Origin of the sequence: Mesorhizobium sp. LNHC229A00, assembly GCF_000502415.1 — a bacterium.
Taxonomy (GTDB): Bacteria; Pseudomonadota; Alphaproteobacteria; order Rhizobiales; family Rhizobiaceae; genus Mesorhizobium.
Map to the genome: position 1 here is coordinate 397,772 of NZ_AYWQ01000001.1, position 57,289 is coordinate 455,060.

The 57,289-nt window shown below is 62.4% G+C and carries 49 protein-coding genes and 4 pseudogenes (2 of these 53 cut by a window edge); 31 read left to right on the forward strand and 22 right to left on the reverse strand.

All coding sequences use genetic code 11. The features are described 5' to 3' along the window. Window positions 1–66, reverse strand: partial view of a sarcosine oxidase subunit delta gene (locus tag X742_RS167675; RefSeq protein WP_015317398.1) — the 5' portion only. 231 nt of this gene lie to the left of the window's left edge; the window shows 66 of its 297 coding nt (coding positions 1–66); its start codon is at window positions 64–66; its stop codon lies beyond the left edge, outside the window. Between the two features lie 24 nt (window positions 67–90). Further along, the gene (locus X742_RS167670; protein WP_023769833.1) at window positions 91–1,350 is read right to left on the reverse strand and encodes a sarcosine oxidase subunit beta; all 1,260 of its coding nucleotides are present in this window, start codon (window positions 1,348–1,350) and stop codon (window positions 91–93) included. A gap of 197 nt (window positions 1,351–1,547) precedes the next feature. On the opposite strand from X742_RS167670, the gene X742_RS167665 reads away from it, so the two are divergent. The 14 genes from X742_RS167665 to X742_RS167600 all read left to right on the forward strand — a co-directional run bounded on the left by X742_RS167665 (window position 1,548) and on the right by X742_RS167600 (window position 18,979). Beyond that, the gene (locus X742_RS167665; protein WP_023769834.1) at window positions 1,548–4,034 is read left to right on the forward strand and encodes a mechanosensitive ion channel family protein; all 2,487 of its coding nucleotides are present in this window, start codon (window positions 1,548–1,550) and stop codon (window positions 4,032–4,034) included. Window positions 4,035–4,245: 211 nt separating this feature from the next. Beyond that, the gene (locus X742_RS167660) at window positions 4,246–4,509 is read left to right on the forward strand and encodes a hypothetical protein (protein WP_015317401.1); all 264 of its coding nucleotides are present in this window, start codon (window positions 4,246–4,248) and stop codon (window positions 4,507–4,509) included. A gap of 224 nt (window positions 4,510–4,733) precedes the next feature. After that, window positions 4,734–6,167, forward strand: a complete 1,434-nt coding sequence (locus X742_RS167655; RefSeq protein ID WP_023769835.1) for a UbiA family prenyltransferase — start codon at window positions 4,734–4,736, stop codon at window positions 6,165–6,167. A 2-nt stretch (window positions 6,168–6,169) separates the two neighbouring features. Beyond that, complete coding sequence (locus X742_RS167650; protein WP_023769836.1) at window positions 6,170–7,519, forward strand: FAD-binding oxidoreductase; 1,350 nt, start codon at window positions 6,170–6,172, stop codon at window positions 7,517–7,519. A 123-nt stretch (window positions 7,520–7,642) separates the two neighbouring features. Further along, window positions 7,643–8,077, forward strand: a complete 435-nt coding sequence (locus X742_RS167645) for an EamA family transporter (RefSeq protein ID WP_023769837.1) — start codon at window positions 7,643–7,645, stop codon at window positions 8,075–8,077. Continuing rightward, window positions 8,074–9,081 (forward strand): NAD(P)-dependent oxidoreductase, encoded by a 1,008-nt coding sequence (locus tag X742_RS167640; protein WP_023769838.1) that lies wholly within the window; start codon window positions 8,074–8,076, stop codon window positions 9,079–9,081. The genes X742_RS167645 and X742_RS167640 overlap by 4 nt, the downstream gene beginning before the upstream one ends. Before the next feature lie 60 nt (window positions 9,082–9,141). Further along, window positions 9,142–10,614: an aspartate aminotransferase family protein gene (locus X742_RS167635; protein WP_023769839.1), complete on the forward strand. Its 1,473-nt coding sequence runs from the start codon at window positions 9,142–9,144 to the stop codon at window positions 10,612–10,614. Window positions 10,615–10,635: 21 nt separating this feature from the next. Further along, window positions 10,636–11,868: a glycosyltransferase 87 family protein gene (locus tag X742_RS167630; RefSeq protein WP_023769840.1), complete on the forward strand. Its 1,233-nt coding sequence runs from the start codon at window positions 10,636–10,638 to the stop codon at window positions 11,866–11,868. Beyond that, the gene (locus X742_RS167625; protein WP_023769841.1) at window positions 11,865–12,623 is read left to right on the forward strand and encodes an FkbM family methyltransferase; all 759 of its coding nucleotides are present in this window, start codon (window positions 11,865–11,867) and stop codon (window positions 12,621–12,623) included. The genes X742_RS167630 and X742_RS167625 overlap by 4 nt, the downstream gene beginning before the upstream one ends. 152 nt (window positions 12,624–12,775) lie before the next feature. Beyond that, complete coding sequence (locus X742_RS167620) at window positions 12,776–15,337, forward strand: FAD-dependent oxidoreductase (protein ID WP_023769842.1); 2,562 nt, start codon at window positions 12,776–12,778, stop codon at window positions 15,335–15,337. Window positions 15,338–15,431: 94 nt separating this feature from the next. Further along, window positions 15,432–16,280, forward strand: coding sequence for a DUF1194 domain-containing protein (locus tag X742_RS167615; RefSeq protein WP_023769843.1), 849 nt, complete (start codon window positions 15,432–15,434; stop codon window positions 16,278–16,280). 112 nt (window positions 16,281–16,392) lie between these two features. After that, window positions 16,393–17,343, forward strand: a complete 951-nt coding sequence (locus X742_RS167610) for an ABC transporter substrate-binding protein (RefSeq protein ID WP_023769844.1) — start codon at window positions 16,393–16,395, stop codon at window positions 17,341–17,343. 68 nt (window positions 17,344–17,411) lie between these two features. After that, window positions 17,412–18,185 (forward strand): ABC transporter permease, encoded by a 774-nt coding sequence (locus X742_RS167605; RefSeq protein WP_023769845.1) that lies wholly within the window; start codon window positions 17,412–17,414, stop codon window positions 18,183–18,185. Continuing rightward, window positions 18,182–18,979 carry an ABC transporter ATP-binding protein gene (locus X742_RS167600; protein ID WP_023769846.1) on the forward strand — a complete coding sequence of 266 codons (798 nt, stop codon included), beginning with the start codon at window positions 18,182–18,184 and terminating at the stop codon, window positions 18,977–18,979. The genes X742_RS167605 and X742_RS167600 overlap by 4 nt, the downstream gene beginning before the upstream one ends. Before the next feature lie 7 nt (window positions 18,980–18,986). Here X742_RS167600 and X742_RS167595 read toward each other — a convergent pair whose 3' ends face one another. From X742_RS167595 to X742_RS167585, 3 genes are all read right to left on the reverse strand, one after another. Further along, window positions 18,987–19,925: a GlxA family transcriptional regulator gene (locus X742_RS167595; protein ID WP_263485819.1), complete on the reverse strand. Its 939-nt coding sequence runs from the start codon at window positions 19,923–19,925 to the stop codon at window positions 18,987–18,989. 401 nt (window positions 19,926–20,326) lie between these two features. Beyond that, a complete protein-coding gene (locus X742_RS1000000176420) occupies window positions 20,327–20,461 on the reverse strand; it encodes a hypothetical protein (protein WP_013894968.1) in 135 nt (44 codons plus the stop codon). A gap of 450 nt (window positions 20,462–20,911) precedes the next feature. Continuing rightward, the gene (locus tag X742_RS167585; RefSeq protein WP_023769849.1) at window positions 20,912–21,097 is read right to left on the reverse strand and encodes a hypothetical protein; all 186 of its coding nucleotides are present in this window, start codon (window positions 21,095–21,097) and stop codon (window positions 20,912–20,914) included. A gap of 219 nt (window positions 21,098–21,316) precedes the next feature. Between X742_RS167585 and X742_RS167580 the strand changes: the two genes are divergently transcribed. Next, entirely contained in the window at window positions 21,317–22,216 is a 900-nt protein-coding gene (locus tag X742_RS167580; protein WP_015317416.1) for a LysR substrate-binding domain-containing protein, read from the forward strand. Between the two features lie 21 nt (window positions 22,217–22,237). Here X742_RS167580 and X742_RS167575 read toward each other — a convergent pair whose 3' ends face one another. The 9 genes from X742_RS167575 to X742_RS167535 all read right to left on the reverse strand — a co-directional run bounded on the left by X742_RS167575 (window position 22,238) and on the right by X742_RS167535 (window position 30,636). Further along, complete coding sequence (locus X742_RS167575) at window positions 22,238–23,248, reverse strand: alpha/beta hydrolase (protein ID WP_023769850.1); 1,011 nt, start codon at window positions 23,246–23,248, stop codon at window positions 22,238–22,240. Between the two features lie 227 nt (window positions 23,249–23,475). Further along, window positions 23,476–23,661, reverse strand: coding sequence for a hypothetical protein (locus X742_RS167570; protein ID WP_023769851.1), 186 nt, complete (start codon window positions 23,659–23,661; stop codon window positions 23,476–23,478). Window positions 23,662–23,839: 178 nt separating this feature from the next. After that, entirely contained in the window at window positions 23,840–25,969 is a 2,130-nt protein-coding gene (locus X742_RS167565; protein ID WP_032924108.1) for an ASKHA domain-containing protein, read from the reverse strand. Then, window positions 25,920–26,894 (reverse strand): methyltetrahydrofolate cobalamin methyltransferase, encoded by a 975-nt coding sequence (locus X742_RS167560; protein WP_023769853.1) that lies wholly within the window; start codon window positions 26,892–26,894, stop codon window positions 25,920–25,922. The genes X742_RS167565 and X742_RS167560 overlap by 50 nt, the downstream gene beginning before the upstream one ends. A gap of 81 nt (window positions 26,895–26,975) precedes the next feature. Beyond that, a complete protein-coding gene (locus X742_RS167555; RefSeq protein ID WP_023769854.1) occupies window positions 26,976–28,067 on the reverse strand; it encodes a methylenetetrahydrofolate reductase in 1,092 nt (363 codons plus the stop codon). Beyond that, window positions 28,064–28,678, reverse strand: coding sequence for a methylenetetrahydrofolate reductase C-terminal domain-containing protein (locus X742_RS167550; RefSeq protein WP_023769855.1), 615 nt, complete (start codon window positions 28,676–28,678; stop codon window positions 28,064–28,066). The genes X742_RS167555 and X742_RS167550 overlap by 4 nt, the downstream gene beginning before the upstream one ends. Beyond that, entirely contained in the window at window positions 28,671–28,973 is a 303-nt protein-coding gene (locus X742_RS167545; protein ID WP_015317423.1) for a virulence factor, read from the reverse strand. The genes X742_RS167550 and X742_RS167545 overlap by 8 nt, the downstream gene beginning before the upstream one ends. Before the next feature lie 202 nt (window positions 28,974–29,175). Further along, window positions 29,176–29,958 (reverse strand): formyl transferase, encoded by a 783-nt coding sequence (locus X742_RS167540; protein ID WP_023769856.1) that lies wholly within the window; start codon window positions 29,956–29,958, stop codon window positions 29,176–29,178. 102 nt (window positions 29,959–30,060) lie between these two features. After that, window positions 30,061–30,636, reverse strand: a complete 576-nt coding sequence (locus tag X742_RS167535) for a DUF4893 domain-containing protein (protein ID WP_023769857.1) — start codon at window positions 30,634–30,636, stop codon at window positions 30,061–30,063. Window positions 30,637–30,752: 116 nt separating this feature from the next. Here X742_RS167535 and X742_RS167530 point away from each other — a divergent pair, with 116 nt between their 5' ends. Continuing rightward, window positions 30,753–31,673, forward strand: coding sequence for an NAD(P)-dependent oxidoreductase (locus tag X742_RS167530; protein WP_023769858.1), 921 nt, complete (start codon window positions 30,753–30,755; stop codon window positions 31,671–31,673). A gap of 5 nt (window positions 31,674–31,678) precedes the next feature. Here the strand turns inward: X742_RS167530 and X742_RS167525 are convergent, their stop codons facing one another. Next, window positions 31,679–32,308 (reverse strand): DUF1638 domain-containing protein, encoded by a 630-nt coding sequence (locus X742_RS167525; RefSeq protein WP_023769859.1) that lies wholly within the window; start codon window positions 32,306–32,308, stop codon window positions 31,679–31,681. A gap of 55 nt (window positions 32,309–32,363) precedes the next feature. On the opposite strand from X742_RS167525, the gene X742_RS27760 reads away from it, so the two are divergent. Continuing rightward, window positions 32,364–32,501 (forward strand): entericidin A/B family lipoprotein, encoded by a 138-nt coding sequence (locus X742_RS27760; RefSeq protein WP_015317428.1) that lies wholly within the window; start codon window positions 32,364–32,366, stop codon window positions 32,499–32,501. An 80-nt stretch (window positions 32,502–32,581) separates the two neighbouring features. On the opposite strand, the gene X742_RS167520 is transcribed toward X742_RS27760, so the two are convergent. Further along, window positions 32,582–33,280: a B12-binding domain-containing protein gene (locus tag X742_RS167520; RefSeq protein ID WP_015317429.1), complete on the reverse strand. Its 699-nt coding sequence runs from the start codon at window positions 33,278–33,280 to the stop codon at window positions 32,582–32,584. Window positions 33,281–33,568: 288 nt separating this feature from the next. Between X742_RS167520 and X742_RS01000000169480 the strand changes: the two are divergent. The 9 genes and pseudogenes from X742_RS01000000169480 (at window position 33,569) to X742_RS1000000174710 (ending at window position 42,618) form a co-directional block, all read left to right on the forward strand. Beyond that, a pseudogene (locus tag X742_RS01000000169480) lies at window positions 33,569–35,216 on the forward strand (trimethylamine methyltransferase family protein). 97 nt (window positions 35,217–35,313) lie between these two features. Continuing rightward, on the forward strand, window positions 35,314–36,000 hold the full coding sequence (locus tag X742_RS167515) for a hypothetical protein (RefSeq protein WP_023769860.1): 687 nt from the start codon (window positions 35,314–35,316) through the stop codon (window positions 35,998–36,000). Between the two features lie 38 nt (window positions 36,001–36,038). Next, window positions 36,039–36,212, forward strand: a pseudogene (locus X742_RS167510) (cyanate transporter); the annotation flags it as partial. 134 nt (window positions 36,213–36,346) lie between these two features. After that, window positions 36,347–37,084, forward strand: coding sequence for a dienelactone hydrolase family protein (locus X742_RS167505; protein WP_023769862.1), 738 nt, complete (start codon window positions 36,347–36,349; stop codon window positions 37,082–37,084). Between the two features lie 97 nt (window positions 37,085–37,181). Further along, a complete protein-coding gene (locus X742_RS167500; protein ID WP_023769863.1) occupies window positions 37,182–38,360 on the forward strand; it encodes an NAD(P)/FAD-dependent oxidoreductase in 1,179 nt (392 codons plus the stop codon). A gap of 269 nt (window positions 38,361–38,629) precedes the next feature. Then, on the forward strand, window positions 38,630–39,190 hold the full coding sequence (locus X742_RS167495) for an RNA polymerase sigma factor (RefSeq protein WP_023769865.1): 561 nt from the start codon (window positions 38,630–38,632) through the stop codon (window positions 39,188–39,190). Window positions 39,191–39,192: 2 nt separating this feature from the next. Then, the gene (locus X742_RS167490) at window positions 39,193–41,364 is read left to right on the forward strand and encodes a VWA domain-containing protein (protein ID WP_023769866.1); all 2,172 of its coding nucleotides are present in this window, start codon (window positions 39,193–39,195) and stop codon (window positions 41,362–41,364) included. Window positions 41,365–41,524: 160 nt separating this feature from the next. After that, window positions 41,525–42,220 carry a glutamine amidotransferase gene (locus X742_RS167485; protein ID WP_023769867.1) on the forward strand — a complete coding sequence of 232 codons (696 nt, stop codon included), beginning with the start codon at window positions 41,525–41,527 and terminating at the stop codon, window positions 42,218–42,220. A gap of 116 nt (window positions 42,221–42,336) precedes the next feature. Next, window positions 42,337–42,618: a hypothetical protein gene (locus X742_RS1000000174710; protein ID WP_084056048.1), complete on the forward strand. Its 282-nt coding sequence runs from the start codon at window positions 42,337–42,339 to the stop codon at window positions 42,616–42,618. A 17-nt stretch (window positions 42,619–42,635) separates the two neighbouring features. On the opposite strand, the gene bmt is transcribed toward X742_RS1000000174710, so the two are convergent. Then, complete coding sequence (gene bmt, locus X742_RS167475; RefSeq protein WP_084569462.1) at window positions 42,636–43,688, reverse strand: betaine--homocysteine S-methyltransferase; 1,053 nt, start codon at window positions 43,686–43,688, stop codon at window positions 42,636–42,638. 69 nt (window positions 43,689–43,757) lie between these two features. Next, entirely contained in the window at window positions 43,758–44,615 is an 858-nt protein-coding gene (locus tag X742_RS167470) for a helix-turn-helix transcriptional regulator (protein WP_023769870.1), read from the reverse strand. A 230-nt stretch (window positions 44,616–44,845) separates the two neighbouring features. Here X742_RS167470 and X742_RS167465 point away from each other — a divergent pair. Then, a pseudogene (locus tag X742_RS167465) lies at window positions 44,846–45,932 on the forward strand (fatty acid desaturase). 93 nt (window positions 45,933–46,025) lie between these two features. Further along, a complete protein-coding gene (locus tag X742_RS167460; protein ID WP_023769872.1) occupies window positions 46,026–46,853 on the forward strand; it encodes a PhnD/SsuA/transferrin family substrate-binding protein in 828 nt (275 codons plus the stop codon). Here the strand turns inward: X742_RS167460 and X742_RS167455 are convergent. The 4 genes and pseudogenes from X742_RS167455 to X742_RS167450 all read right to left on the reverse strand — a co-directional run bounded on the left by X742_RS167455 (window position 46,818) and on the right by X742_RS167450 (window position 52,638). Next, window positions 46,818–48,173 carry a Xaa-Pro peptidase family protein gene (locus tag X742_RS167455; protein ID WP_023769873.1) on the reverse strand — a complete coding sequence of 452 codons (1,356 nt, stop codon included), beginning with the start codon at window positions 48,171–48,173 and terminating at the stop codon, window positions 46,818–46,820. The genes X742_RS167460 and X742_RS167455 overlap by 36 nt on opposite strands. Window positions 48,174–48,180: 7 nt before the next feature. Next, window positions 48,181–50,091, reverse strand: a pseudogene (locus X742_RS01000000169485) (FAD-dependent oxidoreductase); the annotation flags it as partial. After that, complete coding sequence (locus X742_RS0135660) at window positions 50,064–50,966, reverse strand: FAD-binding oxidoreductase (protein WP_031247607.1); 903 nt, start codon at window positions 50,964–50,966, stop codon at window positions 50,064–50,066. The gene X742_RS0135660 and the pseudogene X742_RS01000000169485, both read right to left, overlap by 28 nt. A 94-nt stretch (window positions 50,967–51,060) precedes the next feature. Beyond that, window positions 51,061–52,638 (reverse strand): trimethylamine methyltransferase family protein, encoded by a 1,578-nt coding sequence (locus X742_RS167450; RefSeq protein WP_023769874.1) that lies wholly within the window; start codon window positions 52,636–52,638, stop codon window positions 51,061–51,063. A 260-nt stretch (window positions 52,639–52,898) separates the two neighbouring features. On the opposite strand from X742_RS167450, the gene X742_RS167445 reads away from it, so the two are divergent. The 3 genes from X742_RS167445 to X742_RS167440 all read left to right on the forward strand — a co-directional run. After that, window positions 52,899–54,806 (forward strand): phospholipase D-like domain-containing protein, encoded by a 1,908-nt coding sequence (locus X742_RS167445; protein ID WP_023769875.1) that lies wholly within the window; start codon window positions 52,899–52,901, stop codon window positions 54,804–54,806. 168 nt (window positions 54,807–54,974) lie between these two features. After that, the gene (locus X742_RS0135665; protein WP_023791725.1) at window positions 54,975–56,141 is read left to right on the forward strand and encodes an MFS transporter; all 1,167 of its coding nucleotides are present in this window, start codon (window positions 54,975–54,977) and stop codon (window positions 56,139–56,141) included. Window positions 56,142–56,278: 137 nt separating this feature from the next. Then, on the forward strand, window positions 56,279–57,289 hold the 5' portion of the coding sequence (locus X742_RS167440) for an MFS transporter (protein WP_245275477.1). It continues 117 nt past the right edge of the window; the window shows 1,011 of its 1,128 coding nt (coding positions 1–1,011); it begins with the start codon at window positions 56,279–56,281; its stop codon lies beyond the right edge, outside the window.

Below are 57,289 nucleotides of genomic sequence, written 5' to 3' on the forward strand. Positions count from 1 at the left end.
GCCGTCACCCTGATAGGTGAACTCGATGACATCGCGCGGGCCGCAATAGGGGCAAGTGATCAGCACGGAATGTTCCTAATGAAGCCTTGTCTAGTGAAGCCTCGGGTTTGCACCCTGGCCCTTGTCGTCGATCACCAGCCCGCGATGAAAGCGGTCCAGCGTGAACGGGGCGTTGAAATCGTGCGGTTGATCCTTGGCGATGGTCCAGGCAAAGCACCAGCCGGAAGCGGGCGTTGCCTTGAAGCCGCCATAGCACCAGCCGCAATTGAGATACATGCCGGGCAGGGGCCCCATGGTGATGATCGGCGAGCCGTCCATCGACATGTCGCAGACGCCGCCCCAGGAGCGCAGCATGCGCACACGCGCAAGGCCCGGGAAAAGGGCCAGCATCTCGCTCATCACCTCGTCAACGATGGGCAGGTTGCCGCGCTGAGCGTAGCTGTTGTAGCCGTCGATGTCGCCGCCATAGACAAGGCCGCCCTTGTCGGACTGCGACATGTAGAAATGGCCCATGCCGAAGGTCACGACCGTGTCGATGAAGGGTTTCAGCGATTCGGTGACGAAGGCCTGCAGCACATGGCTTTCGATCGGCATCGTCTCGACGCCGGCGAGTTGCATGACCCGTCCGGTGCTGCCAGCCACCGCGACCGCTACCTTCTTGGCCCTGATATCGCCGCGCGAGGTGGCAACGCCGGTAACCCGGTCGCCGTCGCGCAGGAAACCGGTGACCTCGCAATTCTCGATGATGTCGACGCCGCGCCGGTCTGCGCCGCGCGCATAGCCCCAGGCGACGGCATCGTGCCGGGCGGTGCCGGCCCGCCGCTGCATCAGGCCGCCGACCACGGGAAAGCGTGCATCATTGGAGATGTCGAGCGCCGGGATCAGGCGCTTGATCTCGGCTGGTGTCATCAATTCCGCATCGACGCCGAGATGGCGCATCGCGTTGCCGCGTCTTGCGTAGTCGTCGAACTGAGCCGGCGTGTGCGCCAGATTCAGGCAGCCGCGCTGTGAGAACATGACATTGTAATTGAGCTCGTGCGACAGGTTTTCCCACAGCTTCATAGAATGTTCGTAGAAGCGGGTGTTGGCGGGCAGCAGGTAATTCGAGCGAACGGCCGTGGTGTTGCGGCCGACATTGCCGGACCCCAGCCAGCCTTTCTCCAGCACCGCGACATTGGTGATGCCGTGTTCCTTGGCTAGATAGTAGGCGGTCGCCAGCCCATGCCCGCCGCCGCCGATGATGATGACGTCGTAGGAGGCCTTCGGATCCGGCTTGCGCCAGGCCGGCTTCCAGTCCTTGTTTCCCTTGAGCGCGTTCGCGAGCAGCGAAAGGGCCGAGTACTCTGCCATGTGTATGATGTCCGTTGCGGGCGATGCGGCAGACTATAGAGCAGGGGGCTGATGCAAAGCCAATATTGCGCCATCGCCTTTCGACTGGCCGACGCTTGAGCAGCGCGATCGTCGCGGTGACTTGCCCCATGATATGGCCGTCTTTATCAAGGACAGGCTTTTTGATGCCTTTGCCGCCCGCGAGCCGCCTATTCATCATGTTTTTTCGATTGCTTCGCCTCATCCTGGTCCTGGCGCTTGTCGTTTCGGCGCCGCTGTCGTTCGAGGCGGCGGCGCAAGGCGTTGGCCAGGCGCCCGCCGGACTGGTCGCCGACCAGCAAAAGATCATTCAGGGCCTGGCGACAAAGGCCGACAATTTCGAGAAGCAGATACAGCAGGATGGCGAGGACGACAGCAACCTCGTCGACATCCGCCTGCAGCTCGAGGAATTGTCACGGCAATCGCTGACCAGCGCGCTGGCGTTCCGCACACGGCTGGGCGAAATCAACAGCAGGCTCGAACAGCTCGGGCCGCCGCCCCCCTCCGGCCAACCGGCTGAACCCGGCATCGTCAGCGCCGAACGCGAGGGGCTGACATCCGAAAAGGCCGAGATCAACGCGGTCATCGCGCAAGCTCAATCCTTGTCGATCCGCATCAGCGGGCTGATCGACAAGATCGGCAACATGCGCAGCGCGCTGTTCCGCAATCTTTTGACCAAGCGCTACGTGCTCTCGGACGCGTTGAGCCCTCAGGTGTTTTCCGATGCGCGCGACGAGTTCGGCAATTTCTACAAGGCGGTGTCGTCCTGGCTGAGCTTCGCCATCAAGTTCAAGTTCCAGGCTATCCTGGCGGCGACTTTCGTGGCGCTCGGCCTGGCGCTGGTGCTGCTGGTCGGCGGGAGGCGCCTGTTCGGGCGGGTGTTCGAGGCCGATCCGACCAATGAGGACCCATCCTATCTCAGCCGCCTGTCGGTGGCCTTCTGGTCGACCTTGCTGCCGACGCTGGCGGTGGCCGCCTTTCTCGGCTCGACTATCTTCTTCTTCAATTACTACAACGTGTTGCGCGGCGATATTGGCCTCTTCCTCAATGCGTTGGCCACCGTCATCGGCGTGGTGTTCTGTGTCAATCGGCTGACCAACGCGGCACTCGAACCGCGTTTGCCCAACTGGCGGCTCATCCCCGTCGAAACCGGGCCGGCGCGCTGGCTGGTCCGCCTGACCACCGCCATGGCCGTGGTGATCAGCTTCAACACCTTCCTGTCGGTCGTGAACGACAAGATGGGGTCGCCGCTGTCGCTGACCATCGCGCGCAGTTTCGTCGCCACCATCATCGTCGGCGTTATCCTGATCCTGATGGCAATGCTGAGGCCGTTCAGGGCGCGTGACGGAAGCTGGCGCCCATGGCCGGCCTGGCTGCGCTACACCTCGCTCGGGCTGGGGCTTTTCACCATCATCGCGGCGCTGCTCGGGTATATCGGCCTTGCTCTGTTCGTCTCGCTACAAGTCGTGGTCACAGGCACCGCGTTGATAACGGCCTATATCGGCTTCCTGTCGGCGCAGGCGATCGGCGAGGAGGGTGCTTTCGCCAACACCTCGGTCGGGCGTTGGCTGTCGGCCAATTCCAGCTATGAAGATACCGCACTCGACCAGCTCGGCCTTGTCGTCAGCATTGCCATCAACGTGATGATAGTGCTGGTGTTTCTGCCGCTGATCCTTTTGATGTGGGGCTTCCAGCCCGGCGATATCGAGGCGTGGGCGTACAAGCTCGCCACCGGAATCAATATCGGTTCGGTGACCATTTCGGTCACCGGCATCCTGTCGGGCATCGTCGTCTTCGTCATCGGCTATTTCCTGACGCGCTGGTTCCAGGGCTGGCTTGACGGCTCGGTCATGGCGCGCGGCAAGGTCGACGCCGGTGTGCGCAACTCGATCCGGCTGGCGGTCGGCTATGCCGGCGTGGCACTCGCCGCGCTGGTCGGCATCTCGGCGGCCGGCATCGACCTTTCCAGCCTGGCGCTGGTCGCGGGTGCTCTTTCCCTCGGTATCGGCTTTGGCCTGCAGAATGTGGTGTCGAATTTCGTCTCCGGCCTGATCCTTTTGGCCGAGCGGCCGTTCAAGGTCGGCGACTGGATCGTGGCCGGCGACGTCAGCGGCACGGTCAAGAAGATCAGCGTGCGTGCCACGGAGATCGAGACTTTCCAGCGGCAGTCGGTGATCCTGCCCAATTCGAACCTGATCAACAACGCCGTCGGCAACTGGACGCACCGCAACAAGCTCGGTCGCATCGACATCAAGGTGGGCGTCGCCTATGGCAGCGACGTCAAGCAGGTCCACGCGGTGCTGCTGGATATCGCGCGCAGCCATCCGCTGGTGCTGAAGAACCCCGAGCCTTTCGTCTTGTTTTCCAATTTTGGACCCGCCGCACTCGAATTCGAGATCCGCGTGTTCCTGGCCGATGTGATGAACGGCAACATCGTGCAGAACGACGTCCGCTTCACCGTGCTGGAAAGATTCGACGACCAGCACATCGAAATCCCGTCCACGCCGCGCGCGGTCGTCGAGGCCAAGAAGCACGTGGCATGGCCGACCGACGACGACAAGATCGAGGCCGATTTCGCCGAACGGGAAGAGGCCAAGGCGCGAGCCGAGGCCGAAGCGAAAAAGCTGCCGAAGCAGCGCAAGTCGAAGAAACCCGATCCGGATTAGGCTCTGGATCCTCCTGCCGGGCTGCCATTGCCGACAACACCGCATTGCCGCGCGGCCAGGTTGACGGGGGTATGTGCGAAAGCCAAAGCCAATTGCGGCATGAATGCGGCATTCAGTTGCGGTTCAGCTTCCATCTCATATAAGTTCCCATGCAAAGGCGAGAATGCCTTGTGGAAATGCAACAGAGGCGGTGGGAACACCGATATTGCAAATGTGGAAGTCTCTCGTCGCTGCCGTGGCCTTGCTCGCCGTGAGCGGCTCGGCCCATGCCGCTAGCGCGGTCAACAAGGACGCCGAGACACGCACGCTGGTCGTGACCGAGGGCGGCAGCAAGACCGAGCTTGCGCTGGCTGGCGGTGAAACCGTCGAGTTCTGCCAGAGTGGCTGTTTTGTCACCTTGCCCAATGGCGACCTTGAAGCGCTGACCGGTTCGGAAACCGTGGAGATTTCAGGCGGCGTCGCCCGCATCAAGTAATCTCGGTCGCATGATTGGAAAGGCCGGGCGTTTGCTCGGCCTTTTATCGTTTCCGGTAGCTGTTTTTTAACAATGACGATGGAAATACGGCAGCGGCAGCCCTTTGCAACCGTACGTTTTAATGTTCGCTAGGCGATCCCCCGCTATACCAGCATCAAGACGCCGAAACACGGCGCTCAACGGGTTCCGGTTTCCGGATCAGACGCTGGCAGGGCAGGACGGGCATGGACGCGCGGTCGGACAGGAACGCAATACCGCTTGCGGTCGATCTCGACGGCACGCTGATCGCGACGGACCTTTTATGGGAAGGATTGTTCATCCTCCTCAAGAAGAACCCGCTCTATTTCTTCCTGGTGCCTTTCTGGGTTGCCGGCGGACCGGCGCGGCTGAAGCAGGCGATCGCCCAACGCATCGACATCGACCCCGCCACGCTGCCCTATCGGGCGCCACTGCTCGACCGGCTCCGCACCGAGCACGCCGAAGGCCGCAAGCTCGTACTGGCCACCGGCACGCCGCGCAAGTTCGCCGACGCCATTGCTGTCCATCTCGGCATTTTCGACCGGGTACTGGCCACCGACGGCCTCGACAATCTCACTTCGGGAAAGAAGCGAGCCTCGCTCCTTGCGGCCTATGGCGATGCCGGTTTCGACTACGCCGGCAACAGCCGCCATGACCTCCAGGTCTTCGACGCGGCGCGCAGCGCGATCGTGGTGGCGCCGGACCGTCATGCCGCGCGCTGGCAGGCGGCGCATGGTGCCGAAACGATGCCGGCGCCCAAGCCGACATTGCGGACCATCGTCAAGATGCTGCGCGTCCACCAGTGGCTGAAGAATTCGCTGATCGCCGTGCCGATGATGCTGTCGCACGAATACTTCAATTCAAACATGATCTGGGAATGCCTGCTGGCGGTCATCTCGTTCAGCGCGGTGGCGTCGGCGATCTATATCCTCAATGATTTCTTCGACCTTGCGCTCGACCGCAAGCATCTGACCAAGCGCAACAGGCCGTTCGCCAGCGGTGCGCTGTCTATTCCGTTCGGCCTTGGCGCAATCGCGGTGCTGCTGGCGATCGGCGTCGGCACCGGGCTGTTCCTGTCGCTTGAATTCCTGGCTGTGCTCGGTGGCTACATGGTCGTCACCACGGCCTATTCGCTATCGTTCAAGCGCATGCTTCTGGTCGACGTGCTGACGCTTGCCGGCCTCTACACCATTCGTGTGCTCGCCGGCGCGGCCGCCACGGGCGTCGACGTCTCGTTCTGGCTGCTCGCCTTCTCGATCTTCTTCTTCCTGTCGCTGGCACTGGTGAAGCGCTTTGTCGAATTGCGCACCACAGCCATTCCGCCCGGCGAACGCATTGCCGGCCGCGGCTATCGCACCGAAGACCAGGAGATTGTCGCCCAGGCCGGCATGGCTTCGGCGTTCTCCTCGGCGCTGGTGCTGGCGCTCTACATGGACAGCGTCGCGGTGCGCGAACTCTATCCGCATCCCTGGCTGATCTGGCCGCTGGCGCCGATCGTGCTTTATCTCACCATGCGTGTCTGGATCCTGGCGCGCCGCGACGAAATGCACGACGACCCGGTCGTCTTCATCATTCGCGACTGGCGCAGCCAGATCGTGGTGGCGATCGGCGCGGTGCTGCTGGTCATCGGGGGCTGGTAGGCATGGCGGAACGCCTCCAGAGCTTTGGCCTTGCCACGCCGCCAGCGGCAAGGGCGATCCAAGCCGATGACGCCATTGCGCTGCTGAAGGGCGGCCAGGCCAGGCAAGCGTCGCTGCTTGCCTATGGCAACGGCCGATCCTACGGCGATTCCTGCCAGAACCAGCTCGGCACTGTCGTCGACATGCGGCCCCTGAACCGCATTCGCGGCTTCAACGCCGAGAGCGGTCTGCTCGAAGCGGATGCCGGGGTGCTGCTCGCGGATGTCATTGCACATGCCGCGCCTCATGGCTTCTTCCCGGCGGTGGTGCCCGGCACACAATTCGTCACGCTCGGCGGCGCCATTGCCAACGATGTCCATGGCAAGAACCATCACCGGCGCGGCACGTTCGGTTGCCATGTGGAAAGCTTCACGCTGCTTCGGTCGGATGGACACAGCTATCGCTGCTCTGCGACCGACAATCCGTGCCTGTTTCGGGCGACCATCGGCGGTATGGGCCTCACCGGCCTGATCCTGTCGGCTTCGATCCGGCTGATGCGGGTTTCGTCGCTCGATATCGTGGAAAAGACGACGCGTTTTCGCGACCTCCGCGAATATTTCGATCTTGCCGAAGCGGCGGACCAGGCCAATGAATATGCCGTCGCCTGGATCGACCAGCTCGCCGGTGGCCGCAACAGCGGACGGGGGCTGCTGTTTACCGGCAACCACGCCGAGCACGGCTCGCACGCGGCCGCGCGTGCGAGCGCGAAATTCTCCGTTCCGCTCCAGCCGCCTTTCAACGTGCTCGGCCGACCGTTCCTGACCGCTTTCAACGCAGCCTACAGGTGGAAAAAGGGGCAGTCCAAGGCGCCGCGCCGGGTCGGATACCAGGGCTTCTTCTTCCCGCTCGACGGTGTGCGCGACTGGAACAGGCTCTATGGCCCGAAAGGTCTGTTCCAGCATCAGAGCGTGGTCCCGGAAGAGGCCGCGCGCGCAACCGTGCCGGCACTGCTCACGGCGGCCAGGCAGGCCGGGCAGGGGTCGTTCCTCACCGTCTTGAAGCGCTTCGGCGGCGTCCGCTCGCCGGCACTGCTGTCGTTCCCTCGTGCGGGTTACACGCTGACGCTGGACTTCCCCAACAGGGGAGCGGCGACGCTTGCGCTGCTCGGCGAACTCGACCGCATGACGATCGCGGCTGGTGGGGCGGTCAATCCTTACAAGGATGCGCGCATGAGTGCCGCAACCTTCGTCGCTTCGTTCCCGGAGTGGCCGAGGCTGGAAGCGCTGCGCGATCCCGCCTTCATGTCCGGCTTCTGGGCGCGCACGGCCGGGAGTATCGACCTGCGGCGGCGCGATGCAGAGGCGGCCGAATAGATAAACTTAGAATGAATTGTGGTTTACGAACGCTTAACATCAACATTTACCCAAAAAATGTCTTCAGGTTCACGAAATCTTTTCAGATTTGTATTACCTAATATCACAGGGGCGGCGGACTACATGAAATATATCGTCTTCATTTTGTTTACGGTCATGACAAATGCTGCTGCGCAGCTGATGCTGAAGCAAGGCATGATGTCGCTCGGACCGATTTCATTCGAGGGCGCCAATCCGCTGATCAAGCTGTTGCAGATCGTCTTCAGCCCCTGGGTCTTCCTTGGCCTGTGCACCTTCGTCATTTCGATGGCCTCGCACCTCTACGTGCTTTCCAAGGTCGAGCTTTCCTTCGCCTATCCGTTTCTGAGCCTGGCTTACGTCGCGGTCGCGATCTTTGCCTATTTCGTCTTCCGGGAGGACCTGAATGGTTGGCGCATCGCCGGCATTGCCTTGATCTGCGTAGGCACGGTGCTGATCGCGCAAAGTGGGCGAGGGCATGAAGATCAGAGCGCTTCCATCACGCCCGACAAGTTACAAGCAAACGAGATCGTTCGATGAGACATGTGATTTTCGGGGGTGACGGCTTTGTTGGCCGTCACCTGGCGCCGAAGCTTGTGGCCGACGGTGAAGAGGTTGTCGTCGCCGACATCGCCAGGAGCGACCTTGCGCATTACCGCACTGTCCGCTTCATCAAGTGCGACGTCACCGACCAAGGCTCGGTTGCCGCGGTCGGGCTGAAGGCCGACGACATGGTCTACAATTTATCGGCCAAGATGCTGTCGCCGATCCAGGTGCGGGCGAAGCGACACGACTTCTTCTTTCCGGTCAATTTCCACGGCACCGAGCACATCCTGCAGGCCATGGACAAGGCTGGTGCCCCCAGGCTCGTCCACTATACGACCGACATGATCTATGGTCACACCGTTACCCAGCCGATGACGGAGGAGCATCCGGTCGCGCCGCTCGGCGAATATGGCTGGTCGAAGCAGAAGACCGAGGAACTGGCGGCCGAATGGCGCAAGCGCGGCATGTCGATCTCGCTGTTTCGCCCGCGCCTTATCATCGGCCCCGGCCGGCTCGGCATCCTCGAAAAGCTGTTCAAGCTGATCGACTGGAACTTTCCCGTGCCGATGATCGGTTCGGGCCGCAACCCCTATCAGTTCATCTCGGTGTTCGACTGCGCCGAGGCGGCGCGCGCCGCGTGGAAGGCCGGTGTGCCCAACGAGGCCTATAACCTTGGGTCGCTCAATCCGCCGCCGGTGAAGAAATTGCTTGGCGACCTGATCCGGCATGCCGGATCGAAGTCGATCCTGCTGCCTACACCCGGCTGGGCGGTCAAGCGCACGCTCGACCTGCTCGACCTCGCAAACATGCCGATCATGGATCCGGAGCAATATCTCATCGCCGACGAGGACTGCGTGCTCGACGTGTCCAAGGCCGAGCGGCAGCTCGGCTGGGTGCCGCGGTACCGCGACGAGGACATGCTGATCGCCGCCTACAGCGAATACCGCGCCAAGAAGACCGGGCCCGCCGTCGCCACCAAACATGTGCCCGCCGAATAGGGGCGCGCCGAAAAGTTTATTGCGCACGACGCCAGTCTCGGGCGCGAACAGGAGATTGAAATGACCGTCATGGCCAAGCCGGAACAGACGAATACGCGCACCCTGGTCAGCGCGCCGACACTGTCGCCCGCCACCACCGCCAAGCCCGATCTGATCAGCGTCGAGCAGGCCAAGTCGATGGATATCGCAGGGATGACCGACCTGTTCAAGGCGCATCTCAACCCCGGCCAGCTGCATTTCATGAAGCTGCTCGGCTTCCACAAGATCAAGATCGAACGTGCTGAGGGCATGTTCTACATCGACCAGAAGGGCCGCAAGATCCTCGATTTCTTCGGCGGCTTCGGGTCGCTGGCCTTTGGCCACAACCATCCGCGCATTCTGGAAGTACGCAAAAAATTCCAGGAGGAAAAGCGGCAGGAAATCGCCATCGCCTTCATGTCGCAATATGCGGCCGCGTTGGCGCACAACATCGCCAAATGTTCGCCTGGCGATCTCGACATGGTGTTTTTGGGCTCGTCCGGCTCGGAAGCGATGGAAGCGGCGGTGAAGCTTGCCGAGCGTGCCGCCGGCCCGAAGCGACCGAAAATCGTCTATGCCGAGAATTCATTCCACGGCAAGACCAAGGGTGTACTGGGCATCACCGACGGCCAGCTCTATCGCGCCGACTTCAGGATGGCCGACAACACCGTCCGCATTCCCTTCGCCGATATCGAGGCCGTAGAGCGCCTGTTCCGCTCCGATCCGGAGATCGGCGTCATCGTGCTGGAAACCATCCAGGGCGGCGGTGGCATCATCCAGGCGCCGACTGAATACTGGCAGAAGCTGCGGGCGCTGTGCGACCAGCATGGTGTGCTGTGGGTCGCCGACGAAGTGCAGTGCGGCTATGGCCGCTCGGGCCGCTTCTATGCCTTCGAGCATCATGGTGTCGTGCCCGATGTGACGGCACTGGCCAAATCGCTGGGCGCCGGCAAGGCCGCTGTCGGCGCGATGATTGCGCGCCGCGAAATCTACATGAAGGCCTACGGCACGCCGAAGACGGCGATGATCCACGCCATGGCCACTTTCGGCGGCATGGGCGAGGCGTGTGCCACTGCGATCGAGGGCATCAACGTGCTTTACGACGAGGGGCTGATCGACAACGCCGCCGTCACCGGCGAGTACCTGCTGCAGCGGCTGCAGACACTAAGGGAAAAATACCCGAAGATCATCAAGGACGTGCGCGGCAAGGGTTTCATGGTGGGGCTGGAGTTCCACGACTTCTCGCAGACCTTGCCGATGGTGCTGCGCCCCATCGTCAGCGTGCTCGACGACAAGCTGAAGGGTTCGCTGTCCGGTTTCGTCGGCGCGCTGCTGCTGCGCGACTACGACGTGCTCGTCGCCTTCACCGAATACAACCGCAATGTCATCCGGCTCGAGCCGCCGCTGATCTGCCGGCGCGAGCATGTCGACCGCTTCGTTGATGCCTTCGACGGTCTCTTGTCGCGCGGCATCGTGGCGATCGTGAAGGATTTCGTCAAAAGCCAAGTCAGCTGAAACGAACGTCGCTGAGAAGACATGCTGACCAAGTCGCCCGCTCCGCAAAATCCACTCGACCGGCTCGCCGAGGCCGGTCTGGCGTGGGGCGAGGGGACCTATGCGCGGCTGGCGGCTCCGATCGGTGCGGCTGCCTTCGCCCTCTATATGCTTTTGACGGCGTTCACGGCCTGGGTGATGCCCGACGCCAACTGGGACATGCTGCCCTATCTCGCAATATCGGAGGAGGGCACCTACCCGGATGCGCAGGCGCTGCATGACTATGCCTACAACACCGTAAAATCGGGAGTCTCGGCGGGCGACTACAAGGCGCTGACCGACGATGGCGACGGTTTCCGCAGCCACATGGCGCAGAACGCCGCCGACTTCCATTCGTTGCTCGGCATGTACCGGATCAAGTTCCTCTATGCCGAAATCCTGTCGACGCTGAGTTCCGTAATGTCGCCAGTCGAAGCGATGCGACTGGTGCAGGTGTTTTCGGTCCTGCTGTTCGGCGCGATCACGCTGCTTTGGCTGCGCGGGGAAAAGGCATTGGCGTTGGCGCCGGTGGTCGGCGCGGTGCTGATCATGGCCGATTTCGGCGACGCCGCGCGCGCTTCGACACCGGACCTGCTTACCTCGGCGCTGTTGCTCGGCGGTCTCTTCACTTATGTCCGAGGCCGCGAGGCGGCGACGGCTATCCTGCTCTTCCTCGCCTTCATGGTGCGGCCGGACAACATAGTTTTTCTCGCCGTTTTCGCTGTGCTGCTGGTCTTGTTCCGGCAGAGGGCCTGGGGCGCGCTGGTCGGGTTTGCCGCTTCGCTCGCCGCGTATTTCGCCATTTCGCACTGGGCCCATCATCCCGGCTGGTGGCCGCATCTGTGGTTTTCCAGTATCGGGCAGCACTACAATATGGACGGGTTCGAGCCGGCTTTTTCCGCCACTGCCTATCTCCGGGCGTTTGCCGCCTCGCTGCTGCGCGCCATCAACCTTAACAGCTGGGTCGGAGTCTCGGTTCTGGCGCTGGCCGGGTGGTTCGCGGCCCACCGCGCCGGCTTCAGGCTCGGTCGCCGCGCGGGCATTCTGTTTGCCGCGCTGGTGCTCGGTGCGCTGGCCAAATTCAGCGTCTTCCCGATTCACGACACGCGCATCTATTTCCCGCATCTGATCCCGCCATTCCTGCTGCTGGCACCGCCTTTCATGGCGTTGTGGGCGGAGGTCGCCGGCGGCCAGCACCGCGCCGCCCTGCACATCATACCAGGAGACAAATCATGAGTTCAGTTTCCAACCTGGCGCGCATTGCCCTGTCGCTCGGCCTTCCCGCCGGCCTGCTCGATCGCGGGCCTTCGCTGCGCGGCACCAAGTTTTTGGCCAAGGCGGCGCTGAAGGCACGCTTCGGTGATACCGGCCGGCCATTCCAGATGGTCAATGTCGGCGCCTGCGATGGCGCGCTGTTCGATGACGTGACGCCGTGGCTGCACCGCATTCCAAGGGCCCGCGCCATGCTGGTCGAGCCGATCCCGTACAACCAGAAACGGCTGCGCGCCAATTACCCTGACACGGACCGCTTCGTCATCGAACCCGTCGCGGTGACGCGAACAAAAGGCACGATCACCGTCCACACCTTTGACGCTGCCGCACTGGAAGCCGGCACGCTGCCGATCGAGTTCATCGGCTGCTCGTCGGTGACCGACACCAATTTGATGTCGGGCAAGAATGCCTGGGGCGAGGCCGACGCCAACTTCAACAAGTTCGCGCCGCATCTGAAAGACATTGAGGTGCCGTCGGAGACCTTGCAGACATTGCTCGACCGCAACGGCATCACCCATATCGACGCCTTCCTCGTCGATTGCGAAGGCGCCGACTGGATCGTGTTCGAGCAACTCGACCTCAAGCGCTATCGTCCCGGCATGATCAAGGTCGAGGTTGGTGCGCTGCCCGCGCCGGAGATCGGACAGGTGGTGGTCAAGCTGAAGACAGCGGGCTACCAGGTCGGCTTCCAGGCCGAGGACGTCTGGGCTTTCGCCTGACGAGTAGATGTTTTTCCTGATTTGCGGAGGGGTCGCGCCGCATCCGAGGCGTGTCGCAAACAGGCGGTAGCGCCGTCCCCGTCGCCTGCATATTGTGCCCCGATCAGACGGGCGCCGACGCCGCCCGCAACAGCATTCTGGAGTCGCGGGCAATGGCAGAGTTTCCGAAAAAGGCGAAGGTCGTCATCATTGGCCTCGGCGGCATTGTCGGCGCATCGATCGCCCATCACCTGATCGAGCGCGGCTGGGACGACATTGTCGGCATCGACAAGTCGGGCATTCCCACCGATATCGGCTCGACCGCGCACGCTTCCGATTTCTGCTACACCACCAGCCACGATTTCCTGTCGTGCTGGACGACGCTCTATTCCATCGATTTCTACGAGAAGATGGGTCATTACGCGCGCGTCGGCGGCCTCGAGGTCGCCCGTGTCGGCGACGACGGACGCATGGACGAGATCAAACGCAAGATCGCCTCGGCCAAGGCGTTCGGCACACGCGCCCGTTTGATCGATCCCGCCGAGATCAAGGATAAATTCCCGCTCATCGAACAGGATCTGGTGCAGGGCGGCCTATGGGATCCGGATGCCGGCCTCGTTATTCCGCGCTCGCAGACCGTTGCCGGCAAGCTGGTCGACCAGGCGGAAGCGTCCGGCAAGCTCAAATCCTTCGCCAACACGCCGGCGAAGTCGCTCGTGGTCAAGGACGGCCGCATCAGTGCCGTGGTGACCGACCGCGGCACGATCGAGGCCGACTATGTCATCGTCTGCGCCGGCATCTGGGGCCGGCTGATCGCCGAGATGGTCGGCGAGGACCTGCCGGTCATGCCGATCGACCATCCGCTGACCTTCTTCGGCCCATATACCGAGTTCGCCGGCACCGGCAAGGAGATCGGTTGGCCTCTGCTGCGCGACCAAGGCAACTCGGCCTATATGCGCGACACCGGCGATCCCAAGACCGCCGAGGGGGGCCAGATCGAATGGGGTTACTACGAAGAGACCAATCCGCGCCTCTGCCATCCGCGCGACCTGCTGGAGAAGGACCAGGCACGGCTGTCGCCGTCGCAGCGTGATCTCGATATGGAGCAGATCCTGGCGCCGCTCGAGCGCGCCATGGAACTGACGCCGATCCTGGGCGAACTCGGCTATAATGAAAGCCATTCCTTCAACGGCCTGCTGCAGGTGACGGCCGATGGCGGCCCTTCCATGGGCGAGAGCCAGAAGGTGAGGGGCCTGTGGTACGCTGTCGCCATCTGGGTCAAGGACGGCCCTGGCATGGGCAAGCTGATCGCCGACTGGTTGACGGACGGCCGCACCGCGATCGACCACCACGCCATCGACTATGCGCGCTTCTATCCGCACCAGACCGAGGAACAATTCATCTGGGATCGCTGCACCGAGACGGCGATGAAGGTTTACAACCCGGCGGTGCATCCGCGCGAACCCTTCTCCAAGGCCCGCAACATCAGGCGCTCGCCGTTCTGGGAGCGTGAAAAGGAACTCGGCGGTTATTTCATGGAGCTGGGCGGATGGGAGCGTGCGCATGGCTATGCCGCCAACGAGCATCTGCTTGAGAAGTATGGCAACCGCGTGCCGGTGCGCGAGAACGAATGGGACAACCGCCATTTCTGGCGTGTCTCCAACGCCGAGCATCTGGCGATGAGCGAAGATTGCGGCATCGTGAACCTCTCGCATTTCTCGATGTATGACATCGAAGGGCCCGACCATGTCGCGCTGCTGGAATGGCTGTGCGCGGCCAAGATCGGCGGCGACAACAACATCGGCAAGGGCATCTATACCCACTTCCTCGATGAGGAAGGCATGGTGCGCGCCGACTTCACGGTGATCCGCATGGCCGACCGCTGCCGGCTGATCGACGGCGCCGACGCCGGCCCGCGCGACTTCCAGTACATGCGCCGCACGGCTCAGGACAAAGGGTTCGACGTCACCATCACCGACGTGACCGAGAAGTACGTCACCATCGGCATCTGGGGGCCGAATGCCCGCACGACGTTGCAAAAGGTGGTCGAGAGCCCGGATGGGCTTTCGCCGGAGAATTTTCCGTTCGCGGCGATCAAGCCGGTCCGGATCGGCGGCAAGGACGTTACGGCGTTCCGTATCTCCTATGTCGGCGAGCAGGGCTGGGAACTGCATATGCGCTACGAGGATGGTCTCGCCGTCTGGGACGCGCTGCGCTCGACCGGTGTCATGCCATTCGGCGTCGAGACCTACGCCAATACGCGCCGCATGGAGAAGAGCCTGCGGCTGCAGAATGCCGACCTCTTGACCGAGTATAATCTGCTGGAAGCCGATCTCGCCCGCCCGAAGGTCAAGGAGAACGATTTCTGCGGCAAGGCCAAGCATTTGGAGTATCGTGAGCGCGCGCACCAGCCGGCGATGCTATGCACGTTGGTGATGACCGAGAACAAGGATTCCAGGGGTGTCGCCCGTTATCCCGTCGGCATCATGCCGGTGATGGACCCCGAGAGCGGGGAAACGCTGGTCGACGAACTCGGCCGCCGCTCCTTCACGACATCGGCCGCCTATGGCCCGACGATCGGCAAGAACATCGCGCTCGCCTATCTGCCCTGGGCCTATGCCCAGGAGGGCCGCAAGCTCAAGGTCGAGTATTTCGGCGAGACCTATCCGGTTGAAGTCGCCAGTGTCGGCTACAAGCCGCTTTACGACCCTGAGAATCTCAAGCCGCGGAGCTGAGCCTTCGCCAAGAATTTCGCGCGCATTTGGATGAGCCCGGCCCAGGTCGGGCTTTTCTCTTTTTCAGCTGTCGATTCTGGCTTACCCTAGCGGCATGTCTGGTTTTGGCACTGCAAGACATCTGCTTTCGAGCGCCGTTGCCCTGGCGGTTACGTTCTGGCTGGCGCCAATGTCCCGCGCCGACGAGCCGGTCGATGTCGAGTTGGTGCTGGCGGTGGACGTGTCGCTGTCAATGTCGGCCGACGAGCTCGAGATCCAGCGTCATGGCTACGCGGCGGCGCTGACGCACGACAATGTGCTGCAGGCGATTGCCGATGGCGCCTATGGCAAGATCGCCGTCACCTATGTCGAATGGGCCGGCACCAACTGGCAACGCGTCATCGTGCCGTGGACAGCGATCGCGACCCGGGCCGACGCGGAGCGGGTGGTGGCGCAATTGTCGGCTCAGCCGCCCAACAGCGCGCGGCGCACCTCGATCTCCGGCGCGCTGGAGTTCGGCAGCGACCTTTTCGCCGAAAGCGGCTACCAGGGAACCAAGCGCGTCATCGACATTTCGGGCGACGGGCCAAACAACCAGGGCGCGCCGGTCAATCTCGCCCGCGACGGGGTGGTCAGGCAAGGCATAGTCATCAACGGCCTGCCGCTGATGACCCGAGGCGGCTTTTCCGGCGTCTATGACGTCAACGATCTCGATCGCTACTACAGCGACTGCGTCATCGGCGGTCCCGGCGCCTTCATGATCCCGGTCAACGACTGGACGCAATTTCCCGAAGCCATCCGCCGCAAGCTGGTGCTGGAGCTCGCCGGCCCGGCGTCACGGCAATGGGCGGCGGCGGAGGCGGATCATCCGCCAGTGGTGCTGGCGCGGGACAAACCCGCCGCCGACTGCCAGGTCGGCGAGAAAATGTGGCGCAACCGCAACTGGATGCCCGACACCAGATAGCGCAATACCAAACCGGTTGCCGGCTGCTTTCCGCGCGAACACGGTCCTGTTGATTGACAAGCCCATCGGCTCTGTGAACAATTTCCCGCAGAAAAACAAAAGGGGAACCGATATGAACAGAATAACCGTGCTTGCCGCGACATTGACGCTTGCCGCGGGCTTGTCCGCGCCAGCGAAGGCCGCCACATCGCTCACCATCGGCATCAGTGGATGGACCGGATTCGCGCCGCTGACACTTGCCAAGCAGGCAGGGCTGTTCGAGAAGCATGGGCTCGACGTGACCTTGAAGAAGGTGCCGCAGGCCAGCCGTCCGCTCGCCATCGCCAGCGGCGACCTGCAATGCGCCGCCACCACGGTCGAGACCTGGCTGGTCTGGAACGCCAGCGGGGTGACCACCAAGCAGATTTTCCAGCTCGACAAATCCTATGGCGCCGATGGCATCGTGGTGCGCAACGACATCAAGACAGTCGCCGATCTCAAGGGCAAGACCGTCGCTTCCTCGGCGCCTGGAACGTCTCCCTACTTCCTGCTGGCCTGGGTGCTGAACAAGAACGGCATGTCGACCAAGGATGTCACGGTCGTCAATCTCGAACCCGACGCGGCGGCGCAGGCCTTCCTCGCCGGCCAGAACGATGCGGCCGTCACCTATGAGCCCTTCATCTCGGCCGTGCGCGACAAGGCCGACCAGGGCCATATCCTGGCGACCACGCTCGACTATCCGATGGTTCTCGACACGGTCGGCTGTACGCCCGAATTCCTGAAGGCCAATCCCGACGCCGCCAAGGCGCTTGCCGACAGCTATTTCGACGCCCTCGACATGATCAAGAAGGAGCCGCAGAAATCCTACGAGATCATGGGCGCCGACGTGAAACAGTCGGCCAAGGAATTCGAGGATTCGGCAAAGTACCTGAAATGGGCCGACAAGGCCGAGAACAAGCAGTTCTTCACCAAGGAATTCCAGGACTTTTCCAAGACCGCCGGCGATCTGCTGCTGCAGATGGGGCTGATCAAGGAGGCACCCGACGTCGCCACACTGGCCGACACCAGCGCCGTGGCGAATTAACGGTTCAACCCCTGGGCACCGTGCGGTGGCGCAGAGCGCCGCCGCCTTGCCGCTGACAAAGGACGAAGATGCGCCCCTTGCATCCTGTCTCTCCGAGCCTGCGAAGCGTGCTCGGTATCTCTTTCTTCGTGCTGTTCGTGGCCTTCTGGGCTTGGATCACGTTTGGCGGCCACGTCAACCGCATCTTCCTCGCCGATCCGCTGTCGATGCTGCGGGACGGCTGGCGGCTGCTGGTCGAGGATCGTTTCTGGCTCGACATACTGATCACCATCTGGCGGGTATTCGGCGGCTTTGTACTGGCCTCGGTCGTCGCGGTGCCGCTCGGCATCGCCATGGGCGCCTGGAAGCCGGTGGAAGCGTTTCTGGAACCCTTCGTCTCCTTCGCCCGCTACCTGCCGGCGTCGGCCTTCATTCCGCTGCTCATCCTTTGGGCCGGCATTGGCGAGCTGGAAAAACTGCTTGTCATCTTCGTCGGCTCGGTGTTCCAGATCATCCTGATCATTGCCGTCAAGGTTGGGGCCACGCGGCGCGACCTGGTCGAGGCCGCCTATACGCTGGGCTCGACCAACAACGGCATCGTCAGGCGGGTCATCATGCCGGCCAATGCGCCCGAGATCGCCGAGACGCTACGGCTGGTGCTCGGCTGGGCCTGGACCTATGTCATCGTGGCCGAATTGATCGGCTCATCGTCGGGCATCGGGTACATGATCATCAACAGCCAGTCGCGGCTGGCGACCGGGCAGATCATCTTCGGCATCATCATCATCGGCCTGATCGGGCTGTTGTCCGATTTCGCGTTCAAGGCGTTCAACCGCTGGCTCTTTCCATGGAGCCTGGCGTGAGCAAGCTTCTTATCGAGGGTGTCTCGCGAACCTTTGCCGGCGTGCGGGGTGGGGAACCCGTCAAGGCGCTTTTACCAATCGTTCTGGCGGTGGCGGCCAACGACTTCATCACCGTTTTGGGACCGTCCGGTTGCGGAAAGTCGACACTGTTGAGGATCGTCGCCGGCTTGGAGGCGCCGAGCGAAGGCCGTGTTCTGCTAGACGGCAGGACGGTGACACGGCCCGGGCCGGACCGCGGCATGGTCTTCCAGTCCTACACGCTGTTTCCATGGCTGACGGTCGCCGAAAACATCGGCTTCGGCCTGCGCGAACGCCGCACGGCCGAAAAGGAGCGGGACGACATCGTCGCTTCCTATGTCGATCTCGTCGGGCTGAGGGGGTTCGAGAACCATTGGCCGAAGCAGCTGTCCGGTGGCATGCAGCAGCGCACGGCGATCGCCCGGGCGCTGGCCAACGATCCCGAAATCCTGTTGCTGGACGAGCCGTTCGGGGCGCTGGATAACCAGACACGCGGGCTGATGCAGGAATTGCTGCTCGGCATATGGGAACGGCGCAAGAAGACGGTGCTGTTCGTCACCCACGACATCGAGGAGGCGATCTTCATGGCCTCGCGCGTAATCGTGATGACGGCGCGGCCCGGCCGCATCAAGTCGGATGTCGCCATCGACCTGCCGCATCCCAGGCACTACACGCTGAAGACCAGTCCCGAATTCTCGGCGTTGAAGGCGCGACTGACCGAGGACATCCGCGTCGAGGCGATGCGAACGGCGCAAGTGCGGTCGGCCGAGACCTGATGCGGGATCAGGCCGCCAGCAATTGCTTGCGGTCGACGCGTTCCTGCTGCGGCGAGCGGGCGTAGAGCTCGCGGTAACATTTCGAGAAATGCGAGGCCGAGACGAAGCCGCAGGCGACCGCCACCTCGACCACCGGCAGCGACGACTGGATCAAGAGATGCCGGGCGCGGTCGAGGCGGATTTCGAGGTAGTAGCGGGCGGGCGACCGTCCCATCTCGGTGCGGAACAGGCGCTCGATCTGGCGGCGCGACAGGTCGACATGGTCGGCGATCTCGATCAGCGACAGCGGCTCGGACAGATTGGCCTCCATCAGCTCGATGATGGTCAGTACTTTCGAGTTCTGCACGCCGAGGCGGGCGCGCAGCGGCAGGCGCTGGCGGTCGGTCGGACTGCGCACACGATCGGTTAGTACCTGCTCGCACACGCGGTTGACGAGGTTCTCGTCGAAATCGTCGCCGATCAGCTTCAGCATCATGTCGAGCGCGGCGGTGCCGCCGGCGCAGGTGTAGATGTTCTGGTCGATCTCGAACAGGTCGGCAAAGACATTGGCCTTCGGAAACGCTTCGGAAAAACCGGGCAGGTTTTCCCAATGGATGGCACAGCGCTTGTTGGACAGGAGCCCGGCTGCGGCGAGGATATGCGCACCGGTGCACAGGCCGCCGACCGCGACGCCGCGATTGTATTCCTCGCGCAGCCAGGCAAAGGCCGACTTGTTCTGGTAGCGCTCGACATTGGTGCCGCTGCAGACGATGGCCATGTTGGGGCGATCCGGCCCTGCCATCTTCTTGCGTTCCTCCTCCAGCGAGGTGTTGACCGCACACTCGACGCCGTTCGAGGCGCGCACCGGCTTGCCGTCGATGCTGGCGAGGCGCCAGCGATAGGCCTCGTAGCCGAGCATCCGATTGGCGGAGCGCAGCGGGTCCAGCGCGGTCGCAAAAGCGATCATGGTGAAATCGGGAACAAGGAAGAACACAAACGATCGCTTGATCGGATGCTTGACGGCGTTCACGGGGAACCTCATCTGGCCATGACGCGAACAGGATGTCGCGAATAGCATAGCGTCATCAGGAAAAACCATTCCTGTCAATTGGCTAGTCGGCTTTGGCAAGATTAAATTTGCGACATGGGTCGCAAATGGGCAATCGCCGCGCGGTGCCTACTCGAACTAGGCCCCCGTCGGCTTGTGAGAGCGATGGAAGCGCAACAAATAAACGCCGCCTCGGCGGACCGAGGCGGCGGCAGTCAACCCTGAAGCCGCGGCAGGGGCGCGGCTCAGGAGGTGTCTTGTATTTTCGATTTCTACGCAGTTCCGGCCGGGAAAATACGGTTTCCTGGAACCGCGCTTGTTCAGGCGACGAAGCCGAGACGCGCCGCGGCCATGGCGCCGGTCTGGCCGGGCATGGTGTTGGCAAGACGCTGACGCTCGAGAGCGGTGGTCAGGTTCATTTCGCGGCGGGCGAAGAGGCGGGCAAAAAGCTTCATGATCATCTCCAATCGGTTGCTCGCGCATCAGCCCGAAAATCGAATTGATTTTCGGAAAGCACGATGCGCAGACTCAAAGTGTTAGAGCGCATTTTGTGCGTCCAATTGGACGCACGTCGCTCTAAACGGGTCGCCTTCGCTTGATGGAGTGGGGCAGCTCGTTTGCTGACGGTGATATAGGCTTGTGTGAGCAGGAACTAAATCGCAAAAGCGAAGCGCTTGATATGAAAAGCGACACCGGATGCGACATATTTTGGCAAGCGATGAGCAAGACGCCTAGGATTCATGAATATCTACAGCGATTTAGCCTGAAAATCGAGCTGCTATGCGGCTTGCTCATATGCGCCATGCAGCGGCGACATGGCTCGTGAATTCGTTTGAATACAAATAAATAGAGAAGGCCTGCCGGGCGGGTTGCGCGGCAGGCCTTCAGCACGGGGTACACACGATTTACTTTGCTCCAGCCCAGGATCCGACGCCGCTGCGAATGCCGGTCTTGGCGTCGGAAGCTTCCGGCCAGCCGATATCCTTCTGCAGCTCGATCGGCAGCGAACGGATGGCGCGTTCGGTCTGGTAGCGGGCGCGGGCCGCGTTGAATTCGGTCGCGATGCGGCCGAGGGACGATAGGATAGACATTTCGATCTCCTTTGCTGCGGCGCGGCATGCGCCGGCAATGCGTTACGTCAGGTCGGTTTCAGCTTCATTTCACGTCGAATGCAGGTCTGAGCCGGGGTCGTTTCATGGCCGCTTTTGGCAGCATGCTGCTTCGATGGAGTTGACTATGCTCCTGATCTGATGTTCAATCAAACGAAATGGAATGATGTTTTGTATCAGAAAAATTGAAGGTCGATCGTCATGAACGCCCCACTCAATCACCCGCTGCCGCTGCTCGATCTCGATGTTTTGCGCACCTTCGTGGCGATTGCCGAGACCGGCAGCTTCACCACCGCCGCCAATGCGGTGTTCCGGACGCCGTCGGCCGTCTCCATGCAGATCAAGAAGCTGGAGGATATTCTCGGCCGCTCGGTGTTCGCGCGCGACGCGCGTTCGGTGACGCTGACCACGGACGGCGAAATGCTGCTCGGCTATGCCCGGCGGCTTTTGTCGATCAACCGTGAGGTGGTGTCGAAATTCATCATCCCCGATATTGTCGGCGTGGTGCGGCTCGGCTCACCTGACGACTATGGCGAGCGCGTGCTGCCGCATGTGTTGAAGCGTTTCGCGCAGTCGCATCCCTCGATCGCCGTCGACGTCACCATCGACCAGAGCAGCAATCTTCGCCGGCGCATGGATGACCGGGCGCTCGACATCACGCTGTTGACCAATTCGTACAAGACCAGCGCGCTCGGCGCCGAGGTGCTGTTGACCGAGCCGATCGTGTGGGCCGGCGCCAAGGGCGGCTGCGCGCATCTGCGCGAACCGCTGCCGGTTTCGCTTTGGGAAGAAGGCTGCGCCTGGCGGGCCGGCGCGCTCGAGGCATTGGGCCGCGAGGGCCGCAACTATCGGGTCGCTTATATGAGTGCCCATACCGCAGGCCAGCGTGCCGCGATCATGGCCGACCTCGCGGTCGCGCCGCTGCCTAGATCGTTCCTCGGCAACGACATGGTTGAACTCTGTCCTAAGGACGGGATGCCCGATATCGGCACTTACAATCTTGCCATGGTGGTGGCGCCGGACGCCAGCGCGCCGGTCAAGGCCGTCGCCGACCACATCCGCGCGACCTTCGAAGTGTTTAGGGAAACCGGCAAGTTCTGATCGATGTCGTGGAGCCGAGTTTCAGCGCTCGGCGATCTCGTCACGTTCGCCGAGCCGATTGATCGTCTGGCCGAAATGGTTGGTGTGCTGGGATGAAGTTTTGGTCGACGACTTGGCCGTTTTCCTTTCAGCCCGAGTGGAGGCGTCGTCCGTGAGAAACGCGACGATGTGTTGGCGCGCGCGCCGCGCTTCCGGCATGTCGATCAGCGGCCAGACGTGGAACATGCCTTCCTCGTAAACCAGCTCCACCTCGACACCGGCGGCGCTGGCTTTTTGTGCAAAAATCAGATTGTCGGGCGTGAGAAGATCGCGGGAGCCCGTCAGGAGCAGTGTCTTCGGCAGCACCGACAGATCGCCATAGACCGGGCTGATACGCCAGTCTGTCGGATCCATACCGGCACTATAGAGCCGGATTGCCTCGCGCCCGCCGGCGATGCCCAACCATGGATCTTTCCGCTCCGCCTCGAACACTTCGGGGTTTGCGAGCGAGACGTCGAGGCCGGGTGAAATCAGCACATGGCGCGACGGCACCGGCAAACCCTCTTCCGCCGCCATCATGGTCAGCACCACGGCCATGTTGCCGCCCGCGGAATCGCCCATGAAGACGATATCTTCCGCCTCTGTCTCATCGAGCATCTGGCGGTAGACAGCGCCGACCATGCCGAACATGGCGTGGAAATCGTGTTCCGGGGCGATAGGGTAGATCGGCACGGTGATGCCGTAGCCCAGCCGGTCGGCCATGTCGGCGATCAGATACCAGTGATAGGGCGTGATCTCAAAGACATAAGCGCCGCCATGCAGGTAGAGTATCCGCTTGTGCTCTCCGGCCCTGGGGGCGATTTCGTAGACCGGAAAACCGCCCACGCTGCGCGTCTGGATTTCGAAACGCTGATGCAGCGCGACCGGCGGATGGTGATCCTCCGTCTTGCGCGCGGCGACGATCCAGCGCTGCAGGTTTTCCGGGCTGGAAAAGGCTTGCTTGCGGCTGTGCCTGAGCACGAAGGACACAACGTGGCTTTTCAAACTTGGCATGCGGATACACGAACTTCGGCTGCAGCCGACTAAGAGAACTCCCCTTGTAACGAGATCGTGCCTTGGCCGAGAATGTCAAGATTTACGCTGTGCCCACACGCTGGTGTGATCCGCGCGTCGTCCGCGACGCGGCAAAAGTGCCGCGGGCAATCGGTTGCTGGTGGCCATCGGGGATGTGTGGGATCCCCGGTGGACGCCGCGCAATTTGTATTTGTCTGCGAACGTCGTCACCGCGTGGAGCCTAGCAGCAGCGAGGCGAGTGTGGCCTGCGGATCGTTCGGCGGCGATGCCGGCCAGCCGATGTCCTTCTGGACATGGGCCGGCAAGCTGTTCAGCGCTCGGATTGATTTGTTCCTGGCGTGGGCTTGCCTGATGGTCACACCCAAGCGGCCGAAATTTTCGAACATCGACATTTTCATCTCCCCTGAAGAACGGCGATGGCCAAAGGACTGTCCTTGGCCGCCGTTCGATGTGCGGGTAAATGCGCTGTGCATGTATCTGCTGGATTTCGCGAAAACAGCATTTCGGTTTCCGGATCGGACGATCCGGAAACATTTGCATACAAATAAATCAAGGGAGTGGCCGGCGCGTCTATTCGCGGCTGCGCCGAGCAGCATGGCCTTCGCGGGAGCGTCGGCGCGGTGCTGCATCTCCGGCGATGCCATCCTCGCTCACCGTCTTGCGCGGCGGCAGCTTCACCGCCGCCGACAGTTTCGGGAACGGATCGACCTTGTTGGGCAGCGCCATGGCGTAGACGAAGTGCTCCTGGAATTTCGGCTCGAGCGCCGTCTCGATCTTTTCGATCTGGCTCACCGTCTCCTCGATTTCGCGGCGATAGCCGCGATTGAGCAGCGCCATGCGAGCACCCGCGCCGGCGGCGTTGCCCACGGCCGAGACCTTGTCGAGGTCGCAATCGGGGATGAGACCTAACACCATGGCGTATTTCGGGTCGATGAAGGAGCCGAAGGCACCGGCGAAGTGGATACGGTCGACATGCTCGGTGTTCTGTTTTTCCATCAACAGCTTGGTGCCGGCATAGAGCGCCGCCTTGGCCAACTGAATGGCACGCACGTCGGTCTGGGTGATAGTGATCTTGGGTTCGCCTTCCTTCAGCACGTAGGAGAAGGTGCGGCCGTTGGGGACGACGCGCGGCGAGCGCGCGGCAAGCGATCCGTCGACGACGCCATCCTCGGAGATGATGCCGGTGAGATACATTTCGGCGACGATCTCGATGATGCCGGAGCCGCAAATGCCGGTGACGCCGGTAGCCTGCACGCTGTCGAGGAAGTTGGGCTCATCGGACCACAGTTCCGAGCCGATGACACGGTATTTCGGCTCCAGCGTGTCTGGATCGATGCGCACGCGCTCGATGGCGCCGGGCGCGGCCCGCTGGCCACCGGAGATTTCGGCGCCTTCGAAGGCCGGACCGGTCGGCGAGGAGGCAGCGACGACCCGTGTACGGTTTCCGAGTACGATCTCGGCATTGGTGCCGACGTCCACGATCAGCATCATCTCGTCCTGGCGGTGCGGACCTTCGGACAGGGTCACGGCCGCCGCGTCGGCGCCGACATGGCCGGCGATGCAAGGCAACATATAGAGCCGTGCGCCCTGGTTGAGCTTCAGCCCGATGTCGGATGCCTTGATGCGAACGGCGCCCGAGACGGCAAGCGCGAAGGGCGCGCCGCCGAGTTCGGTCGGATCGATGCCGAGGAACAGGTGATGCATGATCGGATTGCCGACGAAGACGGAATCCAGGATGTCGTTGCGCTGGACATTGCCTTCCGCGCAAACCTTGTCGACGAGGCCGGAGATTGCCTCGCGGACAGCAACCGTCATGCCTTCGCGGCCATCCGGGTTCATCATCACATAGGAGACGCGGCTCATCAGATCCTCGCCGAAGCGGATCTGCGGGTTCGACGTTCCGGACGAGGCGGCGACGCGGCCCGACAGCAGCGACACCAGATGCATGGCGATGGTGGTCGAGCCGATATCGCAAGCCAGGCCATAGGCCTCGTTCTTGAGGCCCGGCCACAGCGCGATGACGCGCGCTGTCTCGGTGTCCGTATCCTTGTAGATGGCGGCGGTCGCCGTCCAGTTGCCCTTGCGCAAAATACCTTGCACCTGCGGCAGCAGATAAAAATCGAAGTCCAGGCTTTTGAGGTTCCAGTCCTTCATCAGGGCGATCTTCAGGCGGTCGAGATCGCCAAGCGGCTTGTGCATGTCTGGTTCTTCGATCTCGACGTAGCACATGCGGATCGCGGAATCGCGGGCGATGACCCTGGTGTCGGCATCCTTGCGGATGGTCTGGGCGTTGATGACCGTGTCCTGCGGCACGTCGATGACGAGATCGCCGAGGATCTGGGCGGAGCAGGACAGGCGGCGCCGTTCGGGCAGGCCGCGTACGCGTTCATAGCGCTCTTCCTTAGGGCCCTTGGGCGAAATGTGATCGTTGGAGGAGGTGATCTTGTGCTTGGCGAAATTGCCTTCCTGCACCTCGATCTGGCAGCGCCCGCAAGTGGCGCGTCCGCCGCACACGCTCTCGACATAGACGCCGAGCTGGCGCGCGGCGTCGAGCACGGGCGTGCCGACAGGGAACCGCCCGCGCTTGCCTGACGGCATGAACAGCACGAGCGGATCGATTATGTTTGCAGGCGAGTTCACGATTGCGCGCTTATCCCCGACCCATCCGGGCTTCACGGCCACCGCGTCGGCGGCCGCCATTGCCGCCGCCTTCGCCCGGCGCATTGACCGCTGTCGGCGCCGCCACCGCGTGGCCGCCTTCGGCCGGCTTGTAGTCCTTGTAGGTCTTGATCCATTTGGTGCAGTTCTCGTCGGTGCCGTTCAGCACGTTGGCGCCGCGCACGGCTTCCATTTCCTGCGGCCGCACCGGGTTCATGATCGCCGAGGTCATGCCGGCGCCGATCACCATCGGGATGAAGGCGGCGTTGATGCCGTGGCGGTGCGGCAGGCCGAAGGAGATGTTGGACAGGCCGCAGGTGGTGTTGACCTTGAGCTCTTCGCGGAGCCGACGCAGCAGAGCGAACACCTGGCGGCCGGCATCGCCCAGCGCGCCGATAGGCATCACCAGCGGATCGACGACGACGTCATGCGCCGGGATGCCGAAATCGGCGCAGCGCTGCACGATCTTCTTGGCGACGGCAAAGCGCACGTCCGGATCCATCGAAATGCCGGTCTCGTCGTTGGAGATGGCGACGACCGGCACATTGTATTTCTTGATCAGCGGCAGGATGGCCTCGAGCTTTTCCTCCTCGCCGGTTACGGAATTGACCAACGGCCGGCCCTTGGCGACTTTCAGCGCGGCCTCGATCGCGGCGGTGACGGAACTGTCGATCGACAGCGGCAGATCGACCAGGCCCTGGACGATCTCCAGCGTCTGCACCAGAAGGCCAGGTTCGGTTTCGTTCGGGTTGACCGAGGTGACGCCGGCATTGACGTCGAGCATGGTGGCGCCGCAGGCGGCCTGCTCCAGCGCGTCCTTGATGACAGTCTCGAAATTGCCGACCACCATCTCGGCGGCGAGCTTCTTGCGGCCGGTCGGGTTGATGCGTTCGCCAATCACGCAGAAAGGCTGGTCGAAGCCGATGATGATTTCTCGTGTCGCCGAGGCGACGATGGTCCGGGTCATGAAATCTCTCCGTCGTGATATAAAGAGTTCTTTATATCGTTATCTCTTGTCGATCAAGCGAATGGTCGCTCTCCGCGCAAGTCAATGCGCGGTCTTCACCATGTCCACCTGGGTTTCGGTAATGTCGTCGTGCAGGATGTGGTCCAGCCGGTCGGCGACCATCTGGTCGTCGCGGCGGATCTCGCGCTTCCACGGCTGGCGGCCCTTCAGCACGCCCGATTCATCGACGATCTCGGCGACATATTCCTCCTGGCGATAGGCCATCACATGGATGCCGGAGACACCGGGAATTTCCTTCACCTCGTTGATGATGTCGGTGCAGAGCTGCTTGCCTTCCTTCTTCTGGTCCTGGGCGCCTTCCAGCCGCTTGATGATAGCGTCGGGGATATGGATGCCCGGCACGTTGGAGCGGATCCATTTTGCCGTCTTGGCGGAAGCGAGAGGGCCGACGCCACACAGGATGAACACTTTCTCGGTGTGGCCGAGATCACGTGCCTTCTGCATGAAGGTCTTGAACATCGGCACGTCGAAGCAATACTGCGTTTGCACGAACTGCGCGCCGGCGGCGATCTTCTTGCCGAGATGGATCGGGCGAAAGTCGAAGGGCGGCGCGAACGGATTGACGGCAGCGCCCAGGAACAGCTGCGGCGGCGTCGTCAGCTTGCGGCCGGACAGAAACTTGCCGTTGTCTCGCATGATGCGGCAGGTCTCCAACAGCGACATGGAATCGAGGTCGAACACCGGCTTGGCGCCCGGCTGGTCGCCGGCCTGCACGCCGTCGCCGGTCAGGCACAGCATGTTGGCGACGCCCATCGCGGCGCCGCCCAGCACGTCGCCCTGGATGGCGATGCGGTTCTTGTCGCGGCAGGCGATCTGCATGATTGGTGCGTAGCCCATGCGGGTCAGAAGCGCACAGATGCCGACCGACGACATATGGCAATTGGCGCCGGACGCATCGACGGCGTTGATGGCGTCGACCCAGCCGTCGAAGATCCTTGCACGGTTGTAGACATCCTCCGGATCGGCGCTGTCGGGCGGGTTCAGTTCGGTCGTCACCGCGAACTCGCCGCGCCTGAGCACGCGCTCCAGGCGGCCGCGCGAGGTGTGGCCGGGCAGGGGATCGAGCGGCAAATGGATGCCGGCCGGATTTTCGTCGAGCTGGCGGCCGGTCACGAGGAGGCTCCGGTCTTCGCCGCAGCGGCGGCTTCACGGGCTGCCGCGGCCTGCGCGGTTACCCGCAGCCAGGCAGAGGTTTCGCGCAACGACTGATCGACCGGCTTCTGCACTGTGAGGATCCTGTCGGAGTTGACCATGTTCCGCGAACCTTCCCAGGCCTTGACCCAGACGCAGGGCATGTCGGGTTCGACCTCGCAATTGCCGTTGGCGCGCACGCCGCCGCAAGGGCCGTTGCGCAACTGCTTGGGGCAGTTCATCGGGCAAGACATGCCGGTCGAGGAGAGGATGCACTGACCGCACATGCGGCAGTCGAACATGAAGCCTTTTACGCGCTTTTCGACGAACTTGATTGGAGCCTCGACACGGCCATAGCCGATACCCTTCCACAAGGGATGCAGCAGCAAGAACGTGTCGGCGAAGCGGGCGTAGAACCATTCGAGCAAGCGCGAATGCCTGATCGACCACAGCCGTATCGCGAAGGAGCGCTGTACGCGCCGCTGCGGCGAGACATCGGCCGGCTTGTAGTCGGACTTCGGCGCCGCCTTCTTGACCTGAGTGGCCTGCGTAATGGCCACCCCTTCCTTGCTCACGGGAGTGGTTTCAGACATTTTCTTTGCCGCCGGCCTTGACCAGAGCGACCAGCCGCTCGCGGTCATATTTCGCGTCGATCTCGTTGAAGGCCTTTTCGACCTCGGCTTCGAGATCGTCACCGACCGGAACTGGATCAGCCTTGCGCCACTCGGCCAGATAGTCGTCCGTGCCGCCGGCGCCGGTGCGCATGGCGCACATGTCGATCGCCTCGGTGAAGCGCAACGGCAGTTCGCGCTTGGCGTTCTGCCGGCCTTTCTTGACGATGACCTGGGCAGGAATGTCGCGCCAGTAGACGACGATAAGATCGGCCATGAATTCTCGCTCCTCGATCCCCGAGCATTGCCGCAAGCGCAGTTGACCCGCTTGTTATGGGACGACGCGCGCGCATTCAAAAGCGACGCATTTGGATGTCGTAAAATGAAAGGTGCGTTTATTCGTTTGCGACCCATGCCGCGACGGGGTCACTGCAGCGATAAAGGCGGCGGAGTTTGCACCGTTCCGGACACCGGATGCGTTACCAAATGCCGGTTCTCAGCCCTGTCCAGACGTAGAACCAGATCGTCGGGTGGTACCACTGCTTTGATGGCAGCCCTGGATCGAACGTTGCAAGTTTACCGGCCAACGCGTCGCTGACCGCCTCGACGCAGATGTCGCGCGAAAACGCCGCCTGGCGCAGCGCATAGCTTGAAATGGTGTCACCTTGTTTCGGCTTGCCGCGCACCTGCTTCAGCACGCCACCAGTGTCGACACCCGCATCGACCAGATGGACGGTGGTGCCGAAATTCTGCGGATCGCCTGACGTCAACGCCCAATAGCCGCCATTCATGCCGCGATATTTCGGGGTGATGCCGGCATGATAGTTGAGCACCGGACACGGCATTTTGGCCAGCATCTCCCTGGAAATCAGCCGACAGCCGTTCAGCAGCACGACGCCGGGCTTGATCGTCTGGATTGCCTGCAGACATTCCGGCCCGTTGGCGGATGCCACATGGACGATGACCTGGCCTTGCCGCGGTTCCGTTTCAAGCTTCTCCTCGGCAATCAAACGGGCGGCGTGTTTGACGTTAAGCCGTTTGCCGAGCCTGCTCAGCACCATCGTGCCGAGCTGGCCGATGGCAGAGATCCAGCCCTGGCGTCGGGCGCGGCCGCGCAGCAATTGCTTTTTCGATTCAGGGATTTCGAGAACGACGCTGACAGGGCCGATGCGGTCGGCGAGGTCGTTGATCATGGCCCAGACGTGCGCGCCGCCACCGGTGACGACGACAATAGGTCGCGGATTTGGTTGCGACGCTGCCATTGATCTTTCCGTGCTCCAAGGACCGGCTGAGTTGGCCGGACCTTAGGGCGGGCAGGTTAATCCTTGGTATGCCGAAGCCTTACCAACGCATGAAGACCCCAGTCAGCGCTTTAACTCCACGATGTCGAGCTTCGATTCATAATAGGGCGCGGGGAACTCGATACGCCATTCCTTGGCACTGTTTCGGAAGGCGTAGCCGACCTGGTCGGTTTGCGGGCCGCTGCCATAGGGCTTTGCCCGATCGTCGTTGACGGAGCCGGAGCCAAGATAGATCGAGCGCTTGTCGCCGTCGTCGAAGAAGCGGCCCTGGGTGCGCTGAGAACCGCTGATCTTTTCCAGTCGCCAACCGGAGCCATCATCGGTGACCCTGCATTTGAACCAGCCATAGACAACGAGCGGGCTCAGTCCGCCGACCTTGATCGTGCGGCACCGCCACTTGCCGGTGAGATCCTTGTCGGAGAAGGCGACCAGCGGCTTGGCCAACAGCGTGTCGAGTTGCTTGAGCTCGGCGGGGTTGGCCGCCTTTGCTTCGGCGAGCGCCGCCTTGCGGGTGTCGCCATATTTGTCGAGCCGCGCCTTATCGGCAGGCGTGATCAGTTTTTGCACTTGACCGTCGGCAAGGGCGGGCAAACTGCAGCAGAGGAGACCAAGGGCGGCGATCAATGGGCGAAGGATCATCAAAGGATTCCCTGTTTGTCTGGAACGGCGCTGCTGCCGCCTGGCGCATAACTTACCGGGTCGCTGGCGCCTGTCATCGTGCTTAACAGCGTCTCGGTCAAAACTTATGGTGACGCATGCGAATCTTGCTTACGGGATCGTCGGGTTGGCTGGGCAGCGCGTTGGCGCCGCTCCTGCGTAGACTTGGACACGACGTCACCGGCCTCGATCCCGTTCCATCGGCCGAAACGCTGATCGTCGGTTCGATCGCCAACCGTGACCTCGTCATGCGAGCCGTCGGAGAAAACCGGATAGAGGCCATTATTCACTGCGGCGCGCTGCACAAGCCCAACATAGACAGCCATGCCAACAGCGATTTCATCGCGGCCAACGTGCAAGGCACGCTAAACCTACTCGACGCGGCGGTGGCTGCCAATGTGCAACGGTTCGTCTTCACGTCAACGACCTCGCTGATGATTTCGCAGGCGATACGCGACGGCTTCAAAGGCGGTGCGCGCAAGGCGGCGTGGCTGACGGAAGCGATGTCGCCCGAGCCGCGCAATATCTACGGTGTCACCAAGCTATCCGCCGAGCATCTCTGCCGTCTCTACCATCTCCAGCACGGGCTGCCGGTGGTGGTGCTGCGCACGGCACGTTTCTTCCCCGAGGCCGACGACATGGCGCATGCCATCGAGCAATCGGACGCCAACACCAAAGCAAACGAAATGCTGTTTCGGCGGCTGACGGTGGAGGACGCGGCGCAGGCGCATGTCGTGGCCTTGGAGAAGGCACCGGAGCTCGGCTTCGACATCTTCATAGTCTGTGCGCCGACGCCGTTCCAACCCGAAGATTGCGAGGCGTTGATCAGGGACGCGCCGTCCGTGGTGGCGCGGTACTTTCCTGAATTTCCCGCTCTCTACGCGAGGAAGGGCTGGACGATGTTTTCCTCGATCGACCGGATCTATGACGCGTCGCGGGCGCGGGACAGGCTGGGTTTTGCCTGCAGGACGCGCTTTGCCGACGTGCTGGCGGCGCTGGCAGCCGAAGACCCGGCCTGAAGCCGTCAGGCGTTCGCGGCCGCCCGCGCCAGGCCTGGCGTCAGGTCGCCAAAACCGGTGGAGCGGCGCTCGTAGGCGAGGCCGAGCAGGGCGGCGGCCTTTTCCGCGACCTTGTCGAGCTCCGGATCGTCGGTCTGCGCCAGATAGATCAGCTTCTCGTAGTTGCCGAAATAGTCCTTGATCAGCTCCGGATGCTTGTCCAGCCCGAGCGGCTTCATGAAAAAGGCATCGAACTGGCGGCACAGGAAGTCCGTCATGTAGAAGGACATCATGTCGTCGTCGGCGACCTTCGCATAGGCTTCCATGCCTTGATAGAAGGCGAAGCAATGCGGGCCGGCCATGCGTTCGACGCCATGCTTCTCCAACACGCGGTCAAGCAGCCCGCCAGTGCCGCAATCGGCATAGCCGACGAAGATGTGTTCATAGCCTTCCGCCCTGGCCTTTTCGATCGCCTTGTCCATGGCCGGCGCGATGCGGTCGGGATGGAAATGAAACTCCGCCGGCAAACACGTCAATTCGAGGTGATCCAGCCCGAGCTGTTCCTTGACGGCCAACACCTCGCGCGCAATCATCCCGCAGGCGATGACGAGCAGCCTGTCTGTCTGATTCGGTTTTGTTTTTTTCGTCTTGACCAAGTCGAGCCGGCTTTTCGCTGCGGGGCTAATTTATCTTTCGAGGGAGACACCGTCCATGAAACTGCTACGCATAGCGCCGATGGCTATCCTTGCCTGCGCTCTTGCACTTACGGCCTGCGCCAACACCGTTCGGGGTGTCGGCAAGGATGTCAAGTCGACGGCCAGGGCGGTCAAAGACACCGTCGCCAATTGATCGGCGGCCGTCTCTCATCTGGGGACAAAAAAGCCGCGCTGCAAGGCGCGGCTTCTCTTTCGTCGCCCTGATGCCTTGGATCAGGCCGAAGCACGCACGTTGTGCTTGCGCTTCATGAAATCCTTGGCGGTCTCGACCGCCACCGCCGCGTCGCGGCAATAAGCGTCGGCGCCGACGGCCTTGCCGAATTCCTCGTTGAGCGGCGCGCCGCCGACCAGCACGACGTAGTCGTCGCGAATGCCCTTTTCCTTCATCGTGTCGATGACGACCTTCATGTAGGGCATGGTGGTGGTCAGCAGCGCCGACATGCCGATGATGTCGGGCTGGTGCTTTTCGATCGCGTCGAGATACTTCTCGACCGCGTTGTTGATGCCGAGATCGATGACGTCGAAGCCCGCCCCCTCCATCATCATGCCGACGAGGTTCTTGCCGATGTCGTGGATGTCGCCCTTGACGGTGCCGATCACCATCTTGCCCTGTTTCGGCGCGCCGGTGGCGGCGAGCAGCGGACGCAGGATGAACATGCCGGCCTTCATGGCGTTGGCGGACAACAGCACTTCCGGCACGAACAGGATGCCGTCGCGAAAATCCTCGCCGACGATACGCATGCCTTCGACCAGCGCCTCGGTAAGCACCTTGTAGGGCGCCCAGCCGCGCTCGAGGAGGATGTTGGTGCCTTCCTCGATCTCTTCCTTCAGCCCGTCATATAGATCGTCGTGCATCTGCTGCACCAGCTCGTCGTCGGAAAGCTCGGAAAGGATGATCTCGTCGTCGGACATTTTTATCCAGCTCCTCACGGCATCGCGACTGTGTCGCAAGGCACAAAATATTGGTGTTCATACCTAACCCGCAACGGGCGGGTATCCATAGCTGATTTGCGACTTCCCGCAAAAGGAAAGCGACTGGAAAATCTATCGGTTTTCTTGTCGATTTTGCGACAGGCGTTGGCGCGGACGGGCCGTTTCGAATAGGGTGCATGGCTACGATCCGGGCAAAGCCGCGTCATGCGGCTGCAACGGTTACGGACCAGCCATAGTCACGCAGGCCATATTCAGGGAAGAGCGATCATGAGCGAACACGCGGCAGTCGACCAGGAAGCGTCAAACGCGCGCCGTGGGCGCGGCGCCAGCGGCGGAGCAGCGGCCAGGCGTGCGGCGCGCTCCGGCGGCGGCCCCGGCACCCAGCTCACCTACATCAAGCGCAAGATCAACGTCTACGAGGTGCTGAACGAGGAAGGCCTGGCGCTGATCGAGAAGAACACCGACACGGTGCTGGAAGAGATCGGCATTATTTTTCGCGATGACGCGGAAGCGCTGCAGCTCTGGAAAGAGGCCGGCGCCGACGTCAAGGGCGAGCGCGTGCATTTTCCCAAGGGACTCTGCCGTTCGCTCTTGAAGACCGCCCCTCCCATCTACACCCAGCATGCCCGCAATTCAGAACGCTCGGTGCAGATCGGTGGCAATGCGACGGTATTCGCACCGGTCTATGGTCCGCCCTTCGTGCGCGATCTCGACGGCGTCAGGCGCTACGCGACGATCGAGGATTTCCAGAATTTCGTGAAGCTTGCCTACATGGCGCCGTCGATCCACCATTCGGGNCTACGCGACGATCGAGGATTTCCAGAATTTCGTGAAGCTTGCCTACATGGCGCCGTCGATCCACCATTCGGGGGGCACGGTATGCGAGCCGGTCGACGTGCCGGTCAACAAGCGCCATCTCGACATGGTCTACGCGCACATCAAATATTCCGACAAGCCGTTCATGGGTTCGGTGACCGCACCGGAGCGCGCCGAGGACACGGTGGCGATGGCCAAGCTCGTCTTCGGCGACGACTTCGTCGACAACAACACGGTGCTGACGAGCCTGATCAACGCCAACTCGCCGATGGTGTTCGACGAAACCATGCTCGGCGCCTTGAAAGTCTATTCGCGGCATAACCAGGCCTGCATCGTCACGCCGTTCATCCTGGCCGGCGCGATGAGCCCGGTGACGGTCGCCGGCACGCTGACGCAGGTCCTGGCCGAAGTGCTGGCCGGCGCCTCGTTCACGCAGCTGATCCGTCCGGGCGCGCCAGTGCTGTTCGGCACCTTCGCCTCGTCGATCTCGATGCAGTCGGGCGCGCCGACCTTCGGCACGCCGGAGCCGTCGCTGGTCTCCTATGGCGCGGCACAACTGGCCCGCCGGCTCGGCTTGCCGTTCCGTACCGGGGGCTCGCTCTGTGCTTCGAAAGTTCCGGACGCACAGGCAGCCTATGAGAGCGCCAACACGCTGAACTCGACCATTCTCGCCGGCACCAATTTCGTCCTGCATTCGGCAGGCTGGCTCGAAGGTGGACTGGCCTCCTGCTACGAAAAATTCATGATGGATATCGACCAGCTCGGTATGACCCAGAAATTCTCCGAGGGCGTCGACCTGTCGGAAAACGGCCAGGCGATGGACGCCATCCGCCAGGTCGGCCCGGGCAGCCACTATCTCGGCTGCGACCATACGCAGGCCAATTTCCAGACCGCATTCTACCGCTCGTCGATCGCCGACAACAACTCCTACGAGCAGTGGCTGGCCGAGGGCCAGAAGACCGCACCGCAGCGCGCCAACGATCTGGCGCGGCGCTGGCTGGAGGTTTACGAAGCGCCGCACCTTGATGAAGGCATCGATGAAGCCTTGAAGGATTTCATCGCCAAGAAGAAGGGGTCGATGCCCGACGCCTTCACCTGAAAGGAGCCCGAGTCAGGCGGGGCTAAAGTCGCCAACATCATTCACAAGGAAGTCTGGCGGAGCGCCTTCTCCGATCCGGACAAGAAGGGATGATTGCATGCGCGGCATGATCGACGAGATCACGGCCGCGCTTGGCGCCAACGGCCTCATCCTGCGTGGCGGTCTTCTTTTTCGCGATGACGAGGGTGTTCCTGATGGCGCCTCGGGTCGGCCGGCAAAGTCTGTCCTGCTGGTAGGGCAGGCGGGTGCCGCGCCTTGGCCGCATTTCCTGCGCTGGCGGCAGCAACAGCCACAGGCGATCGCCGATCCGCTCGACACCTGGTCACGGCAGGTCATCGGCGAGGTAGCGCAAGAGTTTGGTGCCCGCTTCGTTTCGCCCTCGGACAAGCCTTACCTGCCGTTCCAGCAATGGGCTGTTCGGGCGGAGGGGCTGAAGCCGTCCCCGCTCGGCATCCTCATGCATCCGCAATACGGGCTTTGGCATGCTTATCGCGGCGCGTTGCTGTTCGAGGAGGAGATAACGCTTCCGGAATTTCGGGAGACGATCCATCTTTGCGACACATGCGTCGACAAACCTTGTCTGAAATCCTGTCCGGTCGACGCTTATTCGACGGATGGTTTCGCCTACCAGGCCTGCCTTGCGCATGTGCGGGGGGCGAATGGCGAGCCGTGCCGCAGTGGCGGTTGCCTCGATCGCAACGCCTGCCCCTATGGCTGCTCCTATCGCTATCCGCCGGAGGTTCAGGCGTTTCACATGGCTAGTTTTGCACGGGCCGCCACCTGATTTTTGCCCCCGCCAAGCAGGCTACGCCGATGGGCGCCTTGACCGCGACCGGTCCGCTTCTGGTCCGACTGATCCGTGGCTGGACCGGCAGTTTTTCGGTATCGGCCTTTCTGTTCGTCGCGCTCGGTCTTGGCGCTGCCATCATGGGGTGCGGCGCCGGCCGTGCGCAGCATGTCGGAGCCAGGACCATACGCCTCGAGGGCCAAAGCTGATCGAAACTTTCCGCAGGCAGCCTGCAAGCGCATCACGCGATTCCGCACGAAATGTTGACTATCGGGCTCAGGGAACGCCTTGCCGTGGCGGCTTGCGCGGATATGTATCGCGCATCTGGCAAACGGAGCAGGCAATGACGAAGCAGGACCTTCACATCAAGACCCGTGACGGCGTGGCGAAGGCGGGCCTGTTCCGCTCGGCCAAGGTCTCTTCAGCCAAGGCCGGTGTCATTCTCTACCAGGATGCCTTCGGTCCTCGCCCGGCGCTTGACCAGATGGCGGAACGGCTGGCGGTCGAGGGCTATGCGGTGCTGGTGCCCGATCTATTCTATCGCAATGCTCCCTATGGGCCGTTCGCCGCCAAGACCGCCTTTGTCGAAGAAAAGACAAAGGCGTCGCTGATGGCGCTGGTCACCGGTACGACGCAGGAAATGACCATCAGCGACAGCGCCGCCTTTGTCGACGCGCTCGCCGGCGAAGGCGTCGCGGGACCGATCGGCACTGTGGGCTATTGCATGGGCGGGGCACGGGCGCTCAACGCGGCCGCGACCTACCCCGACAGGGTCAAGGCCGCCGCCAGTTTTCATGGCGGCAACCTAGCCAGCGATGCCGCCGACAGCCCGCACCGCAAGGCGGCTTCCATCAAGGCGCGCGTCTATGTCGGCATGGCGGGCGTCGACCGGAGTTTTCCACCGGAGCAGTCGACCAAGCTGGCCGCGGCGCTGAGGGCGGCGGAAGTCGACCATCTGCTGGAGAACTATGTCGGCATGGCGCATGGCTGGTGCGTGCCCGACCACAGCGTCTACGACGAAGCTGGAGCCGAGCGTCACTGGAAGCGGCTGACGGCGCTGTTTGCCGAGACACTGACCTGAGTCTCGCGTCTGTTCTCGCCTGTTGGCTGCCCAATCCGTTCGCGGTATCAGGGCGTCTCGCTGATTGAGCGGGAGCCGCGCGGGAACGATCAACCTTATGCAATCCTATGATGTCGTGATCATCGGCGCCGGCGCCGCCGGAATGATGTGCGCCGTGGAAGCGGCCAAGCGCGGCCGTTCGGTGCTGATCCTCGATCATGCGGCGGCACCTGGCGAAAAGATCCGCATCTCCGGCGGCGGCCGATGCAATTTCACCAACATCCATGCGAGCCCGAAGAATTTCATCTCGAGGAATCCGCATTTCTGCATCTCGGCGCTCAGCCGCTATACGCAGCGCGATTTCATTGCGCTGGTCGAACGCCACGGTATTGCCTATCACGAGAAGACATTGGGGCAGCTGTTTTGTGACGGCTCCGCGCGCCAGATCATCGATATGCTAGTCTCGGAAATGCGGGGCAGGGGCGCCGAGCTGGTATTGTCGACCCGCGTCGAGACTATCGGCAAAACCGCGGAAGGGTTTGAACTCACCCTCTCCACCGGCTCGGTTTCCTGCCAGTCCCTCGTCGTGGCCTGTGGCGGCAAGTCGATCCCCAAGATGGGCGCGACGGGCTTCGGCTACGAGCTTGCCGAGCGGTTTGGCCTTGCCGTCGTCGAAACACGGCCTGCACTGGTGCCGTTGACCTTTGACGCAAAAACGCTTGAGCGGCTTTCGCCCCTGGCCGGAAACGCGGTCGACGCCGAGATTGCCTGCGGCAAGACGCGATTTTCCGAAGCGATGCTGTTCACGCATCGCGGCGTCAGTGGGCCATCCATCCTGCAGATATCCTCCTATTGGCGCGAGGGCGATGAGATCCGCATCGCCATGCTGCCGGGCACTGATGTGGCTGAGCTCGTCCGCGCCGCCAGGCGTGGCAATGGCCGGCAAGCGGTGCAGACCGTGCTGGCGAATCATCTGCCGAAACGGCTGGCTCAGGCGATAGCCGAGCGAACCGGGCTAGACGGCAACCTCGCCGACCTTTCCGAGGCCCAGATCAAAACAGTCGAGGTCGCGGTCAACGACTGGCGCATCAAGCCAGCCGGTTCGGAGGGCTACCGGACGGCCGAAGTGACGCTCGGCGGGGTAGACACCAACAGCCTCGACCAGAAGACGATGCGGGCGAAGTTGATGCCGGGCCTGTTCTTCATCGGCGAGGTCGTCGACGTCACCGGCTGGCTCGGCGGCTATAATTTCCAATGGGCGTGGTCGTCGGGCTGGGCGGCGGGCCAGGCGTGTTGACGTTCAGGCGAGGCCGGCCTGCCTGACTCGACACGCCCCAGACACAAACGTCCAATTCGAGAAAAATCTTTCCATCCCCCCAAGGATTAGCCATTAGCCTTCGTCCAACAGGCAAATGATGGCGATGATGCTGGATGAGAGCGAAGCCTCCGACGCCGAACTGATCGGGCGGGCGAAGGGCGGAGACAGGGGGGCCTTCGGCAAATTGCTGGAGCGTCACTACGACTTCGTCTATCGCGCCGCCTATCGCTGGTGCGGCAGGAAGNATGATGGCGATGATGCTGGATGAGAGCGAAGCCTCCGACGCCGAACTGATCGGGCGGGCGAAGGGCGGAGACAGAGAGGCCTTCGGCAAATTGCTGGAGCGTCACTACGACTTCGTCTATCGCGCCGCCTATCGCTGGTGCGGCAGGAAGGCCGATGCCGAAGACATCGCCCAGGAAGTCTGTGTCAGGCTGGGCAAGGCAATCCGCGATTATCGCGGCGGCGGCGCGTTCACGACATGGCTCTACACCATGACGATGAACGCGGCGCGCGACACGATGCGCAAGACCCAGCGCGAGACGGTCAAGACCGAGGCCTATGGCATCCATGCGTTGATATCGGGCGAAGGCCCGGCCGAGGGTGAAGAACCGACCGAGGCGTTGTGGGCGGCGGTGCGGCAATTGCCGGACAAGCAGCGCGATGCGGTAATGCTTGTCCATGGCGAAGGCTTGAGCCACGCGGCCGCCGCCGAGGCGATGGCGATCTCGGAGACGACGGTTTCCTGGCACATCCATGAAGCGAAGAAACGGCTGAAGACGTTGATGCGTTCAGCCGGGGAAGTGTGACCATGGTCGACGACAACGAACTCAGAAAGCTGAGCAATGCAGCGGTACCGGCGCCGGGCGAGAGCGCGAAGGCACGAGCCTTCGAAGCCGCCCTGCGCGCCTACGATCAGGAAAATATTTCCCCCGTCACCCAAGGATCGGCTGGCGGCCTTCGTCTCACGGAGCGAGCACAAAAGCTCTGGAGCGAGATCATGCAAAAGAAACTCATTGCCACGCCGGCCCTTGCCGGCCTCGTCGCCCTGCCGATCGCCGGGTACGCCACCTTCCATATGCTGAGGGAACAGCCGTCGCCGGTCGGCGGCGACGAGAAGATCACCGAGACGCTGGCCGACAAGCCGGCGACGCTGAAGACAACCACCGCCGAGCCGAAACAGGCTGCCGCGGCGCTGGAGAAGGACAAAAAGGCAGACTTGGACGTGGAAAGCCGCGATGCCAGCGGCGACGCGCTTGCGCCACCAGCTTCTCCGCCACAGTCGCAGACGACTGCCGTCGGGGGCTTGGCACCGCAGGATGGACGTACGCAAAACGTGACGCCGAATGCTGACGCCCCGGCAACAGTTAACGAATCTCAGTCGGCCACCTTGCGGGCTTACAAGCCAGCACCGGCCCCCAAAGGTGAATTCGCACTGGATGGCACGACAAGCGCGCCGTCGCGAGTTGCTCGCATGCCGGCTGCCGAGCCCAAGCTTATGTCCCCGCAGCAGCCGGCGGCCATCCCGGCCGACCAGGTGGCGCCGCAGGAGGAAAACCGCGACCGCGTCCAGGATTTCAAGACCAATCCGGTGCACGCCGCATTGGAGGAGCCGGTCTCGACCTTCTCGATCGATGTCGACACCGCGTCCTATTCCTTCGTGCGCGGCTCGCTGAAGCAGGGCTACCTGCCGCAAGCCGACACGGTTCGCGTCGAGGAGATGATCAATTACTTCCCCTATGACTGGAAGGGGCCGGACTCGGTATCAACGCCGTTCAACTCGACCGTCAGCGTCATGCCGACCCCGTGGAACGCGCACACCAAGCTGATGCACGTCGCCATCAAGGGTTTTGACGTCAAGCCGACCGAGCAGCCGAAGGCCAATCTGGTCTTCCTGATCGACGTGTCGGGCTCGATGGACGAACCGGACAAGCTGCCGCTGCTCAAGTCGGCGTTCCGGCTGCTGGTCAGCAAGCTGAAGGCCGACGACACCATCTCGATCGTCACCTATGCGGGCGATGCCGGCACCGTGCTGATGCCGACAAAGGTTGCCGAGAAGGACAAGATCCTCAATGCCATCGACAATCTGCGGCCCGGTGGCTCGACGGCAGGCGAGGCCGGCATCAAGGAAGCCTACAAGCTTGCCCAGCAGTCCTTCATCAAGGACGGCGTCAACCGGGTGATGCTTGCCACTGACGGCGACTTCAATGTCGGCCAGACCGATGACGACGACCTGAAGCGGCTGATCGAGAGCGAACGCAAGACCGGCGTGTTCCTGTCGGTGTTCGGCTTCGGCCGCGGCAATCTGAACGATGAAATGATGCAGACCATTGCCCAGAACGGCAACGGCACCGCTGCCTATATCGACACGCTGGCCGAGGCAGAGAAGGTGCTGGTCGAGGACGCGTCCTCGACGCTGTTCACCATCGCCAAGGACGTGAAGATCCAGGTCGAGTTCAACCCGAACAAGGTCTCCGAATATCGTCTTATCGGCTACGAGACCCGGGCGCTTAACCGCGAGGATTTCAACAATGACCGCGTCGATGCCGGCGATATCGGCTCGGGGCATTCGGTCACCGCGATCTACGAGATCACGCCCAAAGGCGGTGGTGGTGAGCAAATCGATCCGCTACGCTACGGCCAGGCGACGGTCAACAATGGCGGCGTTGCCAATGCGGACGAATATGCCTTCGTCAAGATCCGCTACAAGCTGCCCAACGAGGATGTCTCGAAGCTGATCACCACGCCGGTGACCTCGGCCAACGAGGTCGCGTCCTTCGACCGGGCGAGTACCGACCAGCGTTTCTCCGTCGCGGTCGCGGCCTTCGGCCAGAAGCTGCGCGACGAGGATGCGACCGGGAAGTTCGGCTACGACAAGATCATGGAGATTGCCACCGCCGCCCGAGGAGCCGACCCGTTTGGGTACAGGTCCGAGTTCCTTTCGCTTGTGCGCCTTGCCTCGGCGCTGGGCGGCAACCGGTAGTGGCGATGACGGCCGGTTTCTTTCAGATGACGGGATCGTTCTGATCACCGGCCGACGGGCGGGTGAGGCAGGCCGGCTAGGGATCTTTGCCCTTGCCGGCCTTTTTTCGTTGCGCCATGCTTGTCCGCCACCCATTCTGGCGAGCGGGAGGCAGAGAGCAATGAAGAGACGTATTATCCTGGTGCGGCACAGCGACGAACCTGCCGACGACCGTGTGTTCGCCTACCTCCAGCAAAGCGGCTACGAGCCCGTCTTGCGTCGAGCCTATGCCGGAGAGGTGCTGGACGTTGATGAGGATGTCGCGGGCGGCGTGGTCTACGGCGGAATGTACAATGTCTACGACACGTCACTGCATCCATTCTTGCTGAACGAGTACCGATTTATCGACTTCTGCATGAGCTCCGATATCCCCTTGCTCGGCATCTGCCAGGGCGCGCAGCAGATCGCCTGGCATCGCGGTGCTCATGTCGGTCCGCCGGTGAGCGGCGTGCACGAATTTGGCTGCTATCCACTCTACCCGACAGAGGGAGCGGAGGATTTTCTGTCCGAGCCGATCCATGTCACGCAATCACACTGGCACGGCTTTGAATTGCCTGAAGGCGCTCGGCACCTTGCTTCGAGCGCCTCGTTTCCCAACCAGGCTTTTTGCATTGGTGATAAGATCTACGGACTGCAGTTCCATCCGGAAGTCACGCCTACAGGATTTCGACGTGTGCAGGACCGCCCGACCGCGAACTATGGCAAGCCGGGCGCGCAGACGCGTGAAGAACAGGATCGTCTTATAAGCCTGCATGATGCAGCGCAGGCCTCCTGGTTTAACGGGTTCCTGCGTAAACTTTTTCCGCCTTTGATCTAGTTGGTCCATGACGATACTGCCGCAAGTTGGAGCGATCCGCACGGGATCGTTAAATTGCTCGGCATTTCCGGTACCGGATCGCAATTTCCTCTCGCTACACCGGTCATGTCTAAGGCTTGAGGGAGCCGGAATTGAAAATCACAACCACCGCCAACCCGACTCCGCCGGCACGTGATGCTTCGGCGGGTTTATCACCGTCAGCCGAATCCAGACGCATCAGCGACGATGTCGCGCAGGCGCGCCACACCGCCATGTCGGCGCTGACCAATGACCGCTTCCGCGCCATGCTGGAGCAGATTTCCGATCCGAGCGCATCCGGCGCGCTGGCAACAATGCGCGGCGACAACGTGGTTGATTTCAAGTCGGCCCTGTCAAGCTACGCCGACAACAGCGAATAACCGCAAAGGAAATCGCGTCAGGCGCGGCTGCGCCGCCGCTCGCGGCGGGCTTCGCTGGTCTCGGCGGTGTTTGCCGTCGCCACCTTGTTGCGCATCGGGCCGATGCGCTCGACGATTTTTTCGACCGTCGGGCGATCCGCCCTGGTGTGGGCGTCGAGCGCCTTGCGCATCGCGGCCAGATGCTGGAACGAGGTGCCGCAGCAGCCACCGATGATCTTGGCTCCGCCATCCACGGCGAGCCTGACATAGTCGGCCATCAGTTCCGGCGTACCGGAATAGTGGATCTCGGTGCCACGGAATTCGGGAATGCCGCAATTGCCCTTGACGATGACAGTCGCCTCCGGCTTGGCCTCGGTCATGTCGAGCAGCGAGGCCAGGATGTCGGAAGCGCCGACGCCGCAATTGGCGCCAACCCCGAGCGGTGCTTGCGACAGGCCGTCGGCGACGCCGTGGATGTCTTTCGGCAGCAGGCCCATCATGGTGCGACCGGCGGTGTCGAACGAGCCGGTATAGGTGTAGGGCAGGCCGACGCGTATGGCGGCTTCGGCAGCCGCGCGGATCTCGCCGGGCGCCGACATCGTCTCGATCCAGGCGACTTCGGCGCCACCCTCCTTGAGACCCTCGATCTGCTCGGCAAAGGCGTCAACCGCCTCGTCATAGGTCATGGCGCCAAGCGGCACCAGCAATTCCCCTGTCGGACCGACCGAGCCGGCGACGATCACCTTGCGGCCGGCCTTGTCGGCGACGGCGCGGGCGATCTCGGCTGCGCGCTTGTTCAGCGCATGCACGCGGTCCTGCGCATGGTGCAGTTTCAGCCGGTGGCGGGTGCCGCCGAACGAGTTGGTCAGGATGATGTCGGCGCCTGCGTCGACGAAATTCTGGTGCAGGCTGGTGATGGTGTCGGGCGCGGTTTCGTTCAGCAGTTCCGGCGCCTCACCGGCCTCCAGACCCATGGCGAACAAATTGGTGCCCGTGGCGCCATCGGCCAGCAGCACGCCCTTTTCAGTCAGCAACGCATCGATCGGATTGCTCGTCATCGGATTGGCTTTCGTGTCTTGGAATTCGAACATGTATGGAAATTCGAATAAGGATATAAAGAAGTCTTTATGTCTAGTCAATGAAAATGCGGCGCTGAGTGCTCAGGCAGAGCCTGATGCGAACGACATACCGGCGAGGTTGCGTGCAAAGGCTGCCGCTTCGTGCGGATTAATGTCGGCGGCGCGGATCAGATTGTCGAAATGTCGGGTCAAGGCCTGGACCGGCTGAGTGGCGTTCAGCACCACATACATGTCGCCGACATAGATCGCCGCGCGATAGGGGCCGAAAATGGTCAGCGGTATGGAATAGCGCATGCGGCCGTCATATAGGAACAGGCGGAAGGTCGGATAGAGGTCGTCGAGCAGCGTTGCCATATGGGCAAGCTGCTGCTGGCGGTCGGCCGCCGGGAAACGGTCCCACACGCCGAGACCGCGGGCGAAGATCTCCAGCGTGTGGCGCGGCATGCAGACTTCCATGTCGGTTTCCGGCCGCCGGTTGTACTCGATGCGGTATTGCGTTTCGCTGGCCTGCGCCAATCGGCTCCTGTTGGTGATGTTGGCCTCATAGTCGACGAGCGCGTGGGTGCGCAGGAGATCGGGAATGCCGGCAGGCACATAGCGGATCTTGGTGCCCGCCGCTTCCGCGAACCATTTGGCGAGCAGCGTGCGGTCGAAACCGTCGGGCGCTTCCTCGATCTCAAGGCTCTCGCGGATTTCGCCGGTCACGCCTTCATCCTGGCTGAGGCCAAGCAGCCAGTCTAGCGACACTTTGAATTCGGCGGCGATGTTCAGAAGCGTTTCGGCACGTGGCAGGCGGGTCGAGGCACCCGACATCAGTTGCGACAACGCCGACCTGTCGATGCCGACTGCTGACGCGAAAGCCGACTGGTTGAGGTCGGATCGTGTCAGGAGGAGCTTCAGACGCTCCCGGAAGATCGTCGACAGATCGCGCTTGTCCATGGCCTCGCCCTTATCCTCCGTAGGAAAAATTTGCGCCGGAGTTGAGCTAATTGGTGCCCGAGGCGTAAATGAATCCCTAAGATTGTTTACAATGTGCAACATATGCGGTCAAGAATGCGCAATCGCAACATTTTGTGCACTTTGTCGCGTTGAGTGGAATCATCTCTCCTGACACAATGCTGTCAGGAACCAGTTGGGGTTCCGGCGACTGAGGGACAGTGGTCGATAGCATGGCTGGCAAGAGCATCCGTCGAAGTAGCAGACCGGCCATCGAATGGCCGACGGTGGTTCTCGCTCTCTTCTGCTACGGGACATGGTTCGCCGCCGGCTTCTTCCTCTGGCCATCGTATCCCACAGCAGCGCTGATCGTCATGGCCGTCACNCGGGACATGGTTCGCCGCCGGCTTCTTCCTCTGGCCATCGTATCCCACAGCAGCGCTGATCGTCATGGCCGTCACTCTGGCATTGCAATCCTCTATCATGCATGAGGTGCTGCATGGTCACCCGACCCGCAACGGCCTTGTCAATGAAGCTTTCGTTTTCCTGCCGATCGGCCTCGCCTGGCCGTTTCGCCGTTTCAAGACCATTCACCTGCGCCACCATGCGGACGAGCGGCTGACCGATCCTCTCGACGATCCCGAGAGCTATTACCAGGCGCTCTGGATGCACGAAGAAATGCCACCGCTGATGAAGTTCGTGCTGAAGGTCAACAACACCATGGCAGGTCGCCTCGTCATGGGGCCATGGCTGTCCTGCATCGGCTTCTTCATCGATGACGCCAAGCATGTGATTGCCGGAGACAAGGCGATCCGCAAGGCCTGGCTGCTGCATGCGATCGGCCTTGCCGTGGTGCTGCCGGTCGTGCAGTTCGGCTTTGGCATGCCGGTTTGGCTCTATGTGTTGGTGCCGGTCTGGCTCGGCCAGTCGCTGATCTCGATTCGCACCTATGCCGAGCACCAATGGTCGGAGCATCCGGAAGGCCGCACGGTGATTGTGGAGCGCTCGCCGCTGTCATTCCTGTTCCTCAACAACAATCTGCACTTCGTCCATCACAAGAGCCCGACCATCGCCTGGTACCGGCTGCCGAAGCTGTTTCGTGACCGGCGGGAGGAATGGCTGCGGATGAACAATGGCTATGCCTATCCGAACTATTTCGCGCTGCTCAGATCCTATGCCTTCAAGGCCAAGGAGCCGATCGTGCATCCGGTTCTGCGGCGCGCGCCCGAGCCGGGCAGGGCGTTCAAGCCGCGCGTCAGGGCGCGCAGCATCAGTGGGCTTGGCAGCGCGCCGGTTCCCGCCGAACCGCCCAAGGAATAGTATCCGCGTGTAGAGTGGATACCGTGTCGGCCAATTCTGATTGGGCGCCGCGTTTTTGCGATCCTTTATCCCGGCATGGTGGTTTGATATCGCATGAGCGAATTGATTGCGGCGTTGCCGATGTATGACTGGCCGGAGGCGCGCGACGAGGTCGATGCCCAATGGGCGTCGTTGCGCGATGCCTTCCGGCGAAAGGGTATCGATGCGCCGCAATCCATCGTGCGCCGCAATGGCGACCTGCCGCCGGTGCCGGGCGGCATTCGGGACGGCGAAGGTAAACTCGTCGCGCCCGATCCGACGACCCTGCCGCCGGGCGAACTCGATTTCCACAAGCTCTGGATGCATCCGGCGCTGCTGTTCGCGCAGACCTGCTGGGGGCCGATGGAACTCGGTCTGTTCCGGCATGTGCAGGTGGTCGGCCAGCCAAGCTATGATGCCTATGAAGGCGGCCAGGGCGAACTTTATTCGAGCGCGCTGGTGATGCGTTCGGGCGAGGGGCCGGAGGTTCGGTCGCCCGCCGATGGCAAGGCCTTGCTGCCGCTCGACCTCATCCGGGACAGGCGCTTCACCTTCAACAGCCTCGATTCCATGTCGGGCATCATCGCGCTGACACGCGACCTGAAAGCGGCCGGCGAAGACCTGGACATATTTTCATCGCGCAGCGAAAGCGGCGGTCATCGCGACTCGATCGTGGCGGTCGCCGAAGGCAAAGCGGATGTTGCCGCGATAGATTGCGAAAGCTGGGCGCTGGCACAACGTTTCGAGCCGGCGGCGAAAACTGTAAGGATCGTCGGCTGGACGGGAAGGCGCAAAGGCTTGCCGTTCATCACCGCCAGGACGACGCCGGAAAAAAACGTGCGCGCGATGCGTGAAGCCCTTGCCGGGCTAGCCGAGCAGCCTCCGATCCAACGGGTAGGTTGAAAGCTTTTCGTTGCCGGTGTCGGTGATCAGGATCTGTTCCTCGATCTTGACACCCTCTCGACCGCCAAGCCGGCCGATATAGCTCTCCACACACAGCACCATGCCCGGTTCCAGCACGCCGTCGGGTGTATCGGATGTCCAGTCGCTGGCATGCGGCAAGGTCGGATATTCGTCGGCCAGTCCGACGCCGTGGTAGAGCACGCCGTAGCGAGTTGGGAAGCAGTCTCGAGGCGGTACAGCCGAGCGTTCGACCAGATCGCGGAACGAGACGCAGGGCTGCATCAAAGCGGTGTTGTACTCGATCTGGTCGGCGGCGATGCGGAACAGGTCGCGCTGTTCGTTGGTCGGCTTTGTGTCGCCACAGAGCCAGGTGCGCGAGAGATCGGCGCAGAAGCCGTAGGGGCCGATCAAATCGGTATCGAAGGCGACGAGATCGCCCGCCTCCATGATCCGCGACGAGCATTCCTGGAACCATGGATTGGTGCGCGGTCCCGACGTCAGCAGCCGGGTCTCGATCCATTCGCCGCCGCGCGCGATGTTGCCGCGATGGAGTTGCGCCCACAAATCGTTCTCGGAGATACCGGGCTTGAGCGCCTGTTCCATCTCGCCCATCGCTGCCTCGCAAGCGACGATGGCGCGGCGCATGGCAAGGATTTCATCCGGCGATTTGATCAGCCGCGCGTTTTCCATCACCGCCTCGCCATTGCCGATGGAAATGCCAAGGCGGTGGAGTTCTTCAACACCTTCCGGATTGATGTGGTCGACCGCGATGCGGTTGTTGCCGCCGCCATGTGCCCTGACCAAATCGGCGATACCGGCGGCCCAGCGGCGGACTTTCTGCTCGGTCAGTTCCCCACCATAGAGGTACATCCACGACACCGCCGGCCGCACTTCGTCGACGATGCCGGAATGATCGGACAGGTGCTCACAGGAAAAGTAGTCGAACAGCACCACCGGACCCTCGGTGGCCACGAAGCAATGCCGCGTCGGATTGTGCGCGACCCAGAGCTGCATGTTGGTCGAGTCGGTCGCATATCGGATGTTGACGGGATCATAGAGCAAGGCGCCGGCATAGCCGCGGCGCTTCAGCTCGGCGCGGATGCGCTCGAGCCGGTATTTTCGCATTGCCGGCAGGTCGGGCGCGGCAATACCCGCCGCCGCCCATTCCGCTTCGGCTTGCGCGCCATAGCCCAGCACATGCTGGTTGAGCGAAGCCGCCTTTTCGCGGGAGGCATCGCGCAACGCCTCGATCGAGCCTGATACAAACGGCATGATCTTGCGATGGCGGCCGAAGCTTCCCTTTGGCGCCCCGCTGTCCATCGGGCCCTCAGGTCCGCATCTTCTCGCCGCTTGGGTCGAAGGGCGCCTCGACATTGATGCGGGCCGGGCGCCGAGACCCAAGAATCTCGATCTCGAACAGGCCCGCGCTTTCATCCTCGGCAAGGGCGGCCGGCACATAGCCTTGCGCCATCGACTTTTGCACGTAATGCGCATAGCCGCCCGACGTCACCCAGCCGACCACGCGCCAGTCGCCGTCGACGATGCCCCGCACGGCGGACGCGCCTTCGGCGGCCTTCGAGCCACGTATTTCCTTGCCTGATGTGTCGAAGCGCGGCGCGCCATAGCCATGCGGCTTTTCAACCGTGCCGTAATCCTTGCCGACCTTGGCCCAGATAGGCTCGTCGCCCATCACGTCGGCATCGGCGGCCTCGACGATGAAGGAGACACGGCGCAGTTTAGGCCCTTGCGCCTGTTCCTTGGCGGCTGCTTCACGGCCGATGAAATCGTTCTTCTCGAGCTTGATGAAGCGGTCCATGGAGCCTTCGAACGGCCCATAGATCGGCCGCAACTCACGGAACCAGGTCGGGAAATTCTTTTCCAGGCGCATCGACAACAAGGCGCGCATGCCGAAATCGACGATCCCGAATTCCTCGCCGGCGTCCTTGATCGCCTTGTAGACAAGGCGCTCATAGGTTGGCGCCATCCAGATCTCGTAGCCGAGGTCTCCGGTATAGGTGATGCGGTTGACCAGGCAGGGCGCGCCGCCGACCGCCATCTCGCGGAAATCCATGAAGCGGAAGGCCTTGGTCGAGATGTCGACATCGACCAGCTTCTGCAGGAGGTCGCGCGACTTCGGGCCGGCGATCGACAGGCCGACCAGTGTCTGGTCGAAACGGTGGATGCGCACCGAACCATCCTTGGGCAGGTGCTTTTCGAACCAGCGCATGTGGTATTTCTGCGCGGCCGACGAGCCCCAGATCATGAAGCGGTCTTCACCGGCCTTGGCGATGGTGAAGTCGCCGATCAGCTTGCCGAACTCGTTGATCATCGGTGTCAGCACGATGCGGCCGGTCTTCGGCATGCGGTTGGTCATCAGCCGGTTGAGGAACTCTTCCGCGCCGGGTCCCGACACTTCGTATTTGGCGAAGTTGGCGATCTCGGTGACGCCGACGCGCTCGCGCGTGGCGCGCACTTCCTCGCCGATCGGACCAAAGTCGTTGGAGCGGTGGAAGGAGACGACGTCTTTCGGCTCGCTGCCCTTCGGCGCGAACCAGAGCGGGGTTTCGAGACCCCAGGAGTCGCCCATCACGGCATTGTTGGCGAGCATCGTGTCGTAGAGCGGCGTCGTCTGTGCCGGGCGGGCAGCCGGCAGTTCCTCGTTGGGGAATCGGATGGAGAAGCGGCGCGAATAGTTTTCGCGCACCTTGGCGTTAGTGTAGCGCAGCCCAGCCCATTCGCCGAAGCGGGCGACATCCATGCCCCAGACGTCGAAGCCCGGATCGCCATGCACCATCCAGTTGGATAGAGCAAGGCCGACGCCGCCGCCCTGGCTGAAGCCGGCCATGACGGCGCAGGCGCACCAGAAATTGGTCAGGCCTTGCACAGGGCCGACCAGAGGATTGCCGTCGAGCGCGAAGGTAAAGGGGCCGTTGATGATCTGCTTGATACCGGCCTTTTCGATGCCAGGGAAATGCTTGAAGCCGATTTCCAGCGACGGCGCGATGCGGTCGAGATCGGGCGGCAGCAGTTCATGGCCGAAGTCCCACGGCGTGTTGACCGGCGACCACGGCTTGCAAGCCTTTTCATAGGTACCGAGCAGGATCCCGTTGCGCTCCTGGCGGGTGTAGATCTCGCCCTTGAAGTCAAGCACACCGATCATTTCGCGGCCGGTCGACTTGTTGAACTCCTCGACCTCCGGCATCGGCTCGGTCAAGAGATACATGTGCTCCATGGCCAGNGCAGTTCATGGCCGAAGTCCCACGGCGTGTTGACCGGCGACCACGGCTTGCAAGCCTTTTCATAGGTGCCGAGCAGGATCCCGTTGCGCTCCTGGCGGGTGTAGATCTCGCCCTTGAAGTCAAGCACACCGATCATTTCGCGACCGGTCGACTTGTTGAACTCCTCGACTTCCGGCATCGGCTCGGTCAAGAGATACATGTGCTCCATGGCCAGTACCGGCAGCTCGACGCCGACCATGCGGCCGATCTCGCGCGCCCACAGACCGCCGCAGTTGACGACGTGTTCGGCGTGAACCGTGCCCTGTTCGGTGACGACGTTCCAGGTGCCGTCCGGCTGCTGTGTCAGGTCGACCACGCGGTTGCGCAGCACGATTTCGGCGCCGAGTTTTTTGGCCGCCTTGGAATATGCAATGGTGGTCCCGGAGGGGTCGAGATGGCCTTCGACCGGATCCCACATGGCGCCAACGAAATTGGTTTCGTCCATCAGCGGGAACATCGCCTTGGCCTCGGACGGCGTGATCAGTTCGGTGTCCATGCCGAGATAGCGGCCTTTGGCGTGGGCAAGGCGCAGGAAGTCCATGCGTTCGGGCGTATCGGCCAACATCACGCCGCCGGTCAGGTGCAGCGAGCAAGACTGGCCCGAAATCTCCTCGATCTCCTTGTAAAGCTGGACCGTATAGGCCTGCAGCTTGGCGACGTTCGGATCGCCGTTCAGCGTATGGAAGCCGCCGGCCGCATGCCAGGACGAGCCGGAGGTGAGCTCCGAGCGCTCGATCAGCATGATGTCGGTCCAGCCGGCCTTGGCCAGGTGGTAGAGCACCGAGCAGCCGACGACGCCGCCGCCAATGACAACCGCTTTAACGTGGGATTTCATGAGGATAGTTCCGTTTTCGTGTAAACTGAATCAGATATTTTGAAGACCCCGACCCGCTTTGCAGCGAAACCGAACGGCCCGGAGAGTGGTCTGTCTAGAAATCGGTCGGCGCGCCGCCTTCGGTCGTGCGCTTCGCAACAAAGGCGTTGAGCTCCTCGCGGATCGCGGGGTCCATGTAAGGCTCGTCATAGGAGGCCAGCCGCTCTTTCCACACCTTGTTGGCCTTTTCCATTGCCGTTGGCGAGCCGGCTTCCGCCCAGGTTTCGAAATTGCGCCAGTCCGAAAGGATGGGCGAATAAAATGCGGTCTTGTAGCGGTCTTGCGTGTGCTGGGTTCCGAAGAAGTGGCCGCCGGGGCCGACCGACTGGATGGCGTCGAAGCCGAGCGCTTCATCGGAAAGGTCAAGCGGGGTCAGGAATTCGGCCACCATCTGCAACAGGTCGATATCCAGAATGGTCTTCTCGTAGGAACAGCGCAGGCCGCCTTCTAGCCAGCCGGCCGCGTGCATCATCAGGTTGCCGCCGCCCTGGACCGCGCCCCACAGCGAAAAGACGCTCTCATAAGCTGCCTGCGCGTCGACGGTGTTGGCGGCGCAGGTGTTGGAGGTGCGGTAGGGGATCTTGTAGCGGCGGGCGAGCTGGCCCCCGACCAGTTGCGCCTTCATGTATTCGGGCGTGCCGAAGGCCGGTGAGCCGGACTTCATGTCGACATTGGAGGTGAAGCCGCCATACCCGACCGGTGCGCCCTTGCGCACCATCTGGGCGAAGGCAATGCCGGACAGCGCCTCGGCATTCTGCTGCACCAGCGCCCCGGCGATGGTTACGGGCGCCATCGCTCCCGAGAGGGTGAAGGGTGTCACGATGACAACCTGGCCCTTGCTCGACATCTGGATGATGCCTTCCATCATCGGAACGTCGAGCTTGAGCGGCGAATTGGTGTTGATGATGGTGAAGACGGATGGTTCCGCGAGCAATTGCTCATGGCTGATGCCGCGCGCGATGCGGGTGATCTCGATGCCGTCGACATTGCGCTCCTTGCCGAGCGAATAGATGTGGAACACCTTGTCGGTCAGCGTGGCGAGGTCGCGGATGCATTCGAGGTGACGAACCGATGGGTGGATGTCGGTCGGCTCGACCGGATAGCCGCCCGTGCAATTCAGGATGTTGTGCATCTGCGCCAGCCGCAGGAAATTGCGATAATCCTGCTGGTTGCCGGGCCGGCGGCCACGATCGATGTCGGAGCAATTGGGCGCCGAAGCCATCATCGAGATGATCAGATTGTCATTGCCGAAGCGCACATTGTGCGCGGGGTTGCGGGCATGGATGGTGAATTCGGACGGGCAGTTCGACACCAGTTCCAGGATCATGTCGCTGTCGAAGCGCACGCGCTCCGAGCCCTCGCGTACGTCGGCGCCATGCGCCTTCATGATGCTGCGTGCTTCGTCGTGCAGGACGTCCACGCCAATCTCGCGCAACACCCGCAAGGAGGCGAGGTGGATCGATTCCAGCTCATCCTCGGACACCAGCTTGGTCGGCGTCAGCGGATTCTTCAGTTGGCGGAAAGCCGGCTGCTCGAACGCGGCCGAGCCACCGGCGCGTTTGCCGGCGCGACCGCCACGGCGGGCACGGTCGGGCGCCAATGCCGGTTCTGAGGGTTGTAGGGCGGCGGTCATGATGGTCCTCGTAGGATGCGATAACGGGCGGCATAATGGACCGGCGCCCCTCCGGCCATTGCGGAGGCGGCGACCACTAGAGCGAGGGAAGCGACATGCCGGAACGGCAGCCAGGTGGCCGCGACATCCGCCCTGGCCACACCGGCGCGCCGGCAGGCGCCTGAATGAGGCCGTCGGATGGTGCAGATTTAAAAAGACGTTACAGTACCGTCTTTTACTTCTGACATACTTGCGCGTTGAACTGTTTTGGAGGGACAGCCATGCCTGACGTCGTCAAAGTGCGTGCCGCGACAAACAACGAAGTCGCGTTCCTTTCCTGGGATCTTGACGGGATGATCCCAGGCTGCCTCGGTTTCGAGATCGTGCGCCTCTATCCCGATACAGGCGAGGAGCGTTGCCTTGCGTCCTGGGTGCCCTTCAAGGGTCAGCGCAACCCCCGATGGATTCCGCAGGATACGGGTGTCTGGCCGGTACAGAAGACATTCTGGCGCGATTTGACTGTCAGACGCCGCCGCGACAGCATAGACGTCAGGCCGGACGGCGAAATGATCGCCTACCGCGTGCGTCCCGTTGGGGGCATGAAGCCGGGCCTCGATCCCGTGCCGGTGCGCCCCGATCAGGTCGTCGGCGGCAAACCCGCCTATACCGGACCGGCGCGACCCCTTGGCTATCTCGGGCAGGGCGCGGTCAGTCCGCCAATCTTCCTGGGCCAAATGTTCGGCAAGGCACGCGTTGCCTTCACCAACGGCGTGCTTTCGACGCAATGGATGTCTCATGCGCTGGCGGAAGCCGGCATCAAGGTCGGCCAGCGCGACAAGATCAGGGCGGTGCTGCAAGACCCGACCAGCAAGATCCGCGCCTATCTGCATGGCGACGTGCCTGACGTCCTGACCAGCCTGTTGAAACGGGCCAAGGCCGAAGGCGGCACCGTCAGGCTTGCGCTCTATGAGCTCGGTGACGACGAATGGTGCGACGCCATTATCGCGGCCAGGGATGTAGTCGAAGTCATCCTGTCCAATTCGGGCAGGGATGACCAGACCAAGGCCTGGGATGCCGGCAACGCACCCTCCAGGAAGCGTTTGCACAATGCTGGGGTCGTGGTGACGGACCGCCTGTTCAACAACAACCATATCGGCCACAACAAGTTCGCCGTCTACCGCGACACCCAGGGCAATCCGCAAGCGGTTATGACCGGCAGTACCAACTGGACGTCGACTGGCATATGCGGCCAGTCCAACAACGCTTTTGTCCGCGACGATCCGGCGATGGCGGAGGTATTCGATGCCTATTGGGAACGCATGAAAGCCGATGTGTTTCCGCCACCGGCTTCGGAAAGTGCTGCCGGCCACGTCGTGCAGACGCAGGGCGTGCCGTTCCGCAAGGAGAACCACATGCCAAACCCGCTCAACGGCGCCTCGGTGGTGTTGGACGGCATGACGGTGTGGTTTTCGCCCAACGACCCGACCCGCAACAAAAAGGACATTTCGGTGCGTCCGGTTGACCTCCAGGACGTCTTTGCCCGCATCAAAGCGGCGAAGCGGGCCGTGCTGTTCCTGGTGTTCAACCCTTCGCTGCTCGGCGAAAATTCGATCGTAGACCAGGCGGTTGCGGCGGCGAAAGCGGATCCGAACCTCATCGTGCAGGGCGCGATCAGCGACGAGACGGCCATGCCCAACTATGTCGCTCCGACCAAGGATCCGGTCACCCACAAGTCGAACAAGGACGGCAAGTCGCCCTTTGTCTATCCGGAGAAGGTCTGGGAGGCCCCGAATGTCTCCATCGTAAGGGCGGCGAACCTGACCGGCGCCACGATTGCCACGGATTTCCAGGCCGAAGTGCTCACCGTGGGCCACGCGATCGTGCACGACAAGATCGTTGTCATCGATCCGATGGAGGACAACGCCACCGTCATTACCGGCAGCCACAACCTCGGTTACAAGGCGTCCTACGAAAACGACGAGAATTTGGTCATCGTGGAAGGCGACAAGACCTTTGCCGCGGCCTATGCCGTGCACATGCTCGACGTCTTCGACCACTATAAGTTCCGGGCTTGGCGCAGGACGATCGGCAAGGGGCCGTCCGATGCTGACGGGATTGCCATCGACGACAAGTGGCTGAAGCCTTATGCGGACGGCAAGAAAGGCGCAATCGCCCGCTACTTCCCGTAGCCATCGCGTCTGCATCAAAGATTCGTTCATTCGGGACCGATTGGCGTCGGTCGGTCGGTTGATTTCCTTGGTGCAAGCGGATCTCCGGTCCGGCTCTTCTCTTTCTCCGGTCGAACCAGTAGCTAGTCTTGCTTGCTGGCCGATGGCCGCACTCACATGGATGACGGCATGGTCGCGACCGGCTCGAGCGAAGGCGAAGCGGGAACGCAATGGGCGGCGCTCGCGGGCGTCACCGCCGCGTTGGCCATGTTCGGAGCGGCGCAAGGGTTGAGCTCGCCGCTGTTCACGCTCCTGATGCAGAAGCAAGCCATGTCGCCCGCCCTGATCGGCCTGTCGGCGGCGATGATGCCGGTTGGCCTCATCCTTTCGGCCTCTTTCGTCCCGGCTGCCGTGCGGCTGTTCGGGGCGCGAAATCTGGCGGTTGGCTGCTCGCTGATCGGGGCGATGTGCTTCCTGGGCATCGGTTACCTCCAGAATTGGGTGGCCTGGTACGTCATCCGATTCATCATCGGCATCGTCATCAACCCGCTCTATGTGCTGGGCGAAGTCTGGGCGCTGTCGCTGGCGTCGCCGTCGCGGCGCGGGCGAGTGATGGGCGTGTTCAACACACTAATGGGCGCCGGCTATGCCGCCGGCCCCTTTACGCTCACTCTGGTCGGCATCGAGGGCTGGGCTCCCTTCAGCGTCGGCATCGTCGGTTTCCTGCTCTGTGCCATCATTTTGCGCCTTGTCTCCTCGAAGCTCGCCGGTTTCGAGGATGACGGCCAGCCTGCCGGCAGTTTTGTCGGTTTTGCCCGGCTGGCGCCGGCGCTGTTGCTGGCGGTGCTGGTCTCGGCCGCCGTCCAGCAAAGCACCTATGCCCTGGTTCCTGTGTTTGGGGCCGGCTATGGCTTGCCGGAGGCGGTGCTCGCCGCGCTGGTGATGTCGCTGTCGCTGGGCAACATCCTTCTGCAGATTCCGCTCGGCCTGCTCGCCGAACGCTTCGGTGGCCGACCGATGATCCTGGCCTGCGCCGTCGCGACGACCATATGCGCTGTTCTGCTCCCGCTGCTGATCACCACACCACTGATCTGGGGCGTGCTTCTGGTGATGGGCGCGGTCGGCTACGGTGTCTACACGATGGCACTGGTCGAACTCGGCAGCCGCTTCAAGGGTTCGCTGCTGGTCACCGGCAATGCGGCGTTCGCCTTGCTATGGGGCGTCGGCGGTATCGTTGGTCCGCCGGGCGCGGGCCTGCTGATGCAGGCGATCGGGCCGGTGGGGTTGCCAACCGTGATCATTGGCCTCGACGCTTTGCTGGTCGCCTTCGCGCTCTATAGATCGGCCAACCGCTGAGGCTCCTGACAGGGTTTGGCTGGAGCCGGGCATCCGTTCGGGCCGCGGGGCTTACCGCCGCCGGGCCGAACCGGTAAGTCTGCAACCGCGACAGCAGTATGGATCTTGAACTGGTGGACACGAGAAGCGACGAGACGATGCAATGGGCGGCGATCACCGGTGTGATCGCGACCGTGTCCGTTTTCGCCATCGCGCAGGGCCTTTCCTATCCGCTGCTGAGCTTCATCCTGCAGCGCCAGGGCGTCTCGCCGGCGATGATCGGACTGTCGGCTGCCATGACGCCGATCGGGTTCATCGTCTCGTCGCCAATCATTCCAGCGCTGGCGAGGCGGTTCGGAGCAGGGCGCACGGCTCTCACTTGCGCGGCGCTTTCGGCTGTCGTGCTGGCGCTGATCGGCTGGACGCAGAACGTCTATCTCTGGTTTCCGCTGCGCTTGCTGATCGGCGCCGTGACCAACCCGCTCTATGTGCTGAGCGAAATCTGGGTGATCGCCCTGGCGCCGCCGGCCCGGCGCGGCCGCATCATGGGCCTCTATTCAACGATCATTTCGGCCGGCTTCGCCGCCGGCCCGCTCTGCCTGCTCGCCGTCGGCACGCAGGGCTGGCGCCCGTTCCTCGTCGGCATTGCCGCCTTCGTGCTCTGCGGCTTCTGCCTGGCGTTGGTGGTCAGGCGCCTGCCCAGGGTGGACGAGGCCGGGCACCAGGTTTCGGTAATGGGTTTCATGCCTCTCGCCTGGCTGCTCCTGTCGGCGGTGGTCGTGGCCGCCGGCTTCGAGCAGGCGGTGCTGGCGCTGCTGCCCGTCTACGGCACGCATCATGGCATCGCGGAGGCTCGCATGTCGGCGCTGCTGTCGGTCATGATCGCCGGCAACATCGCCATGCAGGTTCCGCTTGGCCTGCTGGCCGAGCGGCTGACGGCCCGTCTCGTACGCTTCATCTGCGTACTGCTGACGCTGTTTGGCTGCGTGCTTTTGCCGATGCTGATCGAAACGCCGCTGATCTGGCCTTGCGTCTTCGTCTGGGGGGCTGTGTCCTACGGCATCTACACGATGTCGATCATCGAACTTGGCGAGCGCTTCACCGGTTCGGCGCTGGTTGCCGGCAATGCGGCATTCTCCCTTATGTGGGGTGTCGGCGGCATTCTGGTC

Excerpts from the sequence above, each read along its gene's own strand:
- X742_RS167670 (WP_023769833.1), bottom strand. The coding sequence starts at position 1,350 with ATGGCAGAGTACTCGGCCCTTTCGCTGCTCGCGAACGCGCTCAAGGGA.
- X742_RS167665 (WP_023769834.1), top strand. The coding sequence starts at position 1,548 with ATGTTTTTTCGATTGCTTCGCCTCATCCTGGTCCTGGCGCTTGTCGTT.
- X742_RS167660 (WP_015317401.1), top strand. The coding sequence starts at position 4,246 with ATGTGGAAGTCTCTCGTCGCTGCCGTGGCCTTGCTCGCCGTGAGCGGC.
- X742_RS167655 (WP_023769835.1), top strand. The coding sequence starts at position 4,734 with ATGGACGCGCGGTCGGACAGGAACGCAATACCGCTTGCGGTCGATCTC.
- X742_RS167650 (WP_023769836.1), top strand. The coding sequence starts at position 6,170 with ATGGCGGAACGCCTCCAGAGCTTTGGCCTTGCCACGCCGCCAGCGGCA.
- X742_RS167645 (WP_023769837.1), top strand. The coding sequence starts at position 7,643 with ATGAAATATATCGTCTTCATTTTGTTTACGGTCATGACAAATGCTGCT.
- X742_RS167640 (WP_023769838.1), top strand. The coding sequence starts at position 8,074 with ATGAGACATGTGATTTTCGGGGGTGACGGCTTTGTTGGCCGTCACCTG.
- X742_RS167635 (WP_023769839.1), top strand. The coding sequence starts at position 9,142 with ATGACCGTCATGGCCAAGCCGGAACAGACGAATACGCGCACCCTGGTC.
- X742_RS167630 (WP_023769840.1), top strand. The coding sequence starts at position 10,636 with ATGCTGACCAAGTCGCCCGCTCCGCAAAATCCACTCGACCGGCTCGCC.
- X742_RS167625 (WP_023769841.1), top strand. The coding sequence starts at position 11,865 with ATGAGTTCAGTTTCCAACCTGGCGCGCATTGCCCTGTCGCTCGGCCTT.
- X742_RS167620 (WP_023769842.1), top strand. The coding sequence starts at position 12,776 with ATGGCAGAGTTTCCGAAAAAGGCGAAGGTCGTCATCATTGGCCTCGGC.
- X742_RS167615 (WP_023769843.1), top strand. The coding sequence starts at position 15,432 with ATGTCTGGTTTTGGCACTGCAAGACATCTGCTTTCGAGCGCCGTTGCC.
- X742_RS167610 (WP_023769844.1), top strand. The coding sequence starts at position 16,393 with ATGAACAGAATAACCGTGCTTGCCGCGACATTGACGCTTGCCGCGGGC.
- X742_RS167605 (WP_023769845.1), top strand. The coding sequence starts at position 17,412 with ATGCGCCCCTTGCATCCTGTCTCTCCGAGCCTGCGAAGCGTGCTCGGT.
- X742_RS167595 (WP_263485819.1), bottom strand. The coding sequence starts at position 19,925 with ATGATCGCTTTTGCGACCGCGCTGGACCCGCTGCGCTCCGCCAATCGG.
- X742_RS1000000176420 (WP_013894968.1), bottom strand. The coding sequence starts at position 20,461 with ATGAAGCTTTTTGCCCGCCTCTTCGCCCGCCGCGAAATGAACCTGACC.
- X742_RS167585 (WP_023769849.1), bottom strand. The coding sequence starts at position 21,097 with ATGTCTATCCTATCGTCCCTCGGCCGCATCGCGACCGAATTCAACGCG.
- X742_RS167580 (WP_015317416.1), top strand. The coding sequence starts at position 21,317 with ATGAACGCCCCACTCAATCACCCGCTGCCGCTGCTCGATCTCGATGTT.
- X742_RS167575 (WP_023769850.1), bottom strand. The coding sequence starts at position 23,248 with ATGCCAAGTTTGAAAAGCCACGTTGTGTCCTTCGTGCTCAGGCACAGC.
- X742_RS167570 (WP_023769851.1), bottom strand. The coding sequence starts at position 23,661 with ATGTCGATGTTCGAAAATTTCGGCCGCTTGGGTGTGACCATCAGGCAA.
- X742_RS167565 (WP_032924108.1), bottom strand. The coding sequence starts at position 25,969 with ATGGCGGCCGCCGACGCGGTGGCCGTGAAGCCCGGATGGGTCGGGGAT.
- X742_RS167560 (WP_023769853.1), bottom strand. The coding sequence starts at position 26,894 with ATGACCCGGACCATCGTCGCCTCGGCGACACGAGAAATCATCATCGGC.
- X742_RS167550 (WP_023769855.1), bottom strand. The coding sequence starts at position 28,678 with ATGTCTGAAACCACTCCCGTGAGCAAGGAAGGGGTGGCCATTACGCAG.
- X742_RS167545 (WP_015317423.1), bottom strand. The coding sequence starts at position 28,973 with ATGGCCGATCTTATCGTCGTCTACTGGCGCGACATTCCTGCCCAGGTC.
- X742_RS167540 (WP_023769856.1), bottom strand. The coding sequence starts at position 29,958 with ATGGCAGCGTCGCAACCAAATCCGCGACCTATTGTCGTCGTCACCGGT.
- X742_RS167535 (WP_023769857.1), bottom strand. The coding sequence starts at position 30,636 with ATGATCCTTCGCCCATTGATCGCCGCCCTTGGTCTCCTCTGCTGCAGT.
- X742_RS167530 (WP_023769858.1), top strand. The coding sequence starts at position 30,753 with ATGCGAATCTTGCTTACGGGATCGTCGGGTTGGCTGGGCAGCGCGTTG.
- X742_RS27760 (WP_015317428.1), top strand. The coding sequence starts at position 32,364 with ATGAAACTGCTACGCATAGCGCCGATGGCTATCCTTGCCTGCGCTCTT.
- X742_RS167520 (WP_015317429.1), bottom strand. The coding sequence starts at position 33,280 with ATGTCCGACGACGAGATCATCCTTTCCGAGCTTTCCGACGACGAGCTG.
- X742_RS167515 (WP_023769860.1), top strand. The coding sequence starts at position 35,314 with ATGCGCGGCATGATCGACGAGATCACGGCCGCGCTTGGCGCCAACGGC.
- X742_RS167505 (WP_023769862.1), top strand. The coding sequence starts at position 36,347 with ATGACGAAGCAGGACCTTCACATCAAGACCCGTGACGGCGTGGCGAAG.
- X742_RS167500 (WP_023769863.1), top strand. The coding sequence starts at position 37,182 with ATGCAATCCTATGATGTCGTGATCATCGGCGCCGGCGCCGCCGGAATG.
- X742_RS167495 (WP_023769865.1), top strand. The coding sequence starts at position 38,630 with ATGGCGATGATGCTGGATGAGAGCGAAGCCTCCGACGCCGAACTGATC.
- X742_RS167490 (WP_023769866.1), top strand. The coding sequence starts at position 39,193 with ATGGTCGACGACAACGAACTCAGAAAGCTGAGCAATGCAGCGGTACCG.
- X742_RS167485 (WP_023769867.1), top strand. The coding sequence starts at position 41,525 with ATGAAGAGACGTATTATCCTGGTGCGGCACAGCGACGAACCTGCCGAC.
- bmt (WP_084569462.1), bottom strand. The coding sequence starts at position 43,688 with ATGTTCGAATTCCAAGACACGAAAGCCAATCCGATGACGAGCAATCCG.
- X742_RS167470 (WP_023769870.1), bottom strand. The coding sequence starts at position 44,615 with ATGGACAAGCGCGATCTGTCGACGATCTTCCGGGAGCGTCTGAAGCTC.
- X742_RS167460 (WP_023769872.1), top strand. The coding sequence starts at position 46,026 with ATGAGCGAATTGATTGCGGCGTTGCCGATGTATGACTGGCCGGAGGCG.
- X742_RS167455 (WP_023769873.1), bottom strand. The coding sequence starts at position 48,173 with ATGGACAGCGGGGCGCCAAAGGGAAGCTTCGGCCGCCATCGCAAGATC.
- X742_RS167450 (WP_023769874.1), bottom strand. The coding sequence starts at position 52,638 with ATGACCGCCGCCCTACAACCCTCAGAACCGGCATTGGCGCCCGACCGT.
- X742_RS167445 (WP_023769875.1), top strand. The coding sequence starts at position 52,899 with ATGCCTGACGTCGTCAAAGTGCGTGCCGCGACAAACAACGAAGTCGCG.
- X742_RS0135665 (WP_023791725.1), top strand. The coding sequence starts at position 54,975 with ATGGTCGCGACCGGCTCGAGCGAAGGCGAAGCGGGAACGCAATGGGCG.